General features: G+C 71.7%; 51 protein-coding genes, 5 tRNA genes and 1 pseudogene (2 of these 57 only partly in view). 18 read left to right on the top strand and 39 right to left on the bottom strand.

The genetic code is table 11. The features are described 5' to 3' along the window. A protein-coding gene (gene ftsY, locus ACLJTM_RS02680; protein ID WP_411101689.1) for a signal recognition particle-docking protein FtsY crosses the window boundary here: on the bottom strand, positions 1-800 show its 5' portion. It extends 418 nt beyond the left edge of the window; the window shows 800 of its 1,218 coding nt (coding positions 1-800); the start codon lies at positions 798-800; its stop codon lies off the left edge, out of view. A gap of 139 nt (positions 801-939) precedes the next feature. Between ftsY and ACLJTM_RS02685 the strand changes: the two genes are divergently transcribed. Both ACLJTM_RS02685 and ACLJTM_RS02690 read left to right on the top strand, forming a co-directional pair. Beyond that, positions 940-2,442: a cytosine permease gene (locus tag ACLJTM_RS02685; RefSeq protein ID WP_411101690.1), complete on the top strand. Its 1,503-nt coding sequence runs from the start codon at positions 940-942 to the stop codon at positions 2,440-2,442. A 62-nt stretch (positions 2,443-2,504) separates the two neighbouring features. Then, entirely contained in the window at positions 2,505-3,491 is a 987-nt protein-coding gene (locus ACLJTM_RS02690) for an LLM class flavin-dependent oxidoreductase (RefSeq protein ID WP_411101691.1), read from the top strand. A 40-nt stretch (positions 3,492-3,531) separates the two neighbouring features. Here the strand turns inward: ACLJTM_RS02690 and ACLJTM_RS02695 are convergent, their stop codons facing one another. The 4 genes from ACLJTM_RS02695 to ACLJTM_RS02710 all read right to left on the bottom strand — a co-directional run bounded on the left by ACLJTM_RS02695 (position 3,532) and on the right by ACLJTM_RS02710 (position 9,868). Further along, positions 3,532-4,962, bottom strand: a complete 1,431-nt coding sequence (locus tag ACLJTM_RS02695; protein WP_411101692.1) for a sugar porter family MFS transporter — start codon at positions 4,960-4,962, stop codon at positions 3,532-3,534. Between the two features lie 254 nt (positions 4,963-5,216). Further along, positions 5,217-8,882, bottom strand: coding sequence for an AAA family ATPase (locus ACLJTM_RS02700; protein ID WP_411101693.1), 3,666 nt, complete (start codon positions 8,880-8,882; stop codon positions 5,217-5,219). 139 nt (positions 8,883-9,021) lie between these two features. Beyond that, entirely contained in the window at positions 9,022-9,237 is a 216-nt protein-coding gene (locus tag ACLJTM_RS02705; protein ID WP_031144198.1) for a hypothetical protein, read from the bottom strand. 349 nt (positions 9,238-9,586) lie between these two features. Next, positions 9,587-9,868: an acylphosphatase gene (locus ACLJTM_RS02710; protein WP_411101694.1), complete on the bottom strand. Its 282-nt coding sequence runs from the start codon at positions 9,866-9,868 to the stop codon at positions 9,587-9,589. A 129-nt stretch (positions 9,869-9,997) separates the two neighbouring features. Between ACLJTM_RS02710 and ACLJTM_RS02715 the strand changes: the two genes are divergently transcribed. Beyond that, positions 9,998-11,005 carry a CAP domain-containing protein gene (locus ACLJTM_RS02715; RefSeq protein WP_411101695.1) on the top strand — a complete coding sequence of 336 codons (1,008 nt, stop codon included), beginning with the start codon at positions 9,998-10,000 and terminating at the stop codon, positions 11,003-11,005. Between the two features lie 71 nt (positions 11,006-11,076). On the opposite strand, the gene ACLJTM_RS02720 is transcribed toward ACLJTM_RS02715, so the two are convergent. Beyond that, the gene (locus ACLJTM_RS02720) at positions 11,077-11,688 is read right to left on the bottom strand and encodes a flavodoxin family protein (protein WP_411101696.1); all 612 of its coding nucleotides are present in this window, start codon (positions 11,686-11,688) and stop codon (positions 11,077-11,079) included. Positions 11,689-11,805: 117 nt separating this feature from the next. On the opposite strand from ACLJTM_RS02720, the gene ACLJTM_RS02725 reads away from it, so the two are divergent. Continuing rightward, complete coding sequence (locus tag ACLJTM_RS02725; RefSeq protein ID WP_411101697.1) at positions 11,806-12,222, top strand: winged helix-turn-helix transcriptional regulator; 417 nt, start codon at positions 11,806-11,808, stop codon at positions 12,220-12,222. Here the strand turns inward: ACLJTM_RS02725 and mutM are convergent. The 9 genes from mutM to ACLJTM_RS02770 all read right to left on the bottom strand — a co-directional run bounded on the left by mutM (position 12,195) and on the right by ACLJTM_RS02770 (position 21,273). Further along, a complete protein-coding gene (gene mutM, locus ACLJTM_RS02730; RefSeq protein WP_411101698.1) occupies positions 12,195-13,064 on the bottom strand; it encodes a bifunctional DNA-formamidopyrimidine glycosylase/DNA-(apurinic or apyrimidinic site) lyase in 870 nt (289 codons plus the stop codon). The genes ACLJTM_RS02725 and mutM overlap by 28 nt on opposite strands. Before the next feature lie 186 nt (positions 13,065-13,250). Beyond that, positions 13,251-14,096, bottom strand: a complete 846-nt coding sequence (rnc, locus tag ACLJTM_RS02735) for a ribonuclease III (RefSeq protein ID WP_411101699.1) — start codon at positions 14,094-14,096, stop codon at positions 13,251-13,253. Positions 14,097-14,115: 19 nt separating this feature from the next. Continuing rightward, entirely contained in the window at positions 14,116-14,289 is a 174-nt protein-coding gene (gene rpmF, locus ACLJTM_RS02740; protein ID WP_003965982.1) for a 50S ribosomal protein L32, read from the bottom strand. Positions 14,290-14,291: 2 nt separating this feature from the next. Next, the gene (locus ACLJTM_RS02745; protein WP_411101700.1) at positions 14,292-15,002 is read right to left on the bottom strand and encodes a YceD family protein; all 711 of its coding nucleotides are present in this window, start codon (positions 15,000-15,002) and stop codon (positions 14,292-14,294) included. Between the two features lie 69 nt (positions 15,003-15,071). Next, positions 15,072-16,130, bottom strand: coding sequence for a DivIVA domain-containing protein (locus tag ACLJTM_RS02750; protein ID WP_411101701.1), 1,059 nt, complete (start codon positions 16,128-16,130; stop codon positions 15,072-15,074). Positions 16,131-16,233: 103 nt separating this feature from the next. Continuing rightward, entirely contained in the window at positions 16,234-16,713 is a 480-nt protein-coding gene (gene coaD, locus ACLJTM_RS02755; RefSeq protein WP_411102259.1) for a pantetheine-phosphate adenylyltransferase, read from the bottom strand. A gap of 29 nt (positions 16,714-16,742) precedes the next feature. After that, positions 16,743-17,321, bottom strand: a complete 579-nt coding sequence (gene rsmD / locus ACLJTM_RS02760; RefSeq protein WP_411101702.1) for a 16S rRNA (guanine(966)-N(2))-methyltransferase RsmD — start codon at positions 17,319-17,321, stop codon at positions 16,743-16,745. A gap of 44 nt (positions 17,322-17,365) precedes the next feature. Then, positions 17,366-19,561: an ATP-dependent DNA helicase RecG gene (recG, locus tag ACLJTM_RS02765; RefSeq protein WP_411101703.1), complete on the bottom strand. Its 2,196-nt coding sequence runs from the start codon at positions 19,559-19,561 to the stop codon at positions 17,366-17,368. A 38-nt stretch (positions 19,562-19,599) separates the two neighbouring features. Further along, positions 19,600-21,273 carry a DAK2 domain-containing protein gene (locus tag ACLJTM_RS02770; protein WP_411101704.1) on the bottom strand — a complete coding sequence of 558 codons (1,674 nt, stop codon included), beginning with the start codon at positions 21,271-21,273 and terminating at the stop codon, positions 19,600-19,602. 241 nt (positions 21,274-21,514) lie between these two features. Between ACLJTM_RS02770 and rpmB the strand changes: the two genes are divergently transcribed. Continuing rightward, complete coding sequence (gene rpmB, locus ACLJTM_RS02775) at positions 21,515-21,700, top strand: 50S ribosomal protein L28 (RefSeq protein ID WP_073911113.1); 186 nt, start codon at positions 21,515-21,517, stop codon at positions 21,698-21,700. 102 nt (positions 21,701-21,802) lie between these two features. Here the strand turns inward: rpmB and thiD are convergent, their stop codons facing one another. Then, entirely contained in the window at positions 21,803-22,603 is an 801-nt protein-coding gene (gene thiD, locus ACLJTM_RS02780; protein WP_411101705.1) for a bifunctional hydroxymethylpyrimidine kinase/phosphomethylpyrimidine kinase, read from the bottom strand. Beyond that, complete coding sequence (locus tag ACLJTM_RS02785; RefSeq protein ID WP_411101706.1) at positions 22,600-23,583, bottom strand: thiamine-phosphate kinase; 984 nt, start codon at positions 23,581-23,583, stop codon at positions 22,600-22,602. Before ACLJTM_RS02785 ends, thiD begins: the two co-directional genes overlap by 4 nt. A gap of 245 nt (positions 23,584-23,828) precedes the next feature. On the opposite strand from ACLJTM_RS02785, the gene ACLJTM_RS02790 reads away from it, so the two are divergent. Both ACLJTM_RS02790 and ACLJTM_RS02795 read left to right on the top strand, forming a co-directional pair. Further along, entirely contained in the window at positions 23,829-24,062 is a 234-nt protein-coding gene (locus ACLJTM_RS02790; RefSeq protein WP_030028650.1) for an Lrp/AsnC family transcriptional regulator, read from the top strand. 23 nt (positions 24,063-24,085) lie between these two features. Beyond that, on the top strand, positions 24,086-24,577 hold the full coding sequence (locus ACLJTM_RS02795; RefSeq protein ID WP_411102260.1) for a DUF3515 domain-containing protein: 492 nt from the start codon (positions 24,086-24,088) through the stop codon (positions 24,575-24,577). 93 nt (positions 24,578-24,670) lie between these two features. On the opposite strand, the gene ACLJTM_RS02800 is transcribed toward ACLJTM_RS02795, so the two are convergent. The 3 genes from ACLJTM_RS02800 to ACLJTM_RS02810 are packed head-to-tail and all read right to left on the bottom strand — an operon-like array spanning position 24,671 to position 27,627. Then, the gene (locus ACLJTM_RS02800; protein ID WP_411101707.1) at positions 24,671-25,828 is read right to left on the bottom strand and encodes a D-alanine--D-alanine ligase family protein; all 1,158 of its coding nucleotides are present in this window, start codon (positions 25,826-25,828) and stop codon (positions 24,671-24,673) included. Positions 25,829-25,867: 39 nt separating this feature from the next. After that, the gene (locus ACLJTM_RS02805) at positions 25,868-26,878 is read right to left on the bottom strand and encodes an NAD(P)H-dependent glycerol-3-phosphate dehydrogenase (RefSeq protein WP_411101708.1); all 1,011 of its coding nucleotides are present in this window, start codon (positions 26,876-26,878) and stop codon (positions 25,868-25,870) included. After that, positions 26,875-27,627, bottom strand: a complete 753-nt coding sequence (locus ACLJTM_RS02810; protein ID WP_411101709.1) for a lysophospholipid acyltransferase family protein — start codon at positions 27,625-27,627, stop codon at positions 26,875-26,877. Before ACLJTM_RS02810 ends, ACLJTM_RS02805 begins: the two co-directional genes overlap by 4 nt. A 242-nt stretch (positions 27,628-27,869) precedes the next feature. Between ACLJTM_RS02810 and cofC the strand changes: the two are divergent. Beyond that, positions 27,870-28,469 (top strand): annotated as a pseudogene (cofC, locus tag ACLJTM_RS02815) (2-phospho-L-lactate guanylyltransferase); the annotation flags it as partial. 305 nt (positions 28,470-28,774) lie between these two features. Here cofC and ACLJTM_RS02820 read toward each other — a convergent pair. The 4 genes from ACLJTM_RS02820 to leuC form a co-directional block, all read right to left on the bottom strand. After that, on the bottom strand, positions 28,775-29,467 hold the full coding sequence (locus ACLJTM_RS02820) for an HU family DNA-binding protein (RefSeq protein WP_411101710.1): 693 nt from the start codon (positions 29,465-29,467) through the stop codon (positions 28,775-28,777). 145 nt (positions 29,468-29,612) lie between these two features. Then, positions 29,613-29,840, bottom strand: a complete 228-nt coding sequence (locus tag ACLJTM_RS02825) for a hypothetical protein (protein ID WP_030009267.1) — start codon at positions 29,838-29,840, stop codon at positions 29,613-29,615. 137 nt (positions 29,841-29,977) lie between these two features. Further along, entirely contained in the window at positions 29,978-30,571 is a 594-nt protein-coding gene (leuD, locus tag ACLJTM_RS02830; RefSeq protein WP_411101711.1) for a 3-isopropylmalate dehydratase small subunit, read from the bottom strand. Positions 30,572-30,574: 3 nt separating this feature from the next. Next, positions 30,575-31,999: a 3-isopropylmalate dehydratase large subunit gene (gene leuC / locus ACLJTM_RS02835; RefSeq protein WP_411101712.1), complete on the bottom strand. Its 1,425-nt coding sequence runs from the start codon at positions 31,997-31,999 to the stop codon at positions 30,575-30,577. Between the two features lie 183 nt (positions 32,000-32,182). On the opposite strand from leuC, the gene ndgR reads away from it, so the two are divergent. Further along, entirely contained in the window at positions 32,183-32,899 is a 717-nt protein-coding gene (gene ndgR / locus ACLJTM_RS02840; RefSeq protein WP_007266782.1) for an IclR family transcriptional regulator NdgR, read from the top strand. 188 nt (positions 32,900-33,087) lie between these two features. Here the strand turns inward: ndgR and ACLJTM_RS02845 are convergent. The 9 genes from ACLJTM_RS02845 to ACLJTM_RS02885 all read right to left on the bottom strand — a co-directional run bounded on the left by ACLJTM_RS02845 (position 33,088) and on the right by ACLJTM_RS02885 (position 37,112). Then, positions 33,088-33,160: transfer RNA gene (locus tag ACLJTM_RS02845), tRNA-Glu, on the bottom strand. A 23-nt stretch (positions 33,161-33,183) separates the two neighbouring features. Continuing rightward, positions 33,184-33,255, bottom strand: a tRNA-Gln gene (locus tag ACLJTM_RS02850). A 24-nt stretch (positions 33,256-33,279) separates the two neighbouring features. Next, positions 33,280-33,352: transfer RNA gene (locus tag ACLJTM_RS02855), tRNA-Glu, on the bottom strand. 61 nt (positions 33,353-33,413) lie between these two features. After that, positions 33,414-33,486 (bottom strand) — tRNA-Glu (locus ACLJTM_RS02860). A gap of 26 nt (positions 33,487-33,512) precedes the next feature. Beyond that, positions 33,513-33,584, bottom strand: a tRNA-Gln gene (locus ACLJTM_RS02865). 89 nt (positions 33,585-33,673) lie between these two features. Next, positions 33,674-34,402 carry an HAD family hydrolase gene (locus tag ACLJTM_RS02870; protein ID WP_411101713.1) on the bottom strand — a complete coding sequence of 243 codons (729 nt, stop codon included), beginning with the start codon at positions 34,400-34,402 and terminating at the stop codon, positions 33,674-33,676. Positions 34,403-34,561: 159 nt separating this feature from the next. Continuing rightward, the gene (gene gltX, locus ACLJTM_RS02875; RefSeq protein ID WP_411101714.1) at positions 34,562-36,040 is read right to left on the bottom strand and encodes a glutamate--tRNA ligase; all 1,479 of its coding nucleotides are present in this window, start codon (positions 36,038-36,040) and stop codon (positions 34,562-34,564) included. Next, positions 36,033-36,827 carry a fumarylacetoacetate hydrolase family protein gene (locus ACLJTM_RS02880; protein ID WP_411101715.1) on the bottom strand — a complete coding sequence of 265 codons (795 nt, stop codon included), beginning with the start codon at positions 36,825-36,827 and terminating at the stop codon, positions 36,033-36,035. Before ACLJTM_RS02880 ends, gltX begins: the two co-directional genes overlap by 8 nt. 96 nt (positions 36,828-36,923) lie before the next feature. Further along, positions 36,924-37,112 (bottom strand): hypothetical protein, encoded by a 189-nt coding sequence (locus ACLJTM_RS02885; RefSeq protein WP_411101716.1) that lies wholly within the window; start codon positions 37,110-37,112, stop codon positions 36,924-36,926. Positions 37,113-37,680: 568 nt separating this feature from the next. Between ACLJTM_RS02885 and ACLJTM_RS02890 the strand changes: the two genes are divergently transcribed. The 8 genes from ACLJTM_RS02890 to ACLJTM_RS02925 all read left to right on the top strand — a co-directional run bounded on the left by ACLJTM_RS02890 (position 37,681) and on the right by ACLJTM_RS02925 (position 48,096). After that, positions 37,681-41,439, top strand: coding sequence for a nitrate- and nitrite sensing domain-containing protein (locus tag ACLJTM_RS02890; protein WP_411101717.1), 3,759 nt, complete (start codon positions 37,681-37,683; stop codon positions 41,437-41,439). Between the two features lie 9 nt (positions 41,440-41,448). Next, a complete protein-coding gene (locus ACLJTM_RS02895; RefSeq protein ID WP_150212026.1) occupies positions 41,449-41,862 on the top strand; it encodes a roadblock/LC7 domain-containing protein in 414 nt (137 codons plus the stop codon). A 151-nt stretch (positions 41,863-42,013) separates the two neighbouring features. Next, on the top strand, positions 42,014-42,406 hold the full coding sequence (locus ACLJTM_RS02900; RefSeq protein ID WP_030037344.1) for a DUF742 domain-containing protein: 393 nt from the start codon (positions 42,014-42,016) through the stop codon (positions 42,404-42,406). After that, positions 42,387-42,968 (top strand): GTP-binding protein, encoded by a 582-nt coding sequence (locus ACLJTM_RS02905; RefSeq protein WP_411101718.1) that lies wholly within the window; start codon positions 42,387-42,389, stop codon positions 42,966-42,968. The genes ACLJTM_RS02900 and ACLJTM_RS02905 overlap by 20 nt, the downstream gene beginning before the upstream one ends. A gap of 293 nt (positions 42,969-43,261) precedes the next feature. Further along, entirely contained in the window at positions 43,262-46,462 is a 3,201-nt protein-coding gene (locus tag ACLJTM_RS02910) for a nitrate- and nitrite sensing domain-containing protein (protein ID WP_411101719.1), read from the top strand. Between the two features lie 10 nt (positions 46,463-46,472). Beyond that, positions 46,473-46,886 carry a roadblock/LC7 domain-containing protein gene (locus ACLJTM_RS02915; RefSeq protein WP_030037347.1) on the top strand — a complete coding sequence of 138 codons (414 nt, stop codon included), beginning with the start codon at positions 46,473-46,475 and terminating at the stop codon, positions 46,884-46,886. A gap of 93 nt (positions 46,887-46,979) precedes the next feature. Next, complete coding sequence (locus ACLJTM_RS02920) at positions 46,980-47,534, top strand: DUF742 domain-containing protein (protein WP_411101720.1); 555 nt, start codon at positions 46,980-46,982, stop codon at positions 47,532-47,534. After that, positions 47,515-48,096, top strand: coding sequence for a GTP-binding protein (locus tag ACLJTM_RS02925; protein WP_037792108.1), 582 nt, complete (start codon positions 47,515-47,517; stop codon positions 48,094-48,096). The genes ACLJTM_RS02920 and ACLJTM_RS02925 overlap by 20 nt, the downstream gene beginning before the upstream one ends. Positions 48,097-48,294: 198 nt before the next feature. On the opposite strand, the gene ACLJTM_RS02930 is transcribed toward ACLJTM_RS02925, so the two are convergent. Beyond that, positions 48,295-48,495, bottom strand: coding sequence for an acyl-CoA carboxylase subunit epsilon (locus ACLJTM_RS02930; RefSeq protein ID WP_411101721.1), 201 nt, complete (start codon positions 48,493-48,495; stop codon positions 48,295-48,297). A 23-nt stretch (positions 48,496-48,518) separates the two neighbouring features. Beyond that, entirely contained in the window at positions 48,519-50,102 is a 1,584-nt protein-coding gene (locus tag ACLJTM_RS02935; protein WP_411101722.1) for an acyl-CoA carboxylase subunit beta, read from the bottom strand. A gap of 260 nt (positions 50,103-50,362) precedes the next feature. Between ACLJTM_RS02935 and ACLJTM_RS02940 the strand changes: the two genes are divergently transcribed. Beyond that, positions 50,363-50,989 carry a YceI family protein gene (locus tag ACLJTM_RS02940; protein ID WP_411101723.1) on the top strand — a complete coding sequence of 209 codons (627 nt, stop codon included), beginning with the start codon at positions 50,363-50,365 and terminating at the stop codon, positions 50,987-50,989. Between the two features lie 26 nt (positions 50,990-51,015). Here ACLJTM_RS02940 and ACLJTM_RS02945 read toward each other — a convergent pair whose 3' ends face one another. The 4 genes from ACLJTM_RS02945 to ACLJTM_RS02960 form a co-directional block, all read right to left on the bottom strand. Then, positions 51,016-52,365, bottom strand: a complete 1,350-nt coding sequence (locus ACLJTM_RS02945) for a hypothetical protein (protein ID WP_411101724.1) — start codon at positions 52,363-52,365, stop codon at positions 51,016-51,018. 142 nt (positions 52,366-52,507) lie between these two features. Continuing rightward, entirely contained in the window at positions 52,508-54,136 is a 1,629-nt protein-coding gene (gene cimA / locus ACLJTM_RS02950; protein WP_411101725.1) for a citramalate synthase, read from the bottom strand. A 352-nt stretch (positions 54,137-54,488) separates the two neighbouring features. Next, positions 54,489-55,103, bottom strand: a complete 615-nt coding sequence (locus tag ACLJTM_RS02955) for a TetR/AcrR family transcriptional regulator (protein ID WP_411101726.1) — start codon at positions 55,101-55,103, stop codon at positions 54,489-54,491. A 40-nt stretch (positions 55,104-55,143) separates the two neighbouring features. Continuing rightward, positions 55,144-55,822, bottom strand: the 3' portion of a protein-coding gene (locus ACLJTM_RS02960) for an agmatine/peptidylarginine deiminase (RefSeq protein WP_411101727.1). The gene runs 356 nt beyond the window's last position; only the last 679 of its 1,035 coding nucleotides appear in the window; its start codon lies off the right edge, out of view; its stop codon occupies positions 55,144-55,146.

Below are 55,822 nucleotides of genomic sequence, written 5' to 3' on the forward strand. Positions count from 1 at the left end.
GGGCCGCGCACGGTGCGGGCGCCGACGCGCTCCCCCCAGGTCTGGAGCTGGTCGGCGGCGGCGGCGCGGAAGGTGTCGGCTGCGCCGAGCACCACGCTGCGGCCGTCGGCGACGAGCACCCGGGCCAGCTTTCCGGTGGTGGTGGTCTTGCCGGTGCCGTTCACGCCGACGACCATCACGACGGCGGGGGTGTCGACGCCGCTCTCGGTCTTCACGGCGCGGTCGAAGTCGGTGCCGACCAGGGTCAGCAGTTCCTCCTTCAGCAGCGCACGCAGGTCCGCGGGGGTGCGGGTGCCGAGCACCTTGACCCGCTCGCGGAGCCGGTCGACCAGTTCCTGCGTCGGGACGACACCGACGTCGGCGATGAGGAGGGTCTCCTCGATCTCCTCCCAGGTGTCCTCGTCGAGGTGCTCGCGGGAGAGCAGCGTGAGCAGCCCCTTGCCGAGGGAGTTCTGCGACCGGGCGAGGCGGGCGCGCAGCCGGATCAGGCGGCCGGCGGTGGGCTCGGGCACCTCGATCGCGGGCGCGGCCGGGGCGACCGGGTCCTCGACGGCGACCGGTGAGTCGGTGGCCGCCGCCGCATCGGGGAGGGTGACCTCCTCGATGGTGCGGCGCGGCTCTTCGGCCGTCGGTGCGGCGTCCTCCCCCACCTGGGGTTCGGCGGGCGGGGCAGTGATGGTCGGCGTGCTCGACGGTGCCGGGGGCGGCAGCTGCTTCTTCTTGCGGCTGCTGACCACGAGCCCGCTGATCGCGCCGACCGCGACCAGGGCGATGACTACAGCAAGGATGAGGATTTCCATAACCTCCCCAGTATCGGCCACCGGGGCGCGGAAGCCGGGACCTTGGAGGTTCCCACCAGGACTGAAGCCCCTATGGGCCGTTTTAACAGCACATCTATGATGATGGGCGACTCCCCACCTCCTCCCCCACGGAGTACCCATGCCTGCCGAGCCTGCCGCCGGCGTCATAGCGGCCCCCGCCGACGGTCCCGCCGAGGGTCCCGCCGAGAACGCCTCCCGGAGTCCCGCCGGGGGTCCGGCCGGGAGCGCCGTCGAGACCCGGGGCCTGGAGCCCGTACCGGACGGGGAGCGCCGGGGCCGGGTCCGCGAGCTCGTCCCCACCTGGGTCGCCGCCAACATCAGCGTGCTGCTGCTGACCATGGGCGCCGGGCTGGTGATCTTCAACAAGCTGAACATCTGGCAGGTGCTGGTCGTCGCGGTCGCGGCGCCCGTGGTCTCGTACGGGATCGTCGGGGTGATCTCGCTGGCCGGCAAGCGCGGCGGCGCGCCCGGCATGGCCCTGTCGCGGGCCGTGTTCGGGCAGCGCGGCAACCTCTTCCCGGGGGCGCTGATCTGGGTGGCCCGCTGGGGCTGGGAGACGATCAACGCGGTCAGCGGCGCCTATGCCGTGCTGACCGTCCTCGACCTGCTCTTCGGCATCAGGCGCAGCACCGCCCTGATCGTCGTCACCCTGCTGTTCTTCGTGGGCTGCACCTTCGTGGTCTCGGGCCTGGGCATCAAGGCGCTGCGCGTCTGCTCCACCTGGTCCACCTACCTCTTCGGCGCGTTCAGCGTGCTCGTCCTCGGCTACCTGGCGGCCACCACCGACTGGTCCGCCGTCTTCGGCAAGCCGGCCGGCTCCACGGCGATGATGGTCGCGGGCATCGGCACGATCGCGGCCGGCGGTATCAGCTGGGTGCCCTCCGGCCCCGACTTCACCCGCTACCTGCCGCGCACCGCCTCCTCCCGGGGCGTGGTCGCCGCGACGGTCGGCGGCGCGGGAGTCGTGGTCCTGCCGATGGTGCTGATGGGCGCGGTCATGGCCGTCGGCACCCCGGACCTGGCGACCGCCCAGGACCCGGTCTCCTTCATCGGCGAGCTGCTGCCGACCTGGATCGCGGTGCCGTACCTGCTCATCGCCGTCGTCGGCATGCTGCTGATCAACTCGATGTCCATGTACTCGGCCGGTTTCACCGCGCAGACCCTCGGCATCAAGGTCCCCCGGGCCTGGGCGGTCAGCGTCAACGCCGTCATCAGCCTGGTCTTCGGCTTCCTGCTGATGGTGGTGGCGACCAGCTTCTTCGGCTCGTTCATCTCCTTCCTGACCCTGCTGGCCGTGGCCTTCTCCGCGTGGATCGGGGTCTTCGGCGTGGACATGCTGCGCCGCAGGACCTACGACGGCACGGCCCTGCTGGACACCACGCGGACCAGCGCCTACTGGTACCGGGGCGGCTTCGCCTGGCAGGCGATGACCGCCTGGGCCCTCGCCCTGGTGGTGGGGCTGCTGTTCACCTCGGTGGACTGGTTCAGCGGCCCGCTCTCGGACACCTGGATCGGGCACAACGGCCTCGGCTGGGTCGCGGGGATCGTCACCTCGGGCGTGCTGTACGCGGCGCTGCCGCGCACGGCGGAGCCCCGGCCGACGGAATCCCTGTCCAACTGACGCTGCGTCAGCTAACGTCCCCCTTCGCCCGCCCACCCCATCCGGCGAAGGGGGACTTCTCCATGCCCATCACCGTGGCCCGGTTCAATCTCGTCGACCCGAACGGCACCCCGGAGTCCCTCTCCGCCCGCTACAGGGCGGCCCTGGAAATGGCCCGGTACGCCGACGACCGCGGGATCGACACCGTCCAGACCGAGGAGCACCACGGCACCGCCAACAACTGGCTGCCCTCGCCGTTCGCCTTCGCGGGCGCGGTCTTCGGCGCCACCCGCCGCATCGCGGTCACCGTCTCGGCGATCATCGGCCCGCTGTACGACCCGCTGAGGGCGGCCGAGGAGATCGCGGTCCTGGACCTGCTGAGCGGCGGTCGGCTGGTCACGGTCGCGGGCATCGGCTACCGGCCCGAGGAGTACGCGCAGCAGGGCGTGGAGTGGGCCCGGCGCGGCCGCCTCCAGGACGAGCTGCTGGAGACCCTGCTGCAGGCGTGGACCGGGGAGCCCTTCGCGTTCCGGGGCCGCACCGTACGGGTGACCCCGCGCCCCTTCACCCGGCCGCACCCGCTGCTGCTGGTCGGCGGCAGCTCCGAGGCGGCGGCCCGGCGCGCTGCCCGGCTGGGGCTGCCGTTCTTCCCCAGCGCCCACCTCCCCGAGCTGGAGGCGTACTACCGGGCGAAGTTGGCCGAGTACGGCACGGAGGGCTTCTGCATGATGCCCGCGGCGCAGACCCCGCTGCTGCACATCGCGGAGGACCCGGACCGGACGTGGGCGCAGTACGGCGAGCACTTCCTGCACGAGGCGGGCACGTACGCGTCCTGGCAGTCCCGGGACATCCGCAGCGCGGTGCGGTCGGGGGCGCGCTCGGTGGCGGAGCTCCGCGAGGAGGGCGTCTACCGGATCCTCACTCCGGACGAGGCGCTCGCCTACGCCCGGGGCGCGGGCGAGGCCGGGAACCTGGTCCTGCACCCGCTGTGCGGGGGCATGCCGGTGGACGAGGGCTGGCGGAGCCTGCACCTGCTGTGCGAACGGGTACTGCCCCGGCTCAAGGACTGAGCCGGGGCAGTATCGAGGAGAGGGGTGGCGGCGGGGATGGTTACCCCATCTCCTCCAGCGCCTTGCCCTTGGTCTCCGGCACCCACTTGAGGATGAAGGGGATCGAGAGCATGGCGAAGACTGCGTAGATGACGTACGCACCGGAGAGGTTCCAGTCCGAGAGCGTCGGGAAGCTGACGGTGATGACCCAGTTGGCGATCCACTGGGCGGCGGCCGCCACGCCGAGGGCGGCGGCGCGGATCCGGCCCGGGAACATCTCGCCGAGCAGCACCCAGACCACCACGCCCCAGGACAGGGCGAAGAAGAGGACGAAGCAGTTGGCCGCGATGATGGCCACGAGCCCCTGGGTCTCCGGCAGGGAGACATCCGCGCCGCTGCCCGTCCGGTAGGAGAAGGCCCAGGCGGCGAGGGCGAGGGAGATCGTCATGCCGGCGGAGCCGATGAGGGCCAGCGGCTTGCGGCCGATCCGGTCCACGAGCAGCATCGCGATCACCGTGCCGATGATGTTCACGACGGAGGTCTCGAAGGAGTACAGGAACGAGGAGCTCGGGTCGACGCCGACGGACTGCCACAGCGAGGAGCTGTAGTAGAAGATCACGTTGATGCCGACGAGCTGCTGGAAGACGGAGAGGCCGATGCCGACCCAGACGATCGGCAGGAAGCCCATGCGGCCGCCGAGCAGGTCCTTGAAGGTCGACTTCTGCTCCGAGTGGATGGCGTTGTCGATCTCGCGGACGCGGGCGTCGGCGTCGATGCCCTCGCCCTCGACCTCGCGCAGGACCGTCTTGGCCTTGTCCATGCGGCCGACCGAGACGAGGAAGCGCGGGGACTCCGGGATCGCGAAGGACAGCAGGCCGTAGAGCACGGCCGGGACGACCATGACGCCGAGCATCCACTGCCAGGCTTCCAGGCCGCCGATCTCGCCGCGCTGGTCGCCGTCGGCGAGGTTGAGGATGCCCCAGTTGACCAGCTGGGAGACCGCGATGCCGATGACGATGGCGGCCTGCTGGAAGGAGGCGAGCCGGCCGCGGTAGGCGGGCGGGGAGACCTCGGCGATGTAGGCGGGGCCGATCACCGAGGCCATGCCGATGCCGAAGCCGCCGATGATGCGCCACATCGCGAGGTCCCAGAGCGCGAACGGCAGGGCCGAGCCGATGGCGCTGGCGGTGAAGAGGACGGCGGCGATCTGCATGCAGCGGATCCGGCCGATGCGGTCGGCGATGCGGCCGGCGGTGGCGGCGCCGAAGGCGCAGCCGATCAGGGCGGCCGCGATCACCTGGGCGAGGGTTCCGGAGCCGACGTCGAAGCGGTCGCGGATGGCCTCGACGGCGCCGTTGATGACGGAGCTGTCGTATCCGAAGAGGAATCCGCCCATGGCCGCGGCGGCGGTGATGAAGATGACGTGCCCCAGGTGCTCGGGCTGGGACGCGTTTCCACCGCCTGCCGCGGGTGCGTTCGCTGTGCTGGTCAAGGTGCGCTCCTGGGCCCGGCGCCGACGGCGGGCAGCGTGGGGGAAGTGGGCTCTCGTGTGGTCGCCTGAACGTGTGCCTCCAGTGGCGCACATCAAACAGTGCGCCACCACCTGAAGGCTGCGGCGACAGAGGAGAGCTTATGGCTTCACTTCTTGAAGTCAATAGGGAGTGAAGGACCTGTTTCTGCCCCATGAACGCAGTACGCGGGGAGATTCGTTGTGTCGATCATTCACACCTTGAACGACGAGTAGCCCTAACGGAGCCGCTGACTGATCACCTTGGACACTCCATCGCCCTGCATGGAGACGCCGTACAGGGCATCGGCGACCTCCATCGTCCGCTTCTGATGGGTGATCACGATCAGCTGGGAGCTCTCCTGGAGCTCCTCCATGATCCGGATGAGCCGCTGCAGGTTGGTGTCGTCCAGCGCGGCCTCCACCTCGTCCATGACGTAGAACGGACTGGGGCGCGCCTTGAAGATGGACACCAGCAGGGCCACCGCGGTCAGCGAGCGCTCGCCGCCGGACAGCAGGGACAGCCGCTTGACCTTCTTGCCGGGCGGGCGGGCCTCGACGTCCACCCCGGTGGCGAGCATGTTGTCGGGATCGGTGAGGACCAGCCGCCCCTCCCCGCCGGGGAACAGCCGCGAGAACACCCCTTCGAACTCCCTGGCCGTGTCCCGGTACGCCTCGGTGAAGACCTGCTCGACGCGTGCGTCGACCTCCTTCACCACCTGGAGGAGGTCCGCGCGGGTCTTGCGCAGGTCCTCCAGCTGCTCGCTGAGGAACCGGTGGCGCTCCTCCAGGGCCGCGAACTCCTCCAGCGCCAGCGGGTTCACCTTGCCGAGCTGCTGGTAGGCGCGTTCGGCTGCCTTGAGGCGCTTCTCCTGCCGGGCGCGGTCGAAGGGGCCGGGCCGGTTGCGCGGATGCTCCGGGTCCTCCGGCAGGGCCTCGCCCTCGGCGGCCGGGGACGGCGGCACCGGCTGGTCGGGGCCGTACTCGGCGACCAGGCCGGCCGCCTCCATGCCGAACTCCTCCAGCGCCCTGGACTCCAGCTGCTCGATCCGCAGCCGCTTCTCGGCCCCCAGCACCTCCCCGCGGTGGACGGAGTCGGTGAGCTTGTCGAGTGCGCCCAGCAGCTCCCGCCCGCGGTTCCTGGCCTCGGCGAGCTCCCGTTCCCACCGCCCCTTGGCGTGCTCGGCCGCGCCCCGCTCCTCGTCGGCCCGGCCCAGCGACACCTCCACGTGCGCGAGCAGCTGCCGCGCGCCGTCGGCCACCGCGCCGGCCACCTCGGCCTCGTGCCGGCGCCGGGCGCGGCGGCGTTCCGCCCGGGTGCGGGCCTCGCGCTCCGCCGCGGCCGCGCGGTCGAGCGCATCGGCCCGGCCGGCCAGTGCCCTGACCCGCTCCTCGTGGGTCCGCAGCTGCAGCCGGGCCTCCATCTCGGTCTGCCGGGCGTTGGCCCCGTCGGCGGCGAGCCGGTCGCGCCGGGAGCTGTCCGGGTCCTGCCCGCCCTCCCCCGCCGGGTCGCTCTCCTCGGCCGTGGCCAGCTGCTCCGCGCACTCCTCCACGTCCATCAGCGCCTGCTCCAGCGCGTCCTGGGCCTTGGCGGCGGCCGTGACGCTGCGCTCGGCCTCGCCCGCGGCGCCCTTGGCCTGGCCCGCGAGCCGCCCCAGCTGCTGCGCGGCCCCCGCCCGGGCCCGCTCACCGGCCCGGCGGCGTTCCCCGAGCTCCTCGACCAGCGCCGCCGCATCCTGCCTGTGGCGCTGCGCGGCTGCCAGGGCCCCGGCCAGCTCCCGGCACTGCCCGTCCAGCCGGGCCAGTTCACCCGCGGCCTCGTCGACGGCGGCCTGGACCTCGATCAGGCTGGGCGCCCCGGCGGAGCCGCCCTGGGCGATCCGTGCTCCGAGCACGTCGCCGAGGGCGGTGACGGCCACCGCGCCGGGGCGCCGGGCGACCAGCTCCTCGGCCTCCTCCAGGGTGGCGACCACGAAGTGGTCGCGCAGCACCCACTCCACGGCCCGCAGCAGTCCGGGGTCCCCCTGCACCAGACCGGCGGCCGGTACGCACCCCTGCACGACGACGCCGACGCCCGCCGCCTCCGCCGCCGCGGCCGGAGCCGCTGGCGCCGGGGCCACCACGGCCGGAGCCGCCGGCGCCGGGGCCCGGTCCGGGTCTCCGGGCTGGCCCGGTACCGGCGCGGTCCCCGGGCCGGCGACCAGGAACGCGGCGCGGCCCGCGTCCGCCTCCCGCAGGTGCCGGATGGCGGCGGCCGCCGCCTCCGGTGAGGCCACGGCCAGCGCGTCCGCCGCCACGCCCAGGGCCGCGGCCACGGCGGCCTCGTACCCCGTGGCGACCGACAGCCGCTCCGCCGCCGGGCCGAGCAGCCCCGCCAGCCGGTCCCGCGCCGCGAGCAGCGCCCCGGTGCCGTCCTTGCGCCGCAGGCCGAGCGCGAGCGCATCGCGCCGGGCCGACACGGCGGCCCGGGAGCGCTCCGCGGCGGTCACCGCGTCCCGGGCCGCGGCCGACGCCTCCTCGGCCCGCGCCAGCGCCGCGCGGGCGTCCTCGTACTCGACCGCCTCCGCCGCGTCGCCGTCGAGCTCACCGACCTCGGCAGCGAGGGCCTCGTACTCCTCCCGGGCCGCCGCCGCCCGGGACTCGGCGTCGTCCCGGGCCGCCACCAGCCGGTCGATCTCGGCCTGCGCGGCGGCCGCCCGGGACCGGGCGGCCGCCAGCCGCCCCGTCAGCCGGGCCAGGGCCTCGCGCCGGTCGGCGACGGCCCGCGCCGCGTCCCGCAGCCGCCGCTCCTCCTCGGCCAGTTCGCGCTCCAGCTCCGCCCGGTGGGCCGAGGTGTCCTCCAGGGCGTACGAGGCGGCTTCCAGGGCAGCCGTCAGCTCCGCCTCCTGCTCGCGGATCCGGGCGGCCTCCTTCTCCAGGTCCTCGGGGTCCCGGCCGCGCCGCTCCTCCTCCACCGGGGCGGAGGCGCTCTTGACCCGCGCGTCCGCCAGGGACGCGGTCCCCCGGACCCGTTCGGCGAGCTGGGAGAGCGCGTACCAGATCTGCTGGGCCGTACCGAGCCGCGGCGCGAGCTCCCGTACGGTCTCCTCCAGCTGAGCCTCGCGCCGCCGGGCCGCCGCGAGCTGTGCCTCCGCGGCCTCCTTGCGCTCCTTGAGGGCCGCCTCGTCCGCGAGTTCCGCAGCGAGGGCGCCGCGCAGTGCCACCAGGTCGTCGGCGAGCAGCCGCAGCCGGGCGTCGCGCAGGTCGGCCTGGATGACGGCGGCGCGGCGGGCCACGGCCGCCTGCCGGCCCAGGGGCTTGAGCTGGCGGCGCAGCTCGTCGCCGAGGTCCTGGACGCGGGCCAGGTTGGCCTGCATCGCGTCCAGCTTGCGCAGCGCCTTCTCCTTGCGCTTGCGGTGCTTGAGCACCCCGGCCGCCTCCTCGATGAAGGCGCGGCGGCCCATCGGGTCGGCATGCAGTACGGAGTCCAGCTGGCCCTGGCCGACGATGACGTGCATCTCGCGGCCGATGCCGGAGTCGGACAGCAGGTCCTGGATGTCGAGCAGGCGGCACGTGTCGCCGTTGATCTGGTACTCGCTGCTGCCGCCGCGGAACATGATCCGGGTGATGGTGACTTCGGCGTAGTCGATCGGCAGGGCGCCGTCGGAGTTGTCGATGGTCAGCGAGACCTCGGCGCGGCCGAGCGGCGGGCGCCCGGTGGTCCCCGCGAAGATGACGTCCTCCATCTTGCCGCCGCGCAGGGATTTGGCGCCCTGTTCGCCCATGACCCAGGACAGGGCGTCCACGACGTTGGACTTGCCGGAGCCGTTCGGGCCCACCACGCAGGTGATGCCGGGCTCGAAGCGGAGCGTGGTGGCGGAAGCAAAGGATTTGAAACCGCGCAGGGTCAGGGACTTGAGGTGCACGCCGCCGGACTCTACCTTTCGCCGCCCGTTTCACCCGGGAAAGCGGCGGGGCGGCGGTGCTGCGGGAAAGAAAGAAGGGACGCCGAAGCGTCCCTTGCAGATCATGCGGGGCTGGATGAGAGCGACGAATGAGCGCGGGTCAGGTGAGCGCAGGCTCCGCCTGGGGTACGTCGATATCGATGCTGTCCAGCAGCGAGTCTCCGTGCTGAGCGGCGGCCGCGTTCAGCGCGTCGTTTTCGGACTGAATCCGTACGAGCTCGGACTCAAGGTCTTGGACGCGCTGCTGAAGCCGTCGCATCTCGGCGAGGAGTCGCGGGTCGGAACCGCCGACGTAACCGAGAAGCGCCTTTGCCATGATGGATGGTCCTCCACACTGAGTGACCGACCGAAGCGGTGTGGGTCGTGAGGGAATCGCACCCGCGGATGTCCGGCAGCAACTGACAGTCACTGCGCTTACTACTGCCAACACTGCCAAACAGCTCAGGTGCGCGGGGCTTCCAGCGTCTCACCAAAAAGTTTGACGGTCAACACGATCACGCCCCGTATCGGCGGGCGACCCGGCCCTCGCAGGGGGCGTGGAGATCATCCTCGCTTCCGAGCCTTCCACGGATCGCCCGCCGTGGCAACGCGTCGACGGAGAATGCGCAGTTCCGACCGGGTGCGGACGGCTCCACAGTGTGATCAGTGCATGATCAGTCGAACGCTCACCTGATCGCGAAGCCGTCGTAGCCACCGCGCGGTGTGCCCCAGATCTCTGTCACTCCGTCCACCCGCCCGGGCGTGTCGGCGGAGCGCAGCCAGTCGAGGAGCCGGTGGCAATTCTCACGTTGACCTTCGGCCACCACCTGTACCCGCCCGTCGTCCAAGTTGAGGGCGAAACCGATGACACCGCCGATCTCCAGGGCGTTCGCCCTGGTGAACCAGCGGAAGCCCACTCCTTGTACACGGCCGCGCACCCAGGCGGTCAGACGGACCTCTTCGCTCATGCGTGAACGCTAACCGGGCGGGGACTTTCGGGTCACATCGCCCCCGGGTGCCATGCCGTACAGTCGCGCACCGATGAACTCACCCATTTGGGTGAGTAAGGGATGATCTTGCAAGGAGGGCCGCCAGCGATGGGACGCCACCGACTCCCCGCCACACCGCACCGCGACGGCAGGCGCCGTACCGCCGTGCGCACCGGCCTGCTGGGTGCCTCGGTGGCCGTGGCCCTCGGCGCGGCGGCCGTGACCACCGGCATGGTGCCGGTCGGCGGCTCCTTCCCCTACGTCGGCGTCAGCGGTTCGGACGGCGACGCGGACCCGGAGGCCAAGGCCAGGCCTTCCGCGAGCCCCCAGCGGCAGGGCGGCCTGCCCAACCTGTCCGGTCGCCTCCCCGACGGGCAGTCCCTCACCCCGTCCGGCAGCCGGTCGCCCTCGTCCCCGGCGCCGGTCGCCCCGCCCGCCTCCCCGAGCCCGTCGGCCTCCCCCAGCCCGTCGGCCTCTCCCAGGCCGTCGGCCTCTCCCAGGCCGTCGGCCTCTCCCAGCCCGTCCGCCAAGGCGCCCGAGCCGGCACCGACGCCCACGGCGCCCGCCGCACCGGCCAACCCCCCGGCGGCTGCGCCGGCCCCTTCGAGCAAGGCGCCGGATCCGGCTCCGGAGAAGACCGGGGCCCCGGCTCCGAAGCCGCCGGCCCCCACCCCCTCCGCGCCGGTCAGGCCCTCCACCGCGCCCGCCGCCCCGGCGCCGTCGACGCCCTCGGACGGGCATGCGGTGGCGGAGGCCGCCGTGGTCGCCCTGGTCAACCAGGAGCGCGCACGGGCCGGATGCGGTCCGGTGCGGGCGAACCCGCCGCTGGCCGCGCTGGCCGGCGCCTTCAGCAAGGACATGGCCGTACGGGGCTTCTTCGACCACACCGACCCGGACGGGAAGACGCCGTGGGACCGCGCGGACGCCGCCGGCCTGTCGGGCCTCGGCGGCGAGAACATCGCCCGCGGCCATGGTGACGCCGAAGCCGTGATGAAGGCCTGGATGAACAGCCCGGGCCATCAGGCGAACATCCTCAACTGCGAGTTCCGCACCCTGGGCGTCGGCCTGTACGCCGCCGACGGCGGCCCGTGGTGGACGCAGGACTTCGGCTTCTAGTGCTGTGACCCGGTGAACCGGTCCGGTCGCCGCACCGGCGCCGTGACCGGTCGCGGCGCCGGCAGCCGGGGTCAGGCCGCGAGCGCGGCCAGTGCGGCCCGGCCCGCGAGGACGACGCGGGTCTGCTCGGTGACGCGGCGCCCGAGGTGCTCGGCGGTCGCGATGTCGGCCTTGTGCACGGCGTCGGCGCCCTCGTCCGAGTTGGACTGCGCGGCCGCGCCGGAGAAGAAGCCCAGGCGGTTGAGGTCGTTCTCGGACGCGGTGCTGGCGTTCCAGCCCGGCTTCAGGCCCAGGTTGACCCAGCTCATGCCGTGCTGCGCGGCGAGGATCTGGAAGAACTGCAGGGTGTGCAGCTTGTCGCCGCTCTTGGAGGCCGAGTTGGTGAAGCCCGCGGCCACCTTGTCCAGCCAGGCGTCGGCGAACCAGCGCTTCGAGCTGGCCTCGGCGAAGACGTGGAAGGCGCCCGAAGCGGTGCCCATGTAGGTCGGGGAGCCGAAGACGATCGCGTCGGACGCGTCGAGCAGTTCCCACTGGGCGTCGTCGATCTCGTCGACCTTGACCAGGTGCACGGTGGCGCCGGCGTCGGCGGCCCCGGCCCGGACGGCCTCGGCGATGACGGCGGTGTGGCCGTACCCGGAGTGGTAGGCGATCGAGACGACGGGGGCGTGCGGGGCTGCGGACATGGCTGTTCTCCCTCGGGGACGGTGCTGCGGTGCCGCGGTGCGACGAGAGAAAGAGAAGCACTAACTTTTTGAAAGCGCAACCCCGCAGTTAGCGCTGCGGGGGAGTACGCTTGTCACATGGAGACCACCCCGCCCCGCACCGGAGCCCCCGAAGCCGCCGAGGCGGAACTGCCGTTCGACGTGTTCGCCCGCGCCTGCCCCTCCCGGGAGACGCTGGAGCACGTCACGGGCCGCTGGGGCAGTCTGACCGTGGGCGCGCTGCGCGAGGGCCCGTGCCGCTTCAACGAGCTGCGGCGCCGGGTGGAGGGGGTCAGCGAGAAGATGCTCTCGCAGACTCTGCACGCGCTGGAACGCGACGGCATCGTGCACCGTGAGGCGCAGCCGACGAACCCGCCCCGGGTGGACTACGAGCTGACCCCGCTGGGGGCCGAGGTCGCGGACCGGCTGCTCTCCCTCATCCACTGCCTGGAGGGGAGCATGCCGCAGGTGCTCGGTTCCCGCCGGGCCTACGATGCGGCGCGCGGCGGCCGCTGACAGCGCGGGCAGTAGTAGCTCGACCGGTTCATCCACGGCCGGCGCCGCATCGGCGTACCGCAGCGGCGGCACGGCTCGTCCTCCCGGCCGTAGGCATCGAGCGAACGGTCGAAGTAGCCCGACTCCCCGTTCACGTTGACGTACAGGCTGTCGAAGCTGGTCCCGCCGACGGCCAGGGCCGCGTTCATGACGTCCCGGACGTGGCCGAGGAGTTCCGTGCTCCGGGGGCGCGTCAGGGTGGCGGTGGGGCGCTCGTAGTGCAGTCTCGCGCGCCACAGGGCCTCGTCGGCATAGATGTTGCCGACTCCGCTGATGAGGGACTGGTCCAGCAGGGCCCGCTTGACCGTGGTCCGGCGGGTGCGCAGCGCGAGGTGGTAGGCGCCCTCGTCGAACAGCGGGTCCAGCGGGTCCCGCGCGATGTGCGCGATGACGTCGGGAAGCCCCTCCGCACTGTCGGCGGCCACCTCGTGGAGCGAGAGCCCGCCGAAGGTGCGCTGGTCGACGAAGCGCAGCTCGGTGCCGGCGCCGTCGTCGAAGCGGACCCGGATCCTCAGGTGCTTCTCGTCGGGGGCGTCCTGCGGCTGCACCAGCAGTTGCCCGCTCATCCCCAGGTGTCCGAGCACGGACAACCCGCCGCCCTCCAGGGGCAGCCACAGGTACTTGCCCCGCCGCCGCGGTACGCCGATCGTCTGTCCGCCGAGGCGCGCGGCGAAGTCCGCTCCGCCCGCCGGGTGCCGCCGCACGGCCCGCGGGTGCAGTACCTCGACCTCCGCCACGGTCCGCCCGGCCACCCAGCGCTCCAGCCCCCGCCGGACGACTTCCACCTCGGGCAGTTCGGGCACGGTGTTCCTCCGGACGGACGGACGCGGGACGGACGGACGCGGGACGGACGGACGCGGGACGGACGACGGGCGGGCTGGGGCCCGGCGGGCCGGCAGCCCGGGCTGTCGCGAGCGTACCCGAGCCCGGAAACGGGTCCGCCCGCCCCTGTCGTGACAGGGGCGGGCGGAGGGGTCCCGAAGGAAGGGTCAGGCTTCCGGCGCCGGATCGACGGGCGTCGGCGCCCCGCCGTCCTCCGCCCCGGCCGGAGCCGGGACCTCTGCCGGAGCGGCGGCGGCAGCGGCGGCTGCCGCGATCCGCTCGTCCGCCGCGGCGCGGATCCCGCGCCAGGCGGACTCCGCAGCCTGCTGTTCCGCTTCCTTCTTGCTGCGGCCGGTGCCGGTGCCGTACGAGACACCACCGACGCGAGCGGCAGCGGTGAAGGTCTTCTCGTGGTCCGGACCGGTCTCGGTGACCAGGTATTCCGGTACGCCGAGACCTTCGGCCGCCGTGAGCTCCTGGAGGCTGGTTTTCCAGTCCAGGCCGGCCCCGAGGTTCGAGGACTTCTCGATGAGCGGGTCAAAGAGCCGGTGGACCAGCTCCGAGGCCGCGTCGAGGCCCTGGTCGAGGTAGACCGCGCCGATCACCGCTTCAAGGGTGTCGGCGAGGATGGAGGCCTTGTCCCGGCCACCCGTGCCCTCTTCACCCCGGCCGAGCCGGATGAAGGAGCCGAGTTCGAGGCCGCGCCCGACCTCCGCCAGTGCGCGTGAGTTGACCACCGCGGCCCGCAGTTTGGCCAGCTGGCCTTCGGGCAGGTCCGGGTGGGTCGTGTACAGCGTGTCCGTGACCACCAGTCCCAGCACGGAGTCCCCGAGGAACTCCAGCCGTTCGTTGGTGGGCAGACCGCCGTTCTCATACGCGTACGAGCGGTGGGTCAGTGCACGCACCAGAAGGGCGGTCTCGAGTCGATACCCGAGCCGCCCTTCCAGAAGCGTGTGGGACGAGGCCGCATTGTTACTGTCTGCCTGCTTCTCAGCGTTGGACAGCTCAGACATTGCGCCTCTCACCAGCCGCTCAGACCTCGAGGACCTGGCGCTTGTTGTAGGTGCCGCAGCTCGGGCACGCAATGTGCTGGAGCTTCGGCTCCTGGCAACGCTCACACGAAACCAGGGTGGGGACCGCAGCCTTCCACTGCGACCGGCGGTGGCGCGTGTTGCTGCGCGACATCTTCCGCTTCGGAACAGCCACGGCTACTTCTCCTGCTTCTCGGCGGCGCTCTGAACTCCGTCAGACGCAGTGCCGCTCATGTTGTCCTTCTCGTCGTCCTGATCGGTCACGACGAGTCCCTGCAGTGCCGCCCAACGGATGTCGACGGCGTCATGGTGGTGCTCCGGGTCGTCGTTCAGGCTGAGCCCGCAATCGGGGCACAGTCCGAGACAGTCCTCCCGGCACACCGGCTGCATCGGCAGTGCGAGCACCACCGCGTCACGCAGCACGGGTTCGAGGTCGAACAAGCCGTCCTCGAGGAAGAGCGTGTCCTCGTCGTCCTCGGCGTCGTCGGCCGGTTCCGCCTTGGAGCGGCTCCGGTCGTCGGCGTCAGGGTACGAGAACATCTCCTGGAAGTCCGCCTTGAGCTCGCGCTCCACGGACTCCAGACACCTTACGCACTCCCCGGTCGCGGATGCACGGACGGTGCCTGTGACAAGCACCCCTTCCATGACCGACTCCAGGCGGAGGCTGAGCTTCAGCGGGGCGCCTTCCGGTACCCCGATGACGCCGACGAGACCGAGGTCCGCCGGTGCCGCGATCTCACGGGACAGCCGCTGCATGGCACCAGGACGCCGACCCAGTTCGTGCGTGTCGAACACGAAGGGGTTGTGGTGGTCGAGGCGGGTATTCAGGGCCGTTCCTGCTTTCACAGATCGCTGAAGATCAAAGTTTCCGCCACATGTGGGCAGCATGGATCGCGGTGCATACGCGCGACCGAACAGCCAGGATACCCGCCGCTTCGCCCTGAGCCCAATCCGGCCCTAGCGCCCCTGTTCGTACTGGCGCAGCTGGTCCAGATTGATCATGCTCGTGTCGAACAGGCTGGTCTCGTCGAGCCCCTGCTGCTGCTCCTGCGGCGCCTGCTGCTGGTAGCCGTCGTACGGGTCCTGCTGCCGGTAGCCCGCGTACGGGTCCGGCTGCTGCTGGTAGCCGGCGTACGGGTCCTGGTGGCCCGGGTAGGCGTAGCCGTCCTGCCCGCCCCCGTACTGCGCCGCGTAGGGCTGCGGGGCGGCTGCGGCGTAGTCCTCGTACGCGGGCCCGGACTGCGCCGGGACCGGGGCGGGCGCCGGTGCGGCCGGGACGGGGTCCGCCAGCCCGGCCAGGAAGTCCGCGTCGCTGGCCGACCGCGAGGACTGCCCCGCCGCGTCCTGGGCCGCCATGTGCACGCCGAGGTCGTCGGAGGGGACCCGGCCCAGCAGCTTCTGCCGGCCGCGGCCGACGGCTTCCAGGGTCTTGGAGAGCACGGCCTCGAAGGTGGCCAGCTTGGTGTCCACGTACGCGTCGGCCTGCTCGCGCTGGACCTGCGGGTCGCGGCTGCGCTCGGGGGCGTCCGGGTCGCCCCCGTCGCCGTACTGCTGGTAGCCGTCCCCGACGGGGCCGCGGCCGAGGAGCTTGTCCCGGCCCCGGTCCACCGAGCCGATGGTCTTGGTCAGCACGACCTCGAAGTTCGCCAGCTTGCTGTCGACGTAGTCGTCGGCCTCGGCCCGGATCTCCTCGGCCTCCCTGCGGGCGTCCGCGAGGATCCGGTCCGCCTCGGCCTGCGAGCGGCGCGCGACCTCCGTGTCGGAGATCAGCGAGCCCCGCTGGTCGTGGGCGGACTCGATGATCCGGTCCGCCTCCCGGCGGGCCTCCTCGACGAGCTGCTCCCGGCCGCCGATGAGCTCCTGGGCCTGTGCGAGCGAGCCCGGGAGCGCCTGGCGGACCTCTTCGAGCCGGGCGAGCAGCTCGGCGCGGTTGACCACGCAGGAGGCCGACATGGGCATGGACCGGGCGCCGGCGACGGCCGCGACGATCTCGTCGAGCTTCTTCTGCACGTCCATGGGGGCTCGCACTCTCTCGGCCTCGGGCGGTTCCCGAGACGGACGGGACGACTGTAGGGCCACCGGCCGGGTCGCCGACACCGGCTGACGACCCGTCAGGAGGTCAGCGGGCGGGCAGCCGCTCCAGCAGCGCCGCATGCACGTGCGCGGGCAGCAGGTGGGCGACGTCGCCGCCCCACGCGGCCACTTCCTTGACCAGGGAGGAGGACAGGAAGCTGTAGGTGGGGTTGGTCGGCACGAACAGCGTCTCGACGCCCGAGAGCCCGATGTTCATCTGGGCCATCTGGAGTTCGTAGTCGAAGTCGCTGACGGCGCGCAGGCCCTTGACGATGGCGGGGATGTCCCGCTGCTTGCAGAAGTCGACGAGGAGTCCGTGGAAGGACTCGACCTCGATGTTCCCGTAGTCGGCGGTCGCCTCGCGGATCAGCTCGATCCGCTCCTCGACGGTGAACAGCCCCTGCTTGGACTGGTTGATCATCACGGCGACGTGGACCACGTCGTAGAGCCGGGAGGCCCGGCCGATGATGTCGAGGTGTCCGTTGGTGATGGGGTCGAACGACCCCGGACAGACGGCGCGGCGCAACTGAAGTCCCTCGCTCTCCGGTGCGGTCATCATGAGTCTTCGCTGGTGAAGGCGGCGCGACCGTACCAAAGGGTGCCCTCGCCGTACTTCCGCGACCGGAGCGGGTCGAAGCCTTGCGGCCACGGGAACGCGCCGCTCCTGGTGCTGCGCTCCACGGTGACGAGCGCATCGCCGGTGAGCCAGCCATTGGACCGGAGTGTGAGGAGGATCTCCCCAAGATCGTCGTGGCTGACGGCGTACGGCGGGTCCAGGAAGACCACGTCGTACGGTTCCCCGCCCGGCCGGGCCGCCACGATCTGCTCCGCCCTGCCGGGCCGGAACTCGGCGCCGGGCAGGCCCAGCGCCTTGATGTTCTCGCGGACGGCCTGCGCGGCCCGGGGGTCGCTCTCGACCAGCAGGGCGTGGCCGGCCCCGCGGGAGAGGGCTTCGAGTCCGACGGCGCCCGAGCCCGCGTACAGGTCGAGCACCCGGGCTCCGTCGAGGCCGTGCAGCGACTCCCACGTGGAGAACAGCCCTTCGCGCATCCGGTCCGAGGTCGGCCGGGTGCCGGTGCCGGGGGGCACGGCCAGCCGTCGCCCGCCGGCGCTGCCGGCGATCACGCGGGTCATCTGGAAGGTCCTTCGGTCTGCGGGGACAACGGGTCCCCCCATTGTCAGCCCTTCTCCAGGTACTGCTCCCGCTCGGTGTCCAGCAGGGCGTCCAGGGCGGTGCGCAGGCCCGGCAGGCCGGCCAGCTCGGGATCCGCGGCCACGGTACGGGTGGCCTCCTCCCGGGCCTCGGCGATGACCTCCTCGTCCTCGATGACGGCGAGCATCCGCAGCGAGGAGCGCACCCCGGACTGGGCCTGGCCGAGGACGTCGCCCTCCCGGCGCTGCTCCAGGTCGATCCGGGACAGCTCGAACCCGTCCAGGGTGGCGGCGACCGCGGCCAGCCGGGCGCGGGCGGGGCTCGCCTCGTGCATCTCGCTGACCAGCAGGCACAGGCCGGGCGCGGACCCGCGGCCGACGCGGCCGCGCAGCTGGTGCAGCTGGGAGACGCCGAACCGGTCCGCGTCCATGACCACCATCACGGTGGAGTTCGGCACGTTCACCCCGACCTCGATGACGGTGGTGGCCACCAGCACCTTGGTCTCGCCGGCGGCGAAGCGGCGCATGACGGCGTCTTTGTCGGCCGGGTCCATCCGGCCGTGCAGCACCTCGACCGGCACCCCGGCGAGCGGGCCGCGGGACAGCTGCTCGGCCGTCTCCAGGACGGCCAGCGGCGGGCGCCGGTCCCCGTCCTCCTCGGCGGCCTTCTTCTTCTTGGGCTCGTCCTCGCCGTCGCCGATGCGCGGGCAGACCACGTACGCCTGGTGGCCGTTCCCGACCTCCTCGCGGACCCGCTCCCAGGCCCGGGCCAGGAAGTGCGGTTTGTCCTTGGCGGGCACCACGTGGGTGGCGATCGGGGAACGGCCGGCGGGCAGCTGGTCCAGGACCGAGGTCTCCAGGTCGCCGAAGACGGTCATCGCCACCGTGCGCGGGATCGGGGTCGCCGTCATCACCAGGAGGTGCGGCGGCTGTTTGCCCTTGGAGCGCAGGGCGTCGCGCTGCTCCACGCCGAAGCGGTGCTGTTCGTCGACGACGACCAGGCCGAGGTCGTGGAACTGGACCTTGTCCTCGATCAGGGCGTGCGTGCCGATCACGATCCCGGCCTCGCCGGTGACCAGGTCGAGGAGGGCCTGGCGGCGTGCGGGCATGCCCATCGAGCCGGTCAGCAGGACCACCTTGGTGCCTTGGTCGGACCCGCCGAGCAGGCCGGCCTCGGCCAGCTCGCCCATCATCTCGGTGATGGACCGGTGGTGCTGCTGGGCGAGCACCTCGGTGGGGGCGAGCATCGCGGCCTGCCCTCCGCTGTCCACGACCGCGAGCATCGCCCGCAGCGCGACCATGGTCTTGCCGCTGCCGACCTCGCCCTGGAGGAGGCGGTGCATGGGATGGCTGGTGGCGAGGTCGTCGAAGATCTCCTTGGAGACCTTCAGCTGGCCCTCGGTGAGGGTGAAGGGCAGCTTGGCGTCGAAGGAGTCGAGCAGTCCGCCGGGGGCGGGGCGCCGGGGGACGGCCGGGAGCTGGGAGTCGGCGTGCCGGCGGCGGGCCAGGGCGACCTGGAGGACGAAGGCCTCGTCCCACTTCAGGCGCTGGCGGGCGTCCTCGACGTCCGTCTTGGCGGACGGACGGTGGATCTTGAGCAGGGCCTCGGTGAGGGGCACCAGGGAGCGGCCCTCGCGCAGTGCGGCGGGCAGCGGGTCCACGACGTCCTGGACGCGGGGCAGCACGGCGTCCACGCACTTGGTGATCTTCCAGGACTCCAGCTTGGCGCAGGCCGGGTAGATCGGGATCAGCTGGTTGGCGAAGGCTGCGGCCGCGTCCTGGTCGCTCGCGTCGGTGCCCAGCGGCTCGTAGGCGGGGTGGGAGAGCTGGAGCTTGCGGTTGAACATGCCCACCTTGCCCGCGAACATCGCGCGGGTGCCGGGCAGCAGGTCCTTGTGCGGCTTGTGGACGCCCGCGCCGAAGAAGACGAGCTGGAGGCGGCCGCTGCCGTCGGTGATGGTGACCTCCAGCCGTTTGCCCCGGCCGCCGTTGAAGGTCAGGATCCGTGCGTCGGCCACCTGGGCGACGACCGTCACGTGCTCGTCGAGCTGGTCCGCCAGCTCGGCCAGCGGGGTCAGCTCACCGCGCTCCGCGTACCGCCGCGGGTAGTGGTGGACGAGGTCCAGGGCCGTGTGCAGGCCGAGCTGGTCGGCCAGCACCTTGGCGGTGGCGGGGCCGAGGATCTTCTTGAGGTCTTCGTCGAGCGCGGGCACGGCCTCCATTGCACACCATGGCGGTGACAGGCCCGCGTCCCGACCCCTTACTCCACCCCGATGAGCAGGGGGGCGGAGTACCGGCCGCCGCGGTAGGTGACGGTGTCCACGGCGAGGTGCCCGTGCTGGACGTACGCCTCCAGGCGTTCGGCGAGGGCGTCGGGGACCTCGGGCCCCAGGACCAGCGTGACGAGTTCGCCGCCGGAGCCGAGCATCCGCTCCAGGACGGCTTCGGCGGTCTCGGGGAGGCCGGCGCCGATGACGGCGACGTCCCCGTCGATGAGGCCGAGCACGTCGCCGGCCTGGCAGATGCCCGCGGAGGTGAAGGACTGCCGTTCGGCGACGGCCAGTTCCCCGTACCGGGTGGCTCCGGCCGCCGCGGTCATCGCGACCACGTCCTCGTCGAAGCTGCCGTCCGGGTCGTGCACGGCGAGGGCGGCCAGGCCCTGGACCGCCGACCGGGTGGGGACCACGGCCACCCGTACGCCGTCGGCGCGCGCCCGTTCGGCGGCCGCGGCGGCGGCCGCCCGCAGCTCGGCGGCGCCGGGCAGCAGCACCACCTCGCGGGCGTGGGCGCGCCGGATGGCGTCGAGCAGCTCGGGGACGGCGGGGAGTTCGCCGGGGCGCACCAGCACGGCGGTCGCGCCGGCTTCGGCGCAGAGCCCGGCCAGGCCCTCGCCGGGGACCAGGGCGACCACGGCCCGCTGGGTGCGTTCGCCGCGGGCCCGGCGGCGCTCGTCGCCGAAGTGGGTGATGCGTATCCGGTAGGGGCGGCCGGCGGCCACGCCGGCCTCCACGGCCGCGCCGGGGTCGTCGACGTGCACGTGGACGTTCCACAGCCCGTCGCCGCCGACGACGACGAGGGAGTCGCCGAGCCGGTCCAGCCGCGGGCGCAGTTCCCCGACGGCCTCGTCGGAGGCCTCCAGCAGGTAGACGACCTCGTAGGCGGGCCCGTCCTCGCTCGCGCAGGGCTCGGGCGTCTGCGGTACGGGCACGGCCCGGCCGCGCACCGGTTCGGCGGCCGGCTCCTGGCCGGACAGGGCCTGGAAGAGGGCCCCCAGGACGGCCACCAGCCCGCAGCCCCCGGCGTCGACCACCCCGGCCCGGCCCAGCGCGGCCAGCTGCCCCGGGGTCTCGGCCAGGGCCGAGCGGGCCCCGTCGTAGGCGGCGCGGGCCACGTCCGCGGCGGTCCCGGCGGCGGCTCCGGCGGCTTCGCCGGCCCGGGCGGCGGCGGTGGCGACGGTGAGCATGGTGCCCTCCACCGGGTGCGCGACGGCCGCGTACGCCGATTCCGCGGCCCGGGTCAGCGCCTGGGCCAGCAGCCGGCCGGGCCCGCGACCCGCGGGCTCGTCCCCGAGCACGTCGGCCACCCCGCGCAGCAGCTGCGCGAGGATCGTCCCGGAGTTGCCCCGGGCGCCGACGAGGGCGCCGTGCGCGTAGGCCCGTACGGCCTCGGCCAGGGAGGTCTCCCCGGTGGCATCGGTCACGTCCGGGACGGCGGTGCGGGCGGCGACCTCGAAGGCGGCGGTGAGGGCGTGGTCGGCGGACTCGGCGGTCAGGTAGAGGTTGGTCCCGGTGTCGGCGTCGGCGACCGGGTAGACGTTGATCGCGTCGATGTCCTCGCGGGCGCGGCCCAGCGCGGCCACGGCCAGGGAGCTCCAGGTGCGCACCGCTGCGGCGTCGAGCTCGTGGGCGGGCTGCGGCTGGGGCGCGTGCGGCACCGTGCGTTCCTCCTTGTGCGGGCCAGGGTTCACCGCAGGGTAACCAAGGGCTGCCGGGGCGTCCGGACCTCGGGGCGGGGGCGGCGGCAGCCGTGGTAGTTTTCTTGGACCGGCGCGGACGTTGTATGCTGCTCCGGTTGCCCGATGAGAATCGGGCCATTCCCCCGGCAAGCCACTTCAGATTCTTGAATCCGGTGCGCCGGTTTCACTGTAATTGCACCTGAAGTCTTTGGAGTGACCTGTGGCTGCCAACTGCGACGTTTGCGCCAAGGGGCCGAGCTTCGGCAACAGCATCTCCCACTCGCACCGCCGCACCTCGCGTCGCTGGAACCCGAACATCCAGCGCGTCCGTGCCGTGGTCAATGGGACGCCGAAGCGCCTCAACGCCTGCACCTCGTGCATCAAGGCCGGCAAGGTCTCGCGCTGACGCCTCCCGTCGTAGCGCAGCCCTTTCCGGTTGCCAAGAAGGCCGGTTCACCTCTGGTGAACCGGCCTTTTGCCTTGTCCGCAACGTCCGGGGAGCCGCCGGTCAGCGGCCCTGCCAGCCGTGGTCCACGGGGCCGATGCCCCCGCCCAGCGCGAAGCCCGCGGCTATCGCCCCCGTGACGTAGTCCTTGGCCGCGGTGACGGCCTGCGGGACGTCCAGCCCCTTCGCGAGACCCGCGGCAATCGCGGCGGCGAGGGTGCAGCCGGTGCCGTGGGTGTGCCGGTTGTCGTGGCGGGGCGCGCGCAGCCACTGCTCCCGGGTCCCGTCGGTCAGCAGGTCCACGGCCTCGCCGCGGTGCGCCGCGAGGTGGCCGCCCTTGACCAGCGCCCAGCGCGGTCCGTAGCCGAGCACCGCATCGGCAGCCCGGCGCATGTCGTCCTCGCTCTGCACGACCACGCCCGTGAGCTGCGCCACCTCGTCGAGGTTGGGGGTGGCCACGGTGGCCCGCGGGAGCAGTTCGCTGCGCACGGCGTCCAGCGCGGAGGCGGCGAGCAGCGCGTCCCCGTGCTTGGAGACGCCCACGGGGTCCACGACGGCCGGGACCGGGGTCCCGGCGAGCAGTTCGGCGACCGTCTCGACCAGCACGGCCGAGGAGAGCATGCCGGTCTTCACGGCCCGCACCCCGATGTCGTCCACCACGGCCCGGTACTGGGCCGTCACGGCCTCGGCGGGCAGTTCCCAGGCTCCCCGTACGCCGAGCGAGTTCTGCGCCGTCACGGCCGTCACCACGCTCATGCCGTGCACGCCGAGCGCCATCATCGTCTTCAGGTCGGCCTGGATGCCCGCGCCGCCGCCGGAGTCCGATCCGGCGACGGTCAGGCACAGCGGCGGGGCGGCGCTCACCGCGGGTGCTCCTCGGGCACCGGGTCGGCGCCGAAGTGGTCCCAGCCGCCGACGCTGGCCCAGGGGGCGCCGTCCACGGTCACCTGGGGCAGCGCGGAGCGGTTGAGCACCCCGCCGATGACCTTCCAGCGGGCCGGCAGCTTCACGTCCGGCGGGAAGGTCGCCACGATCGCGTGGTCCTCTCCCCCGGTGAGCACCCACTGGAGCGGGTCCACTCCCACGGCCTGTCCGATGTCGTGCATCTGCGTCGGGATGTCGACGGCCGCCGTGCGCAGGTCGATCCGCACCTTGCTGGCCTCGGCGATGTGCCCGAGGTCGGCGATCAGGCCGTCGCTGACGTCGGTCATGGCGGTGGCGCCCAGCCCGGCGGCCGCGGGGCCGGCGTGGTACGGGGGCTCCGGGCGGCGGTGCGCCTCCACGAAGGCCCGCGGGGAGCGGAAGCCGCGCGAGAGCACGGCGAAGCCGGCCGCGGACCAGCCCAGCCAGCCGGTGACGGCGACGACGTCCCCGGGCTGCGCACCGGAGCGCAGGACGGGCTCGTGGTTGCGCAGGTCGCCCAGGGCGGTGATCGCGACGGTGATGGTGTCGCCGCGGACCACGTCCCCGCCGACCACGGCCGCGCCGGCGACCTGGCACTCGTCGCGGATGCCGTCCATCAGCTCGGTCGGCCAGGTGACCGGCAGTTCGGCCGGGACGACCAGGCCGAGCAGGAGCGCGGTCGGGACCGCGCCCATGGCGGCGATGTCCGCGAGGTTCTGCGCGGCGGCCTTGCGGCCGACGTCGTAGGCCGTGGACCAGTCGCGCCGGAAGTGGCGTCCCTCCAGGAGGATGTCCGTGCTCGCCACGACCCGCCGGTCGGGGGCCGACACGACCGCGGCGTCGTCGCCCGGTCCGAGCCGGACCGCCGGGGTGGTGGTGAGCCGTGAGGTGAGTTCACGGATCAGCCCGAACTCCCCCAGCTCGCCCACAGTGCCCTTCATCGCTGTGCCCCTTCTTGCCCAGTCCGCTTGCGGTCGCGAGCCGTCACAGCTCTGGGTACCGTCAACAGATACGTCAACTTCTGCTCTCCGTACGCCCCGCCGTGCGCGGCGCCTCGCCCGCGGGTCTCCCCGCGGCGCGCACCGACGCGGTACCGTGGCGTCCCTTCTTCCCCCGGCCCTGTCCCTCGTGTGGGGTCCACCCGAAGGTTAGGGGAAATGATCCTCGTGGCCGCCCTGGAGGTTCCGTGGTACAGGCGTACATCCTCATCCAGACCGAGGTGGGCAAGGCGTCGTTCGTCGCCGAGTCCATCGGGCAGATCCCGGGGGTGATCCAGGCCGAGGACGTGACGGGGCCGTACGACGTGATCGTGCGCGCCCAGGCCGACACCGTGGACGAACTCGGCCGCATGGTCGTCGCCAAGGTCCAGCAGGTGGAGGGGATCACCCGCACCCTGACCTGCCCGGTGGTCCATCTGTAGCCCCCGTCTACTCTGGGCCGGTGATGTCCCTCCACCGCCGGCCCCTGCGTGTCCTGGTCCTGCCCGCCGCGACGGCGCTGGCCGCCCTCGCGGGTTGTGCCCCGGGCAGTCCCACGGCCCGGATCGATCCCCCGCCCACGCCGCCCGCCGCCGTGGCAGAGCTGTGCAGAGCACTGCACGAGGAGCTCCCCGAGACGGTGGCCGGCCTGGAGCGGACCCGGACCGAACCGCAGAGCTCTCTGACCGCCGCGTGGGGCGGCTCGGCGATCGTACTGCGGTGCGGTGTCCCCAAGCCCCCCGAGATGCTGGATCCGGACCAGGAGGGCGTCCACGTCAACGACGTGGCCTGGCTGCTGGACAAGCGGTCCGACGGCGGGTTCAGGTTCGTCACCGGCATGCGGACGGCGTACACGGAGGTCCTGGTCGACAAGGAGCATGCCACGGACGCGGGGATGCTGGTCGGGCTGTCCGCCGCGATCGCCGAGACGGTGCCCGAGGGCATCTCCTCGTACTGATCCGCCCGCCGGGCCCGCGGTACGGGCCCCCACCCGGCAGCGACCGCCCGCCGGGCATCCCGGCGGGCGGTCGCTGCTGTGTCCGGGGCCGGTCTAGCGCAGGCCGGTGGAGCGGCGCAGTGCCGCCTGGATCAGGCGGTCCACCAGCTCCGGGTACTCGATGCCGGACTCCTGCCACATCCGCGGGTACATGGAGATGGGGGTGAAGCCGGGCATCGTGTTGATCTCGTTGATCACGAAGCTGCCGTCCTCCGTGAGGAAGAAGTCGGCGCGCACCAGGCCCTCGCAGGACGCGGCCTCGAAGGCCTCGATCGCGAGCCTCTGCACCTCGGCGGTCTGCTCCGCGGTGAGCGGGGCCGGCACGATCCCGGAGGCGGAGTCGATGTACTTCGCCTCGAAGTCGTAGAAGTCGTGGCTGGAGACCGGAGGGATCTCGGCGGGGGCGCTGGCGCGCGGCCCGTCCTCGAACTCCAGGACCCCGCACTCGATCTCGCGGCCGCGCAGCAGCGCCTCCACGATGATCTTCGGGTCGTGCCGGCGGGCCTCTTCGACGGCGGCGTCGAGGCCGGCGGCGTCCTCGACCTTGGTGATCCCGATCGAGGAGCCGGCCCGGGCGGGCTTGACGAACAGCGGCCAGCCGTGTTCGGCGGCGAAGTCCAGGATCGTGGCGCGGGCGGCCTCGCGGTCGGACTCCCACGCGCGGGGCCGGATGGTCACGTACGGGCCGACCTTCAGCCCGAAGGAGGTGAACACCCGCTTCATGTAGTCCTTGTCCTGGCCGACGGCCGAGGCGAGGACGCCGGAGCCGACGTACGGGATGCCGGACAGCTCCAGGAGGCCCTGGAGGGTGCCGTCCTCGCCGTAGGGGCCGTGCAGTACGGGGAAGACGACGTCGACCTCGCCCAGGGCCTTGGGCACGGCGCCCGGCTCGGTGTAGAGGACCTCGCGGGTGGCGGGGTCGACCGAGAGCACGACGGAGCCCTCCTCGGAGTCCGCGAGCTGCGCGACGTCGGGGAGCGTGCGGTCGGCGATGGCCATCCGCTCGGGCTCGTCGGCGGTCAGTGCCCACCGGCCGTCCGTGGTGATGCCGATGGGCAGCACCTCGTACGTGGAGCGGTCGATGGAACGCAGCACGGCGCCCGCGGTGACGACCGAGATGGCGTGTTCCGAGCTGCGGCCGCCGAACACGACGGCCACGCGGGGCTTGCGGCCCTGCTGCTCAGGGGTCTGGGGGAGGTTCTCGCTGCTCATATCGCCACGAGAGTACCCGCTCAGACGTCCGGATTGGAGTCAGTGGCGTTCCGGTTTGGCGCTGCGTCCCATCAGTTCCTTGAGCGCGACCAGGGTGGGCTTGCCGTGGTGGACGATGTCCACGACGGTGTCGGTGATCGGCATGTCGACCCCGTGGCGCCGGGCCAGATCGGCCACCGACTCGCAGGACTTGACCCCTTCGGCGGTCTGCTTGGTGACCGCGATGGTCTCCTCCAGCGTCATGCCCCGGCCCAGGTTGATCCCGAAGGTGTGGTTGCGGGAGAGGGGCGAGGAGCAGGTGGCGACCAGGTCGCCGAGGCCGGCGAGGCCGGAGAAGGTCAGCGGGTCGGCGCCCATCGCCAGGCCCAGCCGGGTGGCTTCGGCGAGGCCCCGGGTGATGAGGGACCCCTTGGTGTTGTCGCCCAGTCCCATGCCGTCGGCAATGCCGACCGCCAGCCCGATGACGTTCTTGACGGCGCCGCCGAGCTCGCAGCCGATGACGTCGGTGCTCGTGTACGGGCGGAAGTACGGGGTGTGGCAGGCGGCCTGGAGGCGGCGGGCCACGTCCTCGTCGACGCAGGCCACGACGGAGGCTGCGGGCTGCCGGGCGGCGATCTCGCGGGCCAGGTTGGGTCCGGTGACCACGGCGACGCGCTCCGCGGGGACCTTGGCCACCTCCTCGATGACCTCGCTCATCCGCTTGGTGGTGCCGAGTTCGACGCCCTTCATCAGGGAGACGAGCACGGTGTCGGGGGCCAGCAGCGGCGCCCAGGCGGCCAGGTTGCCGCGCAGGGTCTGGGAGGGGACGGCGAGGACGGTGAAGTCGGCGGCGGCCGCGGCCTGCGCCGGGTCGGTGGTGGCCCGCAGGCCCGCGGGGAGTTCGACGTCGGGGAAGTAGTCCGGGTTGGTCCGCCCCGTGTTGATGGCGTCGACCAGCTCCTGGCGGCGGCCCCACAGGGTCACCTCGCAGCCGGCGTCGGCGAGCACGATGGCGAAGGCCGTGCCCCAGGAGCCTGTTCCGAAGACGGTGGCCTTCACGGCGCGAGTCACTTCTTGCCCTCCCCCGCGGCTTTGCGCCGCTGCTGTTCCCTGGCCTTGCGATGGTCGTACGGCTGCTCGGGGGCGGCTTCGCCCCGCACGTCCTCCAGCAGCGCGGTGATGGCCGCCATGATGACCTCGGTGGCCTCCTTCAGGACGTCCGGGGTGGGTTCCCGGTCGTAGAAGGCGGAGAGGTCCACGGGCGGCCCGGCAAGGACCTGGAGGGTCTTGCGCGGGAACAACCGGACCTTGTTCTCCGTGGCGTAGGGCGGCATCGCGAGGTTCGCGCCCCACTGGGCCACCGGGATGACGGGGGCCCTGGTGATCAGTGCGACACGTGCGGCGCCGGTCTTGCCGGCCATCGGCCACATGTCGGGGTCGCGGGTGAGGGTGCCCTCGGGATAGAAGGCGACGCATTCGCCGCGTTCGATCGCGGCCACCGCGGCGCGGAATGCGTCCAGGGCGTTGGTGCTCTCCCGGTAGACGGGGATCTGCCCGGACCCGCGGAGGATCGCTCCCACAAAGGGGACCTTGAAGAGGGCCGCCTTCGCCAGCAATCGCGGCACCCGGCCGGTGTTGTACTGGAAGTGCGCGTAGGAGAGCGGGTCCAGATACGAGTTGTGATTGACCGCGGTGATAAAGCCGCCCTCGGCCGGAATGTGCTCCATTCCCCGCCAGTCCCGCTTGAAGAACACTGTCAGCGGCGGTTTCGCGATGACCGCGGCCAGGCGGTACCAGAAGCCGATTCTGCGGCGGGACACTCGGACACCTTCCTCTAGGACAGGTGCGCGGCGCGGGCACCTCGACAGCCGGGCAAGTGTCGCTGCGGGCCCGGTCCCTGTCGAGAACACCGTACGCCCCGCCCGGGGCACCGGGCTCCCGGGTGGACCGGCTTGAGGCGACAATGGGCCGACACATGACCCGGCCATGACCTGGCCATGGCAGAAGGCCGTGCCGGAGCGCGCCGTAGGGAAGGGGAGCGGCCACGAACGCCGTCTGGAGCCTGGTGGTCCCGCTGAAGCCGCTGGCAGCGGCCAAGAGCCGTCTCGCGGCGGCCGTGGGCGCGTCCCGCCCGGGGCTCGCGCTGGCCTTCGCCCAGGACACCGTTGCGGCGGCGCTGGCCTGCGCGGCCGTCGCCGATGTGGTGGTCGTCACGGACGACGCCGGGGCCGCCGCGGAACTGGCCCGGCTGGGTGCGCGGATCGTTGCGGACGCGCCCGGGGCCGGGCTCAACGCGGCCCTGGCCCACGGGGCGCGGGCGGTGCGCGCGGCCCGGCCGGCGGCGGCGGTGGCCGCGATGAACGCGGACCTGCCCGCCCTGCGCCCCGGCGAATTGCTACGCGTGCTCGACAACGCATCGGCATTTCCCCGGGCATTTCTGGCGGATGCGGCCGGAATCGGCACGACACTGCTTTCCGCCGCTCCGGACGCCGAATTGTCCCCCGCGTTCGGCGGCCGGTCGCGGGCCCGCCATTCGGCGTCGGGGGCGGTGGAAATCGGCCTGCGGGACGTGGACAGCGTGCGCCGGGACGTGGACACCGCGCAGGACCTCAGGACGGCCCTCACCCTCGGCGTGGGCCGGTACACCGCCCGATACAGTGCCCGTATGCAGGCGACCGCGTACACGTACGACTCCGAGACCCGCAGCGGCAGTGTGCTGCTGGACGACGGCACCCCGGTGCCCTTCGAGGCCCCGGCCTTCGACGCGGGCGGGCTGCGGCTGCTGCGTCCGGGGCAGCGGGTGCGGATCGAGACGGACGGCGCGGGCGCGCAGCTGCGGATCACCCTGGTCACGCTGCAGACCTTCTGAGCGGCGGCCGGACGGAGTTCCGTCCGGCGTGCGCGGAGCGCACCGCGGGCCGGCTTCCCCCGCGGGGGAAGCCGGCCCGGCGTGTGTGACTCGTGCCCTTACTTCTTGCGGGCGGTGGTCTTCTTCGCGGTGGCCTTGCGCGTCGCCGTCTTCTTGGCGGGCGCCTTCGTCGCGGCGGTGGCCTTCTTGGCCGCCGGGGCGGTCTTCTTCGCGGTGGCGGTGGTCTTCTTCGCCGCGGGGGTCGCCTTCTTGGCGGTGGCGGTGGTGCCCGTGGCCTTCTTCGCCGTGGCCGTCGCCTTCTTCGCCGTGGCGGTGCTCTTGACCGCGGTCTTCTTGGCGGTGGCGGTGGACTTCTTCGCCGTGGTCTTCTTCGCGACGGCGGTCTTGGCCGCCGTCTTCTTGGCGGTGGTGGCCCTCTTCGCCGCGGCCTTCTTGACCGTCGCGGAAGCGCCGCCCCCGGTGAGGCTGCCCTTGGGCGCCTTCTTCACCGAGACCTCGCCGCCCTTGGGGAGCTTCTTGGTGCCGCTGACCAGGTCCTTGAAGCCCTGGCCCGCGCGGAAGCGGGGAACGGAGGTCTTCTTGACCCGGACGCGCTCACCCGTCTGCGGGTTGCGGGCGTAGCGGGCCGGACGGTCGACCTTCTCGAACGAGCCGAAGCCCGTGACCGAGACCCGGTCGCCCCCGACGGTAGCGCGGACGATCGCGTCCAGTACCGCGTCGACAGCGTCCGCGGCCTGCTGGCGGCCGCCCAGCTTGTCGGCAATCGCTTCTACGAGCTGCGCCTTGTTCAACGTCTTCCCCTTCGGAGACTTCGCCAGAACGAATGTGTTCAAGCTTATTTCGCACGTTAGGCGGATATATACCGCAAATCAAACACGAAACGGGCTAATCACCCTAGTGCCGCAACGCTGTAGGCCGTTACGGAGTTCCTTCGCATCAGTCGCCTTCAGGGAATCGACCCTCGTCGAGGTCCTTCATCAACCTGTCCAGGCGCCTTGCCGCATCGGCGAGATCGTGCTTCGCCGCGGCCGTGACGACCAACAGCTTCCGGGACAGCGCCATCCTTACGCCCTCCGGGACTTGCAGTGAGCGCACCCGTGTGTGTGCTTCTTTCAGCCGGTCCGCGACGAGCTCGTAGAGCTCGAGTTGACTGTCGCGTTCCATGCACAGATTGTGCCATCTGGGGCGAGTTGTCGCCTCACGGGGCCTCAACAAACGCCTGTGCCCCCCACCGGAAGGCGGGGGGCACAGTGTTGCCCATGCGATCACCCGAAGGCGAATAAGCGCTGATCAGGCTGGAATCAGACCCTGACGGTGCGCGGCTTGAAGGCCGGACGGCCGCTTTCGTAGGTCGCGATGTCCCCTTCGTTCTGAAGGGTGAGGGAGATGTCGTCCAGCCCCTCCAGCAGCCTCCAGCGGGCGTTGTCGTCGAGTTCGAACTCCGCCTCGACGCCCTCGGCCCGCACCTGGCGGTCGACCAGGTCGACCGTGACCTCGGCGGTGGGGTCGGCCTCGGTCAGCTTCCACAGCCGCTCGACGGTCTCCTGCGGCAGGACCACGGTCAGCAGGCCGTTCTTCAGCGAGTTCCCGCGGAAGATGTCGGCGAAGCGGGAGGAGATGACCGTCTTGAAGCCGAAGTTCTGCAGGGCCCAGACGGCGTGCTCGCGCGAGGAGCCCGTACCGAAGTCGGGACCGGCGATCAGGACGGTCGCGCCCGCGCGCTCCGGACGGTTCGTGATGAACTCCGGGTCCTTGCGCCAGGCCTCGAAGAGCCCGTCCTCGAAGCCGTCGCGGGTGATCTTCTTGAGCCAGTGGGCCGGGATGATCTGGTCGGTGTCGACGTTGCTGCGGCGCAGCGGGACGGCCCGGCCGGTGTGGGTGGTGAAGGCTTCCATGGTTCAGACTCCGGCGGTCGCGGTGGCGTCGGACAGGTCGGCGGGCGAGGCCAGATGGCCCAGCACCGCGGTGGCGGCAGCCACCTGCGGGGAGACCAGGTGGGTGCGCCCGCCCTTGCCCTGCCGGCCCTCGAAGTTGCGGTTGGAGGTGGACGCGGAGCGCTCACCGGGAGCCAGTTGGTCGGGGTTCATCCCCAGGCACATCGAGCAGCCCGCGTGCCGCCATTCGGCGCCGGCCTCCTTGAAGACCTTGTCCAGGCCTTCCTCCACCGCCTGGAGGGCCACCCGCACCGAGCCGGGGACCACCAGCATGCGTACGCCGTCGGCGACTTTGCGGCCCTCGATGATCCCGGCGACGGCGCGCAGGTCCTCGATGCGGCCGTTGGTGCACGAGCCTACGAAGACGGTGTCGACCCGGATGTCGCGCAGCGGCTGTCCGGCGGTCAACCCCATGTACTCCAGGGCCTTTTCGGCGGCGTGGCGCTCCGAAGCGTCCTCGTACGAAGCCGGGTCGGGGACGTGCGCGGACAGCGGCGCGCCCTGGCCCGGGTTGGTGCCCCAGGTGACGAACGGGGCCAGCGCGGAGCCGTCGATGACGACCTCGGCGTCGAAGACCGCGTCGTCGTCGGTGCGCAGGGTCTTCCAGTAGGCGACCGCCGCGTCCCAGTCCTCGCCCGCGGGGGCGTGGTCGCGGCCCCGGAGGTAGTCGAAGGTGGTCTGGTCGGGGGCGATCATGCCCGCCCGGGCGCCGGCCTCGATCGACATGTTGCAGATGGTCATGCGGGCTTCCATCGACAGCTTCTCGACGGCCTCGCCGCGGTACTCCAGGATGTAGCCCTGGCCGCCGCCGGTACCGATCCGGGCGATGATCGCGAGGATCAGGTCCTTGGCGGTCACGTCCTCGGCCAGCTCACCGGTGACGGTGATCGCCATCGTCTTCGGGCGGGCCAGCGGCAGCGTCTGGGTGGCCAGCACGTGCTCGACCTGGCTGGTGCCGATGCCGAAGGCCAGCGCGCCGAAGGCGCCGTGCGTGGAGGTGTGCGAGTCCCCGCACACCACGGTGGTGCCGGGCTGGGTCAGGCCCAGCTGCGGTCCCACCACGTGGACGACACCCTGCTCCACGTCGCCCAGCGAGTGCAGGCGCACGCCGAACTCGGCGCAGTTCTTGCGCAGCGTCTCCAGCTGGGCCCGGGAGACCGGGTCGGCGATCGGCTTGTCGATGTCGAGGGTGGGGGTGTTGTGGTCCTCGGTCGCGATGGTGAGGTCGAGGCGTCGGACGGTGCGGCCGGCCTGGCGCAGGCCCTCGAAGGCCTGCGGGCTGGTCACCTCGTGCAGCAGGTGCAGATCGATGAAGAGGAGGTCGGGCTCGCCCTCGGCGCGCCGGACGACATGGTCGTCCCAGACCTTCTCCGCGAGTGTCCTACCCATCGCTTTCCCTCCGGCCGGCCGGTTGGGCCGGCGCTTCATAGAGATGTGGTGCGCCTACCGCCCGTACCCCACGTCCCGGGCGTCGGCTCGGACCCAGTGGTTCGTGGACCCGCACATACAGACTCGCTGGTTCTTGGAAAAATTGAACTTGCGTTTCACAGTGTGAGACGTGAATATCGTTTCATGGACAACTCTAGCGGCGTCGGCGTTCTCGACAAGGCAGCTCTGGTACTGAGCGCACTGGAGTCCGGTCCGGCCACCCTCGCCGGGCTGGTCGCGGCGACAGGGCTCGCACGACCCACGGCGCATCGCCTTGCCGTGGCTTTGGAACACCACCGGATGGTGGCGAGGGACATGCAGGGCCGGTTCATCCTCGGCCCGCGGCTGGCGGAGCTCGCCGCCGCGGCCGGCGAGGACCGCCTGCTGGCCACGGCGGGACCGGTACTCACCCACCTCCGGGACGTGACGGGGGAGAGCGCGCAGCTCTACCGCCGCCAGGGGGACATGCGCATCTGCGTGGCGGCCGCGGAGCGGCTGTCGGGCCTGCGGGACACCGTCCCGGTGGGCTCCACGCTCCCGATGAAGGCCGGCTCGGCCGCGCAGATCCTGATGGCCTGGGAGGAGCCCGAGCGGCTCCACCGCGGCCTGCAGGGCGCGCGCTTCACGGCGACGGCCCTCTCCGGCGTACGGCGCCGCGGCTGGGCCCAGTCGATCGGCGAGCGGGAGCCCGGTGTGGCCTCCGTCTCGGCGCCGGTGCGCGGGCCCTCGAACCGCGTGGTGGCCTCCGTGTCGGTCTCCGGTCCGATCGAGCGGCTGACCCGCCACCCGGGGCGGATGCACGCCCAGGCCGTCATCGACGCGGCCGCCCGGCTCACGGAGGCCCTGCGCCGCTCCGGCTGAGCACTCCCCCGGCCCCCCGCCGGACCTTTCCCCTCTTCCACCCCCGGGCCCGGGGGCGCGTACGACGCCGCACACGTCCGAACACGCGCCGCCGGGCCCGTACTTGTGCCCGGGGGGAGGGGGAGGCGGCGGGGCCGGAAACGACGAAGAGGCCCTCCGCGATGATCGCGGAGGGCCTCTTCGATGCGTACCCCCGACCGGATTCGAACCGGCGCTACCGCCTTGAGAGGGCGGCGTGCTAGGCCGCTACACAACGGGGGCTTGCTGGTGCTGCTGTTACTGCGCTGGGCTACCAGGACTCGAACCTAGAATAAGGGAACCAGAAACCCTCGTGTTGCCAATTACACTATAGCCCAAAGTGGTCTAGACCATACCAACAGTACCCCCGACCGGATTCGAACCGGCGCTACCGCCTTGAGAGGGCGGCGTGCTAGGCCGCTACACAACGGGGGCCCTAGCGATCCTGCATCAAGACGTCCGGGTGCGACCCTGGAGATCTCGCGGGAAGGATCTGTACCCCCGACCGGATTCGAACCGGCGCTACCGCCTTGAGAGGGCGGCGTGCTAGGCCGCTACACAACGGGGGCAAGCACTGCGTCACTACTGCACTGCGCTGGGGTACCAGGACTCGAACCTAGAATAAGGGAACCAGAAACCCTCGTGTTGCCAATTACACTATACCCCACCAAAAGTCAACCCCTTGAGGGGCTTTCCCTTTTTTTGGTGGCGCCTCCGTCCGGCCTTTCGGCCCGCTCCGGCGGCGCAGAAAGAACATTACCGGATGCCTGACCGTGCTCCAAAACGGGTATCCCCGGCCAGCAGCTCCGGCAGACCCGCGAGCCCGGTGATCCGGTGGACGCCCTCGGGCCCCGCACCGCGGGTGCCGTCGCGGTCGAGCCAGACCGCCACGAGTCCGGCGTCGCGTGCCCCGCGGGCGTCGATCTCCGGCTGGTCGCCCACGTACGCCACCTGCCCGGGCGGCAGCCCGAGCGCCTCGCACGCCGCGAGGAAGGCGGCCGCGTCGGGCTTGCTCACGCCCAGCTCGGCGGCGCACACGAGCACCTCGAAGCGCTCGCGCAGCCCGAGGTGGCGCAGCTTGGGGTCCTGGTTGGCCAGGCTGGAGTTGGAGAGCACGCCGTGCCGGTAACGGGCGGCGAGGGCGTCCAGTACGGGCACCACGTCCGGGAAGAGGGCCCAGGCGGCGCGGTAGTGCTCCACGTACCGGTCGAACCAGCGTCCGGCCTCGGCGTCGGTCATGCCGGGCGCCTCCAGGAAGTCCCGTACCCGGTCCAGCCGCTGCCCCTGGAAGGTGGTCTCGCCCGCGGCGAAGCGCAGCCAGTGGCGGTCGGTGGCCTGCCGCCAGACGAGCAGGGCCTGGGCGGGGGTCCCGTACCGCTCCCCCAGGTGCTCCGTGTCCAGCTGCCGGGCGAGGCCGGCGGTGTCGGCCCCCGTGTAGTCGAAGAGGGTGTCGTCGATGTCCCACAGCACGGCGCGGATCGGCATGCCGCCGACGTTACCCGGGCCGGCCGGCGGCCGGGCCCGAACCCGGCACGGAGGCCGCGGGGGGACGCCGCAGGGGGCGGCGGCCGGGGATCGGCCGCCGCCCCCTGCGGGACGTGCGGGACGTGCGGGACGTGCGGGACGTGCGGGACGTGCGGGCGGCTATGCGGCGAGCTTGGCCAGGGCCGCGTCGATGCGCGCCAGGGACTTCTCGGCTCCCAGGATCTCCAGGGACTCGAAGAGCGGCAGGCCGACCGTGCGGCCGGTGACGGCGACCCGGACCGGCGCCTGGGCCTTGCCGAGCTTGAGGCCGTGGGCCTCGCCGGCGGTCAGGACGGCCTGCTTGAGGGACTCGGGGTCGTTCCAGTCGGCGGCGGCGAGGTTCTCGCGCGCCGTCGTCAGGAGGGCCGCCGGGTCGCCCTTCATGGCCTTGTCCCAGGAGGCCTGGTCCTCGACCGGCTCCTTGCGGAACAGGAAGTCGACGTTGGCGGTGATGTCCGACAGGACCGTCACCCGGGTCTGGGCGTACGGCGCGATGCGCTCCCAGGCCGCGGCGTCGAACTCCTCGGGCTCCCAGTTGGCGTGCGGGGCGCGCAGCCACGGGGTGCAGGCGTCCGCGAAGGCCTTGGGGTCCAGCAGCCGGATGTGGTCGGCGTTGATCGCCTCGGCCTTCTTGAGGTCGAAGCGTGCCGGGTTGGCGTTGACGTCCGGGATGTCGAACTTCGCCACCATCTCCTCGATGGAGAAGATGTCCTGGTCCTTGGAGAAGGACCAGCCGAGGAGCGAGAGGTAGTTCAGCAGGCCCTCGGGGAGGAAGCCGCGCTCGCGGTACAGGTTGAGCGAGGCCTCGGGGTCGCGCTTGGAGAGCTTCTTGTTGCCCTCGCCCATGACGTACGGCAGGTGGCCGAACTCCGGGACGGCCTGGGCCACGCCCAGCTCGATCAGCGCCTTGTAGAGCGCGATCTGGCGCGGGGTGGAGGAGAGCAGGTCCTCGCCACGCAGGACGTGCGTGATCTCCATCAGCGCGTCGTCGACCGGGTTGACCAGCGTGTAGAGCGGGGCGCCGTTCGCCCGGACGATGCCGAAGTCCGGCACGTTCTCGGGGGTGAAGGAGAGCTCGCCGCGGACCAGGTCCGTGAAGGTGATGGTCTCGTCCGGCATCCGGAAGCGGACGATGGAGCTGCGGTGCTCGCCCTCGTACGCCTCGACCTGGACGGTGCTGAGCTCGCGGCAGTGGCCGTCGTAGCCGGAGGGCTTGCCGGCCGCCCGGGCGGCCGCGCGGCGCGCGTCGAGCTCCTCGGTGGTGCAGTAGCAGCGGTAGGCGTAGCCGCCGTCGAGCAGCTTCTGCGCCACGTCCCGGTAGAGGTCCATGCGCTCGGACTGCCGGTAGGGGGCGTGCGGGCCGCCCACCTCGGGGCCCTCGTCCCAGGTGAAGCCGAGCCAGCGCAGCGAGTCGAGCAGCTGGACGTACGACTCCTCGGAGTCGCGGGCCGCGTCGGTGTCCTCGATGCGGAAGACGAACGTGCCGCCGTGGTGGCGGGCGAACGCCCAGTTGAAGAGAGCCGTCCGGACCAGGCCCACGTGGGGGTTGCCGGTCGGGGAGGGGCAGAAACGGACGCGTACGGGGGATGCGCTAGCCACGCTTGATCACCTTGTTGGTGAGAGTGCCGATGCCTTCGATGGTGACGGCGACCTCGTCGCCGACGTGCAGGGGGCCGACTCCGGCCGGGGTCCCCGTGAGGATGACGTCGCCCGGGAGCAGCGTCATGGCCTCGGTGATGTGGACGATCAGGTCCTCGATGGGGCGGACCATCTCGCTGGTGCGGCCGAGCTGGCGCTGCTCGCCGTTGACCGTGCACTGGATGGTGAGGTCGCTCGGGTCGAGCTCGGTCTCGATCCAGGGGCCGAGGGGGCAGGAGCTGTCGAAGCCCTTGGCGCGGGCCCACTGCTTCTCCCGCTGCTGGACGTCGCGTGCGGTGACGTCGTTGGCGCAGGTGTAGCCGAGGATGACGTCCTTGACGCGCTCCCGGGGGACCTCGCGGCACATCCGGCCGATCACGACGGCGAGCTCCGCCTCGTGGTGGACCTCCTGCGAGAACGAGGGGTACGCGATGGGGTCGCCCGGGCCGACCACCGAGGTGGAGGGCTTGAAGAAGGTGATCGGGGCGTCCGGACGGCCTTGGTCGTCGAAGATGGCGTTGCCCAGCTCCGCCGCGTGCTCCGCGTAGTTGCGGCCGATGGCCACGACCTTGTTCGGGAGCACGGGCGGCAGCAGCCGGACCTTGTTGAGCGGGACCTTCGTGCCGGAGAGCTCGAAGTCCGCGAACGGAATGCCCTTGATGATGTCGAGGACGAGCTCGTCGGGGGCTGAGCCCTCCACGGCGCCGAAGGCGACATTGCCGTCGATCGAGAACCTGGCGATGCGCACGTGTTGCGTCTGCCCCTCTGTCTGTCCGCTGGCTGGAGTCTGCGGACCCCAGGCTAACGCGGCGGGCAGGGCCGCTCGGCGTGCCTCACGCCCCGGTTACTGCGCGGCGACGGCGACGGGTGCGTCCATCAGGACGGTGCGGCGCGGGTTCGCGGTTTGCGCCGGCAGCTCGACGGTGTGCTCCGCGGCCAGGGGTGCCTGCAGCTCCTCCGCGTCCTTGAGGTGCGCGAGGGTGGTGCGGCGGGGGTTGGCTATGTTGCGGAACATCGGTCGCGTCGTCTTCATCGGAGTTCTGGACCCTCGGTCTGTCGTGTGGGGGCTTCGGTGGGCGCGCGCGCCAACCCTTCAAGGGGCAAGGCTAAACATCTGAATCCCCCGCCGAACCGGTAAGTAATGGCCATGGGTATGTGAGTTTGCTCACCCGTGACCCGGCATACGGGCCATAACGGACAGTCAACGTCACCCCGCGAAACGGACATTGCCCTACTGAATGCGCCATTCCGCTCCTGATCATCAGGACTGGGACACCTTGCCAGCAGCATTGTTTGGATCGCGTAAGTCCGATTCCTCCCGAAAGGCAGAGCACATCCCGTAGCCCTGCTGTCACGTGCGGTCACCGACCCTCCGGGCGCACACCCGCACCTTGTTGGAGATCCGCCACTGTGCTGGAATTCGCGGGACCGCCGCGGGAACAGCCGGCGCGCAGGTGGCGCGACACAGCGCCGAGCGCGGCGGCAAGGAGAGGGAGACGCGCCGGTCACCGACGACCACCATGGGGCCGTTTGTGCCCCACGACTCGACACCGTCCCACCGGTCGCCCGGCGGGACGCCTGGTCCAGAGGTTGCGACGCTAGTGCAGGGACGATTCAAGAGGGATGGCAAGGGGTCTCCCCAGGCCCGTCAGGGCCGTGGGGAAGCTGCGGCGGAGCAGGAGCCCCGCGGCGGGACCGACCGTGGCTCCTCGCCCCAGCACGCCCAGAACCGCGGGCCGGCTGTCGAAGGCGCACGCGCCGACGCCTCCGCCGCGGTGAAGGCGAAGGGCCGGGGGAAGTCCGCCAAGGACGCCAAGTCCAAGACCGGTCCGGCCGAGCAGGACGTGGCGATACCCAAGGCCCCCAGCGGGCCCGGCTCCCGTCTCGCCATGCAGAACTGGCGCATCAGCACGCGACTGGTGTCGCTGCTGACCCTGCCGGTCGTCGCGGCCACCACGCTCGGCGGCTTCCGCATCAACGACTCGCTCAACGACATCGCCCAGCTGGAGCACATGCAGCTGCTGACGACGATGACCCGGCAGGCCACCAACCTGGCCGCCGCGCTCCAGGAGGAGCGGGACAAGTCCGCGGGTCCGCTGTCGGTCGCCGCGGCGTCCGGCGGGGCCGGCAAGTCCAACAGCATCGTCGAGGGCGTCCGCGAGACCACCGACTCCGCAGCCGAGGCCTTCAACGCGGCCACCGACAAGGTCGACGGCACGCAGGACAAGGACGAGACCCTCAAGTCGATCCGCAACAACATCCTGCAGATCGGCCGCCAGCTCACCGGCATCGAGGACATCCGCCGCAAGGCGTACGTCAACGGCGCCCAGCAGACCGTCACCGAGTACAACGCGCTGATCGTCTCGCTGCTCTCGCTCTCCCAGGACATGGCCCAGGCCACCTCCAGCCCCGAGATGATCAAGCGCACGCGCGCCCTGGCGGCCTTCTCCTCCGCCAAGGAGTACGCCTCCATCCAGCGCGCGATCATCGCGGCCTCCCTGCCGGACAGCAGCGAGCGCCAGGGCAAGCTGCTGGAGAACGACCGGCTCTTCGCCCTCTCCGCCCTGCGCGGCGAGAGCCAGTCCAAGAAGACCTTCGAACTCGTCTACCAGGGCAAGCCCGAGGAACTCCTCGCCGCGCTCGGCGACGGCAACACGGAGATCGGCAGCGCCGACCACTACGCGCGCCGTGTGCTGAGCACCGAGGGACAGTTCACCAAGGAGAAGAACCGGTCCTGGATGGACTGGTACGACGCGGACGACACCAAGCTCCAGGCCATGAAGGTCATCGAGCTGACCCTGCTCGAGGACATGGAGCAGAAGGCCCGCGAGCTGAAGAACGAGTCGCAGCAGGACGCCATCATCAACGGTGCGCTGATCCTCCTCGTCCTCGGCGTCTCCCTCGTCGGCGCCTTCGTCATGGCCCGCTCGATGATCCGCTCGCTGCGCCGCCTCCAGGACACCGCGACCCGCGTGGCCCAGGACCGGCTGCCCGAGCTCGTCAAGCAGCTCTCCGAGTCCGACCCGCAGGACGTGGACACGTCCGTGGAGTCGGTCGGCGTGCACACCCGCGACGAGATCGGCCAGGTGGCCGCGGCCTTCGACGACGTGCACCGCGAGGCCGTCCGCCTCGCCGCCGAGCAGGCCCTCCTGCGAGGCAACGTCAACGCGATGTTCACCAACCTCTCGCGCCGTTCGCAGGGCCTCATCCAGCGCCAGCTCTCGCTCATCTCCGAGCTGGAGTCGCGCGAGGCCGACCCGGACCAGCTGTCCTCGCTCTTCAAGCTCGACCACCTCGCGACCCGCATGCGCCGTAACGGCGAGAACCTCCTCGTCCTCGCGGGCGAGGAGCCGGGCCGCCGGTGGACCCGCCCCGTCCCGCTCGTCGACGTGCTCCGCGCCGCGGCGTCCGAGGTGGAGCAGTACGAGCGCATCGAACTGTCCTCGGTGCCCGGCACCGACGTCGCCGGCCGCGTGGTCAACGACCTCGTGCACCTCCTCGCCGAGCTGCTGGAGAACGCCACCTCGTTCTCCTCCCCGCAGACCAAGGTCAAGGTCACCGGCCACGCGCTCCCCGACGGCCGGGTGCTCGTCGAGATCCACGACACCGGCATCGGCCTCTCCCCCGAGGACCTCGCCGCGATCAACGAGCGGCTCGCCTCGCCGCCCACCGTGGACGTCTCCGTCTCCCGCCGCATGGGCCTGTTCGTGGTCGGCCGCCTGTCCCTGCGACACGGCATCCGCATCCAGCTGCGCCCCTCCGACTCGGGCGGTACGACGGCCCTCGTCATGCTCCCGGTGGACGTCGCCCAGGGCGGCAAGAAGCCCGGCCCGATGCCCGGTCAGGGCGGTCCCGGCGGCGGCCCCTCGGGCGGCCAGGGCGGCTCCGCCGCGCAGGGCTCGGTGCCCGGCGCGGCAAACCGTCCCCCCGTCGGCGCGGGTCCGCAGCGCGGCCAGGTCGCCGGTGGCGGCCAGCGCACGGCACTGCCCGGCCGGGACGGCGCCGCCGCGGGTCAGCAGCGTCCGCAGGCCCAGCAGGGTCCGCAGGGCGGGCGCCCCCAGCAGCAGGGCGGCCCGGGTGCTCCCGGCGGCCGTCCGCAGGCGGGTCCGACCACCGCCGGGCAGGGCCAGGGCGCCTTCGGCTCCGGTGCGCCGCTGCCGACGCGCGGCCCCGCCGGCGGTCCGCAGGGCCGCCCGGGCTCCGGCCCGGCCGGATTCCCCCAGGGCAACCAGGGCGGGACCGGCGGCGGCAACGGCTTCGAGCGTCCGCAGCAGCCGCAGCAGCCCGCCCAGCAGCCCCACCAGCCCCAGCCCGCCCAGCAGCAGTCCGGGGCACAGGCCCCGGCCCAGCGCGGCACCCGGCCGCAGCTGCCGCCGCGCGGCGGTGCTCCGCGTGCGGAGCTGCCCGGCCCGCAGACCGCGAGCTGGGGTGCGGACCAGGCCCGCGGCCACGACGAGCTGTCGGGCCCCGGTTCGACCGCCGAGTTCGCGCGCCCCGACTACAACGCACCGCTGCCCCCGCAGGACGGCGGCGCCGGCACGACCGGCCAGTTCGAGCGTCCGGACGTACGGGGCCCCCTGAGCCCGTCCGCCACCGGCCAGTTCGAGCGCCCGGAGCTCCGCGGCCCCGCGGACCCCTCCTCGACGGGCCAGTTCGCCCGCCCGGGCACCCAGGCCCCCCGGCCCGGCGGTCCCGGCGTCGGAGGCTTCGCCCGGCAGCCCCAGGCCCCCCAGCCGCAGGCTCCGCAGCCGCAGGCACCGGGCCAGGCTCCGCAGCCCGGCGGCGGGTACGCACCCGCACCGCAGGCGCGGCCCGAGGCTCCGCGGCTTCCGCAGGCGCACCGCCCGGAGGCCCTGCCCCCGGCACAGCACGCCGGGGACGCCCGCAGCCCGATCTTCGACACGCTGGAGTCGAACTGGTTCCGCGAGGAGGGCCAGCAGGCCCCCGCGCAGGCGCCGGCGGTGCCCCAGCAGCCCCAGCCGCAGTCCGCTCCGGCTCCGCAGCGCGCTGCGGAACCCGTGGGCGACCCCGCGGCGACCGCCGCCATGCCGACCGTGAGCTGGCGCTCCTCGCCCAACGACGAGCTGATGCGGCAGGCCGAGCGCGTGCGCCAGCCCGCCGCGGGCGGCATCACCACCTCGGGGCTGCCCCGCCGGGTCCCACGGGCGAACCTCGTGGCCGGCACCGCGCAGCAGCAGGCCGAGGCCCAGGCAGGTCCTCAGGTCTCGCGTGCGCCCGATGACGTACGCGGCCGTCTGACCAACCTCCGACGTGGTATCCAGCAGGGTCGTCAGGCCGGCAACAACGGCCCGGCGACCGGCAGTTACCACATCGACCCCACTTACCAGCAGGAGCGATAGTTGAGTTCGATGAGCCAGGCGGCACAGAACCTGAACTGGTTGATCACCAACTTCGTGGACAACACCCCAGGGGTGTCCCACACCGTGGTGGTCTCCGCCGACGGACTCCTTCTGGCGATGTCCGAAGGTTTCCCGCGTGACCGCGCCGACCAGCTGGCGGCCGTGGCCTCCGGTCTGACCTCGCTGACCGCCGGCGCCTCCCGCATCTTCGAGGGCGGCGCCGTCAACCAGACCGTGGTCGAGATGGACCGCGGGTTCCTCTTCCTGATGTCCGTCTCCGACGGATCCTCACTGGCCGTCCTCGCGCACCCCGAGTGCGACATCGGCCTCGTGGGCTACGAGATGGCCCTCCTGGTGGACCGCGCGGGCAGTGTCCTCACCCCGGACCTGCGCGCAGAACTGCAGGGAAGCCTGCTCAGCTGACTTCCACTCTTCGGGCCGGACGGTACTGCCGGCCCGAAGACCGGGGCCCCGCCCCCGGAACCCCGTACACCCGCCAGGCCGTCATACCTTCCCCCCACCGGCCGCCCCGTCAGACGGCACGCTGACCACTGCTGTCCAGCCCGGAGGATCAATGACCCCGCCCCCCGCCTACCCCGATGCGTACGGAGATTCGTACTCGGAAGGCGATCAGCCGCTGGTGCGTCCGTACGCCATGACCGGCGGCCGGACCCGGCCGCGCTACCAGCTCGCCATCGAGGCGCTGGTCAGCACCACGGCCGATCCGATGCACCTGTCCGGCCTGCTTCCCGAGCACCAGCGCATCTGCACCCTGTGCCGCGAGGTCAAGTCGGTCGCGGAGGTCTCCGCACTGCTGTCGATGCCGCTCGGTGTCGCCCGGATCCTCGTCGCCGACCTGGCGGAGGCCGGAATGGTGGCCATCCACCAGCCGGGTAATGGAGAGGCCGGCGGCACGCCGGATGTAACGCTGCTCGAAAGGGTGCTCAGTGGCCTTCGGAACATCTAGCGGCGGAGCGGCTCGCTCCACCACCTCTGCGAAGATCGTGGTGGCGGGCGGCTTCGGCGTGGGCAAGACCACGTTCGTCGGCGCGGTCTCCGAGATCAACCCGCTGCGCACCGAAGCCGTCATGACCAGCGCCTCCGCCGGCATCGACGACCTCACCCACACCGGGGACAAGACGACCACCACGGTCGCCATGGACTTCGGCCGCATCACCCTCGACCAGGACCTGATCCTGTACCTCTTCGGTACCCCGGGCCAGGACCGCTTCTGGTTCATGTGGGACGACCTGGTCCGCGGCGCCATCGGCGCCGTCGTCCTCGTCGACACCCGCCGCCTCGCCGACTGCTTCCCCGCCGTCGACTACTTCGAGAACAGCGGCCTGCCCTTCGTCGTGGCGCTCAACGGCTTCGAGGGGCACCAGCCGTACACCCCGGAGGAAGTCCGCGAGGCCTTGCAGATCGGACCCGGCGCCCCGATCATCACCACGGACGCCCGCCACCGCGCGGACGCCAAGAGCGCGCTCATCACGCTCGTCGAGCACGCCCTGATGGCCCGGCTCAAGTAACACGGTTTCAACTGCCGCGCAGGAGGGGCGGGCTGTGTCCTACGACACGGCCCGCCCTTCTCGTTCATAACGTTTCGACAGAGAATTGCCGCCAGGCAGACACAGTGAGCGTTCAGTTGGTACCGCTACGCGCACAACTCCCCCCATTTTTGCCGCCGGAAGGACTTTATGTCCGGTTTATGAGGGGCATAAGGCTCTAGGAATGGCCGATTTCAACTGTTTGGAACACGGCCGTTAACCGTGCTGGAATTCAACGAACTAGCTAGTAGCACCGCCGAGAGGTTGTTGGTCGAGTGAGGCGAAGCAACACGAGCCCCGCGGATGAACCCGCGCGCGGCAACTTCACCCCGCCGCCGCGAGCGGCCGCGTCGCCCGTCGACGTGCCCGTGGAACCACCGGGCAGCGTCGGGAGCACCAGCAGGTTCTCGCCCCGCAACTGGCGTGTGCCGACCCGTCTGAACGCCATCCTGCTCGTGCCGGTCCTCGTCGGACTGGTCATGGGCGGCTTCCAGGTGAAGGGCTCCATCGACACCTGGAACGAGGCCAAGGACGCCGAGAAGATAGCCAGGGTCGTCCAGGCCGCCTCCGAGTACAGCCAGGCGCTGCTCAACGAGCGCGACCTGACGGCGGAGCCGCTCCTGAGCGGCGACACCAAGAGCGAGGCCGTCTCCTCGGCCTACGCGGCGACGAACACCGCCAAGGCGAAGTTCGACAGGGCCGTCCAGGACATGCCCGAGCAGCAGGGGCTGGAGCGCCGCCTGGAGCTCTTCCGCTCGGAGGAGCCCAAGCTGGAGCAGGTACGCAAGACCGCGTACCAGGCGCCGCTCGAGAGCGAGAAGAAGAAGCTCCCCACCTCGGCGGGACCCATCCCGACCGAAGAGGGCTACGTGCTGGTCCAGCACTACCTCATGCAGTTCGCCAACGAGCTCGGCCTCGGCACCGGCAACGTGACCTCGTACGGCCGCATGGTCTACGCGATCCAGCTGGCCAAGGCCGCGAACTCGCTGCAGCGCTCCGTCGGCACCCACCTCCTGGTGCGCCCGAGTGCGAACGAGGACATCCGCAAGGCCCAGCTCGTCGCCTTCTCCTCGTACAACTACCTCGAAGAGATCGCCATCGGCGAGTACGTCGCCGCGGGCACCGAGGCGGACACGAACCGCCTCAAGGAAGTCATGGGCAAGAAGGCCCAGGAGGGCGCCGTCAAGCTCGCCGAGGCCAAGACGGCCGCGGAGCAGGCCGGCACCGTCTTCAAGGCGCCGCCCATGATCGACAACTCGCCGCTCCTCGGCATGACCGATGCGATCGCCGGCGGCGACAACAAGGCCAAGCTCGCGGCGAACGGGACCACCCCGGCGAACTGGCAGTTCGCGGCGACGTCGAAGTTCGACGGCTACGACGAGATCGAGAAGGAGCTCCTCGACAAGGCCGTCAAGGACACCATCGTGATCTCCGACGAGGCCCGCAACGACGCCATCATCAACGGCGCCATCGTCGTCGTGGCCCTCCTCGCGGCCTTCATCCTGGCCGGCATGATGGCCCGCCAGATGAGCCGCGCGATGTCCCGCCTGCGCACCGCCGCGTTCGAGGTCGCCGAGCAGCGCCTGCCGGCCCTCGTCGACCAGCTCTCGCGCACCGACCCGGGCAAGGTCGACACCCGTGTCGTCCCGATCCCGATCAACTCCCAGGACGAGATCGGCGAGGTGGCCCGCGCCTTCGACCAGGTCCACCAGGAAGCGGTACGGCTCGCCGCCGAGCAGGCGCTCCTGCGAGGGAACGTCAACGCGATCTTCACGAACCTCTCCATGCGCAACCAGTCGCTGATCGAGGGCCAGCTGACCCTCATCACCGACCTGGAGAACAACGAGGCGGACCCGGACCAGCTGGAGAACCTCTTCCGCCTGGACCACCTGGCCACCCGTATGCGCCGCAACGGCGAGAACCTCCTCATCCTCGCGGGTGAGGAGCCGGGCCGCCGCTGGGACCAGCCGGTGCCCCTCGTCGACGTCCTGCGCGCCGCCTCCTCCGAGGTGGAGCAGTACGAGCGCATCGAGCTCTCGGGCGTCTCCGAGGCGGAGATCCACGGCCAGGCCGTGACCGACCTCGTGCACCTGCTCGCCGAGCTGCTGGAGAACGCCACCACGTTCTCCTCCCCGCAGACCAAGGTCCGCGTCAACGCCACGCGTCTGCCCGACGGCCGCGTCATGGTCGAGATCCACGACAAGGGCATCGGCCTCACCGCCGAGGACTTCGCGGACATCAACCACAAGCTGGCCAACCCGCCGACCGTGGACGCCGCGATCTCCCAGCGCATGGGCCTGTTCGTGGTCGGCCGGCTGGCGGACCGCCACAGCATCCGCGTCCAGCTGCGCCCCTCGGGCGAGGCGGCCGGCACCACGTCGCTGGTCATGCTCCCCGACGCCATCACCCACGGTGGCGGTGGCGAGGGCGTACCGGACGACGACTTCACGGTCTCGCAGATCATCCCGGAGCAGCAGGCCCAGCAGGCCGCCCCGCTGCGCACCGCCGCCGAACTCGGCTTCGACGACTCCCGCTACGACCAGCAGGGCGCCGGGGGCCGCGAGCTGGACCCGGTCGGCCGGTCCCTGCAGGCCGACGAGCGGCGTGCCGCGCTGAAGGCCCAGGTCACCTTCCCGCAGGAGCAGCAGCAGTACGCCGAGGCGCCCGGGCAGGACTATCCGGAACCGCAGCCCGAGCACGGCTATCAGCCGTACCAGGGCTACCAGCAGCAGCCTGAGCAGGGCTACGAAGCTCCGTACGAGGCTCCGGGGCAGTTCCCCGCGCAGCCGGGCTACGAGTCCTACCCCCAGCAGGGCTACCCGTATCCGGAAGCCGGATACCAGGCCCAGCAGCAGGGCACCGCGGGTTACGAAGACGGCTACGAACCGCAGCCGGAGCAGGGCGACTGGCCTGGGCAGAACGCCTACTCGGCGGACTACCAGCAGGATTACGGGACCGAATCGGAATCCAAGGCCGGTCCCGAACAGGCCCCGGAACGCGTAGGCTTCGACCGTCCGGGTACCGCTGCGGACACCGGCCACAAGATGACCGGGGCGGGCCTGCCGCGTCGCGGCAGCCAGCAGCAGTGGCAGCCGGCGCAGAAGGAAGCGGAGTCTTCCGGATCCCTCTTCGAACAGCGGCCGCAGCGTCAGCAGCAGCCCGCTGAAGCGGAGCGGACCCCGGAGGAGACGGAAGGCACGGCGGCTTGGCGTTCACGCAACGACGAGCGCTGGCAGCAGGCCGGAAAGCTCCGTGAGCCGAAGGCGGGCGGGGTCACCCCGTCCGGTCTCCCTCGGCGGGTACCCAAGGCCAACCTGGTCGAGGGCACCGCGGAGTCGACCCCGCAGGGCGGCCCCCAGGTCTCCCGCGCCCCGGAGGACGTCCGCGGCAGGTTGAGCAACCTGCGCCGCGGCGTCCAGCAGGGTCGCAACGCGGGTTCCGAGCAGTCAAGTAACAGCTATGACCAGGAGCGTTAGTGTGAGCGCGATGAGCCAGGCGGCACAGAACCTGAACTGGTTGATCACGAACTTCGTGGACAACACCCCAGGGGTGTCCCACACCGTGGTGGTCTCCGCCGACGGACTCCTTCTGGCGATGTCCGACGGGTTCCCGCGCGACCGCGCCGATCAGCTGGCGGCCGTGGCCTCCGGTCTGACCTCGCTGACCGCCGGCGCCTCCCGCATCTTCGAGGGCGGCGCCGTCAACCAGACCGTGGTGGAGATGGACCGCGGGTTCCTCTTCCTGATGTCCGTCTCCGACGGATCCTCGCTCGCGGTGCTCGCGCACCCCGAGTGCGACATCGGCCTCGTAGGCTACGAGATGGCCCTCCTGGTGGACCGCGCGGGCAGTGTCCTCACCCCGGACCTGCGTGCGGAGCTGCAGGGAAGTCTTCTCAACTAACAGACAGACAGTGCGTTTCGCGTCACTGCACCATAGGGTGCGGTGGCGCGGTTCCACAGGGAGTACCGCGTACGTGGAGTCGGAGGAGGAAACGTGACAACACCCGGAGGACATCCTTATGGCGGCGCGCAGCAGCCGCAGGGTGGGCACGACCAGAACCGCTTCAACTTCCCCTCCTCCCCCAGCCGGCCCGTGCCGGAGCACAACCCTTACCAGCAGCAGCCGTACGGCCAGCCCCAGCAGCCTCAGCAGCCCCAGATGCCCGCGCAGCCTCCTCGCGCCGCGCGGCAGCCGGCTCCGAAGGCGCACAATCCGCTGGTGCGTCCGTACGCCATGACCGGCGGCCGGACCCGGCCGCGCTACCAGCTCGCCATCGAGGCGCTGGTCAGTACCACGGCCGATCCCGCGCGGCTGCAAGGGCAGTTGCCCGAGCACCAGCGCATCTGCCGTCTGTGCCAGGAGATCAAATCCGTCGCGGAGATCTCGGCACTCCTCTCCATTCCTCTTGGTGTCGCCCGCATCCTCGTCGCCGACCTGGCAGAGGCGGGCCTTGTCGCCATTCACCAGCCCGGCGGCGACGAGTCTGCCGGCGGCCAGCCAGATGTGACACTGCTCGAAAGGGTGCTCAGTGGACTTCGCAAGCTCTAACGGCGGAGCGGCTCGCTCCACCACCTCCGCGAAGATCGTGGTGGCGGGCGGCTTCGGCGTGGGCAAGACCACGTTCGTCGGCGCGGTCTCCGAGATCAACCCGCTGCGCACCGAAGCCGTCATGACCAGCGCCTCCGCCGGCATCGACGACCTCACCCACACCGGGGACAAGACGACCACCACGGTCGCCATGGACTTCGGCCGCATCACCCTCGACCAGGACCTGATCCTGTACCTCTTCGGTACCCCGGGCCAGGACCGCTTCTGGTTCATGTGGGACGACCTGGTCCGCGGCGCCATCGGCGCCGTCGTCCTCGTCGACACCCGCCGCCTCGCCGACTGCTTCCCCGCCGTCGACTACTTCGAGAACAGCGGCCTGCCCTTCGTCATCGCCCTCAACGGTTTCGACGGGCACCAGCCCTACACCCCGGAGGAAGTCCGCGAGGCCCTGCAGATCGGCCCGGACGCCCCGATCATCACCACGGACGCCCGCCACCGCGCGGACGCCAAGAGCGCGCTCATCACGCTCGTCGAGCACGCCCTGATGGCCCGGCTGCGGTAGCAGTCCCCGTCCGTACGGCGAAGGCCCCCGCGTGATCCGGCGCGGGGGCCTTCGGCGTGTCCGGCCCTTCGGCGTACCCGGGCCTTCGGGCCTGCCCGGGGAGCCCGTGCCGGGCTGCCTGCCGGGGGCATGCGCAAGGCCCCGCACCCGTCGAGGGGTGCGGGGCCCTTCGGCCGTACGCGGGGCGGGCCCGGGTACTCAGCCCTGCCAGCTGTGCGGGGCGCGGAAGCCCGGGGTGCGCTCCAGGCGGCGCCAGCCGGCCTGGGAGCGGGGGGCGCGGACCGCGGTGCCGGGGGTGGCCGCGGCGCGGGCGAGCAGGATGGCGGTGATCGCGGCCAGCTCCTCCGGCGCGGCGTTGCCCTTCTCGACGCGCAGCAGGGTGTCGGTGGCGTTGCTCATGGGGTGGCAGGTCTCCTTCGCGGTTACTGCGGCGGGTTGCCGTGCTTGCGGGACGGCAGGTCGGCGTGCTTGTTGCGGAGCATCTCCAGGGCGCTGATGAGCACCTCGCGGGTCTCGGCGGGGTCGATGACGTCGTCGACGAGGCCGCGCTCGGCCGCGTAGTACGGGTGCATCAGCTCGGCTTTGTACTCCTTGACCATGCGCGTACGCATGGCCTCCGGGTCCTCGGCGTCCGCGATCTGCTTGCGGAAGATCACGTTGGCGGCGCCCTCGGCGCCCATGACGGCGATCTCGTTGGTGGGCCAGGCGTAGGTGAGGTCGGCGCCGATGGACTGGGAGTCCATGACGATGTACGCGCCGCCGTAGGCCTTGCGCAGGATCAGGGAGATCCGCGGGACGGTGGCGTTGCAGTAGGCGTAGAGCAGTTTGGCGCCGTGGCGGATGATGCCGCCGTGCTCCTGGTCGACGCCGGGCAGGAAGCCCGGGACGTCCAGCAGGGTGATGATCGGGATGTTGAAGGCGTCGCAGAGCTGGACGAAGCGCGCCGCCTTCTCCGAGGCGTGGATGTCCAGGACGCCGGCCAGGTGGCCGGGCTGGTTGGCGACGATGCCGACGACCTGGCCGTTCATCCGGCCGAGGGCGCAGATGATGTTGCGGGCCCAGCGCTCGTGGATCTCCAGGACGTCGCCTTCGTCGACGAGTTCCTCGATGACCTTCAGCATGTCGTACGGGCGGTTGCCGTCCGCCGGCACCAGGTCCAGCAGTACGTCCGAGCGGCGGTCGGCCGGGTCGGTGGTCTCGTGCACCGGCGGGTTCTCGCGGTTGTTGGAGGGCAGCATCGAGATGAGGTAGCGGACCTCGGCGATGCAGGTCTCCTCGTCGTCGTACGCGAAGTGCGCGACACCGGAGGTCTCGGCGTGCACGTCCGCGCCGCCGAGGCCGTTCTGGGTGATCTCCTCACCCGTCACCGCACGGACCACGTCCGGCCCGGTGATGAACATCTGCGAGGTGTCGCGGACCATGAACACGAAGTCCGTCAGCGCCGGCGAGTACGCGGCGCCGCCGGCGCACGGGCCCAGCATGACCGAGATCTGCGGGATCACCCCCGAAGCCCGGGTGTTGCGCTGGAAGATGCCGCCGTAGCCCGCCAGGGCGGACACGCCCTCCTGGATACGGGCGCCCGCACCGTCGTTCAGCGAGACCAGCGGCGCACCGGCCGCGATGGCCATGTCCATGATCTTGTGGATCTTCGTCGCGTGGGCCTCGCCCAGCGCCCCGCCGAAGATCCGGAAATCGTGCGCGTACACGAAGACCGTCCGGCCCTCGACCGTGCCCCACCCGGTGATCACACCGTCCGTGTAGGGCTTCTTGGACTCCAGTCCGAAGCCCGTGGCGCGGTGCCGGCGCAGCTGCTCGACCTCCTTGAAGGACCCTTCGTCGAGGAGGAGCGCGATGCGCTCGCGCGCCGTCAGCTTGCCCTTGGCGTGCTGCGCCTCGGTCGCACGGTCACTGGGGCCGCGCCGGGCCTGCTCGCGCAGGGAGTGCAACTCGGCGACGCGGCCGCGGGCGTCCGTCGGCTCGCTCGGGGTCTGGTCCACAACGGTCATGTACCGACCTTACGAAGCCGTACATGAAAAACCTCCGTTGGTTCCACACAGTCTCGGCCGTGTTCCGCTGTCCGGGACGGACAGAACCACCGGACGATGCATCGACTCCGCCATACGGGCCCTTCGTCCTTTGTGGGGTCCGCACAAAACACCGTGACACCCTGTCTGGATGTTGAAAATTCAACGGAATGGGTCTAGCGTCTTTCTCGTTGAAAGTTCAACATTCACGACCGCCATCCGCATCCACCGAGGAGCACGTCATGGGTCTGTTCACCCGCCGCAGCCAGGAGTCGCAGGTCACGGACGGCGCCGCCGTCGCCACGATCGAGGTGGACCCGGCGCTCGCCGCACTCACCGGCGACTACACCATCGACCCCGCCCACAGCAGCATCGGCTTCACCGTCCGCCACGCGATGGTGACCAATGTCCGCGGCTCCTTCACCGAGCACGAGGGCGCCCTGCACCTCGACGGCAGCGACCCGGCCCGGTCCACCGCCACCCTCGACGTCACGATCGCCTCGGTGGACACCGGTATCGCCGACCGCGACAACCACCTGCGCAGCGGTGACTTCTTCGACGCCGAGACCTTCCCCCTGATGACCTTCCGCTCCACCGAGGCCCGCCAGCTGGGCGGCGATGCCTACCGCATCACCGGCGAGCTCACCATCAAGGACGTCACCCGTCCGCTCTCCATCGACCTGGAGTTCAACGGCGCCGCGACCGACGTGTACGGCAACCAGCGCGTCGGCTTCGAGGGCAGCGCCGAGATCCTGCGGTCCGACTGGGGCCTGACCTGGAACGCGGCCCTGGAGACCGGTGGCGTCATGGTCAGCGACAAGGTGAAGCTGACCTTCGACATCTCGGCCGTCAAGCAGGCCCAGGCCTGAGGCCGGGCGGGAGGCCGGTCACAGCACTAGAAGCCGCCCCCGCCGTCGAATCCGCCCCCGCCGCCGTCGAAGCCTCCGCCGCCGAAGTCCCCGCCGCCGAAGTCGGCCGGGTTGAAGTCGGCGCCGGAGACGTCCCCTCCCTCGAATCCGTCGAAGCCGTTCCCGCCGCCGAAGTCGGAGGCGTAGGCGGGGCCGGCCATCATCGAGCCGAGCATCGTGCCGACCAGCAGGCCGGGGAGCATGCCGCCGCCGAAGTACCCGCCGGCCCAGGGACCGTACGCCGGGCCGGCGTCGTAGTAGGGGCGCGGACCGTGCTCGGTGTCGACGGTGCGCACCGCCGGGTCCTGTCCGTCGCGCAGCCGGACCGCGTCCGCCGCGCAGACCGGCACCGTACGGGAGGCGCCGCCCGCCGGGGCCCAGTCGGCGTCCTGGGTGCTGGGCCCGTGCCGGGGGTCGAAGAAGCAGGGGGCCCGCCGCTCCGGGAGCGGCTGTCCCCGGCGCCGGGCGTCCAGCCGGGCCAGGGCGTACCGGCCGTCCTCCAGCGCCCGGGTCACACCCTTGACCTCCTCGGGGTACTGCACCGAGGCCATGATCTGCTTGGCCTTCTCGTACGAGTCGAGTCCCTGCGCGTAGTCCTGGCGCATGGCCTCGTCCGCGCCGGGCTCGCCCGGGTGGAAGTCGAGGCGCTCCAGCTCCTCGCCGAACGCCGTGATGTCCTCGTCCACGACCACCGCGAGCCGCTGGACGGCCTCGCGGCGCACCTCCTCCTTCCTCCGGCGGTTGCGGCGGACCAGCGCGTACGCACCGCCGCCGCCGGCCACGGCCACCGCGCCGAGGGCGATCAGGCCGCCGACGGGGGCGCCGTCGTCCGCGCCGGCCGTCCCCCAGGAGGCGGGCGCGCGGCCCCGGGCCTGGCCGACCGCCTGGTCCACGAAGGTGTCCAGCTGGGTGCGGGCGTCGGCCGGGGCGCCCGTCTTCACGGAAGCCGTGAGGTTGCGGACGGCACGGGGGGCCATGACGGACGGGTCCGCGCCGGCGTCGAACCCGTCGCCGAGGCGGACGGCGTACAGCCCGGTGACTCCCGTCTGGGCGCGCACCGCCGCCAGCAGCCCCTCGGGAGGGAACTGCTCCGTGGCGGGCAGCACGGCGACGAACACCGGCTTCCCGGAGTCTTCGATCTTCTGGGCGAGCGCCTCGGCGTCCGCCTCGGACAGCTGTGCGCGGGCGCCGGGGTCCACGTAGACGGGGCCCTTCCTGAGGGCCTCCCCCACGGCGGCGATCCCGGTGGCCGCGGACGCCTGCGGGGCGGCCGCGAGGGCGGCCGGCCACAGCGCCAGCAGCAGGCAGGCGAGCACGGATATCGGCCTGGTCCTCATAGGACGACGCTACCCGAACCCGCCCTTTCCTGTGTGAGCTGGACATAAAGCCGTCCCGCGGCCGGCGGGCGGCCGTGCGCCGCCCCCGCGGGGCCGCGGCTGCCCGGTCTTCACCCGGAAGGGCGCACGGCCGGGCGGCGCACTACTCGGGCGGCTCGACGCCCGCGCGCAGGAGCCCGTAGGTGAAGGCGTCCTCCAGGGCCTGCCAGGAGGCGGCGATCACGTTGGGGGCCACCCCGACCGTGGCCCACTCGCGGACCCCGTCGGTGGTGGAGACCAGCACCCGGGTCGTGGACTCCGTGCCGTGCGTCCCCTCCAGGATGCGGACCTTGTAGTCGACCAGCTCGAACTTGGCGAGCTGGGGATAGAACCGCTCCAGCGCCACGCGCAGGGCCCGGTCCAGCGCGTTGACGGGGCCGTTGCCCTCCGCCGTCGCGACGATCCGCTCGCCCTTGGCCCACAGCTTGACCGTGGCCTCGTTGGCGTGGGTGCCGTCCGGCCGGTCCTCGACGATCGCCCGCCAGGACTCGGTGCGGAAGTACTTGCGGGCCCGGCCCTCGGCCTCGGCGCGCAGCAGCAGTTCGAAGGAGGCGTCGGCGGCCTCGTAGGTGTAGCCCTGGAGCTCGCGCTCCTTGACCCGCTCCACGACCCGGGAGATCAGCGCGCGGTCCCCGCCGAGGTCGACGCCGAGCTCCTTGCCCTTGAGCTCGATGGAGGCGCGGCCGGCCATGTCGGAGACCAGCATCCGCATGGTGTTGCCGACCCGCTCGGGGTCGATGTGCTGGTAGAGGTCCGGGTCCACCTTGATCGCCGAGGCGTGCAGGCCGGCCTTGTGCGCGAAGGCGGAGACGCCGACGTACGGCTGGTGCGTGGAGGGGGTGAGGTTGACGACCTCGGCGATGGCGTGCGAGATCCGGGTCATCTCGGCGAGCGCACCGTCGGGGAGCACTCGGCGGCCGTACTTGATCTCCAGTGCGGCCACGACGGGGAAGAGGTTGGCGTTGCCCACGCGCTCGCCGTAGCCGTTCGCGGTGCACTGCACGTGGGTGGCGCCCGCGTCGACCGCGGCCAGGGTGTTGGCGACGGCGCAGCCGGTGTCGTCCTGGGCGTGGATGCCCAGCCGTGCGCCGGTGTCGGCGAGGACGGTCGCGACGGTGGCCGTCACCTGCGCGGGCAGCATGCCTCCGTTGGTGTCGCAGAGGATGACCACGTCGGCGCCGGCCTCGTGGGCGGTGCGGACGACGGCCTTGGCGTACTCGGGGTTGGCGCGGTAGCCGTCGAAGAAGTGCTCGCAGTCGACGAAGACCCGCCGGCCGGATGCGACCAGGTGGGAGACGGTGTCGCGGACCATCTCCAGGTTCTCTTCGAGGGTCGTGCGCAGCGCCAGCTCGACGTGCCGGTCGTGCGACTTGGCGACGAGCGTGACGACGGGGGCGCCCGATTCCAGCAGGGCCCTCACCTGCGGGTCCTGGGCGGCCGAGCCGCCGGCCCGGCGGGTCGCGCCGAAGGCGACCAGCTGGGCGTTCTTGAACGCGATCTCGGCGCGGGCCCGCGCGAAGAACTCGGTGTCGCGGGGGTTGGCGCCGGGCCAGCCGCCCTCGATGAAGCCCACTCCGAAGTCGTCCAGATGACGGGCGATCGTCAGCTTGTCCGCGACGGTGAGGTTGATGCCCTCGCGCTGCGCGCCGTCGCGCAGGGTGGTGTCGAAGACGTGGAAGCTGTCGTCCAGGCCTCCGGACAGCGCAGTTGCCGCCTCTGGTGTCGTCGTCATGCTGATCTGACTCCTGTCGGATGAGTGGTTCCGGAGACCCGGGATCCACTGCCCCCATCATCGCGCGCGTCCACGTCCCGGCAGGGATGGCGCCGGGAAACGAAAAAACCTCTCGCGGGTGCGAGAGGTTTGCGCGCGGGTCTGGGGCACGTGGCCGCTTTCCGCGAAGGTCTTCCACGGTTCAGCGGCCACTGAGGACCGGCGCGCTGCTGGCGATAATCATGAGCTGAGCAGGCACGCCCGCAGTGTGCCACACCGTCCGCCGCGCATGGACGGGGATCTCAGCATCCGGGCAGGCGCCGGGTCCGCGGTCCGGGCGCACCGCGCCCGGACCGGCCGGCAGCGGTGCGCCCTACGGGGTGAGGGTCTCGGTGAGGAACTCCCCGACGTGGTCGAGGATCGCCTCCCGGTCCACTTCGGGCAGGCCCACGGCCAGCTGGATGCTGAACCCGTCGAGGAGGGCCCGCATGCGGGCGGCCACCCGGTCGGGGTCCACGGTGCGGAACTCGCCGCGCGAGACGCCCTCTGCGAGGAGCGCCACCAGGTCGCGGTGCCAGGCGCCCTCGATGGCGGCCTGGCGGTCGCGTTCCTGCGGGCCGGCGTTCTGCGAGCGGTTCCAGACCTCCAGCCACAGGGTCCAGTGCGGGTCGCGGGCCTGCGTGGGCACGTACAGGTCGACGTACGCGCGCAGGCGTTCGCGCACCGGGCCGCGGCGGGCGAGCAGGGCCCGGCGCTCGGTGCCCAGCGCGGCCTCGCTCCACTCCAGGGTCTGCAGCAGCAGCTCGTCCTTGCTGCGGAAGTAGTAGAGGAGGTGGCCGCTGCTCATGCCGACCTCGCGGCCGAGCCCGGCCATGGTCAGGCCCTCCAGGCCGCGCTCGGCGATCATGGCCATGGCGGCGACGAGTACGTCCTCGCGCGGGGGCGCGTTCTTGCGCGCCGCCCGTACCGGTACTCCACCCGCCACCATGGGCCCACTCCTCGTCGGTCGGCTGCCGTGCGTCCGCGGATCAGACCTTCGGCTGCTGCTGGGTGATGCAGTGGATACCGCCACCCCCCGCGAAAATCGTACGTGCGTCGACCAGGGTCACGGTCCGCTCGGGGAACAGTCCGCGGAAGATCTCGGCCGCCTCCTCGTCGCGCGGGTCGTCGAAGGCGCACAGGACCACGCCGCCGTTGCACAGGTAGTGGTTGATGTAGGAGTAGTCCACCCACTCCCCGTCCTCCTCCAGCACGGTCGGCGCGGGGACCTCCACGACCTCCAGCTGCCGTCCGCGGGCGTCGGTGGAGGCGCGCAGGATCGCCGCGATGGTCTTGCAGCGCTCGTGGTCCGGGTGCGCCGGGTCGGGCTGGGTGTGCACCATCACGACGCCGGGGCGGGCGAAGGCGGCGACGATGTCCACGTGCCCCTGCGTGCCGTAGGTGCCGTAGTCGCCGGCCAGGCCGTACGGCAGCCAGATGGCCTTCGTGGTGCCGAGGTGCGCGTGGACCTCCGCCTCGACCTGCGGGCGGGTCCAGCCGGGATTGCGGCCCTCGCCGAGCTGCACGGTGTCGGTGAGGAGCACGGTCCCCTCCCCGTCGACGTGGAGGGCGCCGCCCTCGTTGACCAGCGGGGTGCTGTACGTGCGGCTGCCGGCCGCGTCGGACACGTGGCGGGCGATCTTCGAGTCGTGCTCCCAGCGGGCCCAC

The sequence above is a fragment of the Streptomyces sp. cmx-4-9 genome, assembly GCF_046548835.1.
Taxonomy (GTDB): Bacteria; Actinomycetota; Actinomycetes; order Streptomycetales; family Streptomycetaceae; genus Streptomyces.

Coding starts and splice junctions, on each gene's coding strand:
- recG (WP_411101703.1), bottom strand. CDS start 19,561: ATGGAGGCCGTGCCCGCGCTCGACGAAGACCTCAAGAAGATCCTCGGC.
- ACLJTM_RS02800 (WP_411101707.1), bottom strand. CDS start 25,828: ATGAGCAGCGAGAACCTCCCCCAGACCCCTGAGCAGCAGGGCCGCAAG.
- ACLJTM_RS02785 (WP_411101706.1), bottom strand. CDS start 23,583: ATGAAGGGCACTGTGGGCGAGCTGGGGGAGTTCGGGCTGATCCGTGAA.
- ACLJTM_RS02935 (WP_411101722.1), bottom strand. CDS start 50,102: ATGACCGTTGTGGACCAGACCCCGAGCGAGCCGACGGACGCCCGCGGC.
- ACLJTM_RS02795 (WP_411102260.1), top strand. CDS start 24,086: ATGTCCCTCCACCGCCGGCCCCTGCGTGTCCTGGTCCTGCCCGCCGCG.
- ACLJTM_RS02900 (WP_030037344.1), top strand. CDS start 42,014: ATGACCCCGCCCCCCGCCTACCCCGATGCGTACGGAGATTCGTACTCG.
- ACLJTM_RS02825 (WP_030009267.1), bottom strand. CDS start 29,840: ATGGAACGCGACAGTCAACTCGAGCTCTACGAGCTCGTCGCGGACCGG.
- cimA (WP_411101725.1), bottom strand. CDS start 54,136: ATGACGACGACACCAGAGGCGGCAACTGCGCTGTCCGGAGGCCTGGAC.
- ACLJTM_RS02870 (WP_411101713.1), bottom strand. CDS start 34,402: ATGCCGATCCGCGCCGTGCTGTGGGACATCGACGACACCCTCTTCGAC.
- ACLJTM_RS02745 (WP_411101700.1), bottom strand. CDS start 15,002: ATGCTGCCCACATGTGGCGGAAACTTTGATCTTCAGCGATCTGTGAAA.
- ACLJTM_RS02720 (WP_411101696.1), bottom strand. CDS start 11,688: ATGTCCGCAGCCCCGCACGCCCCCGTCGTCTCGATCGCCTACCACTCC.
- ACLJTM_RS02715 (WP_411101695.1), top strand. CDS start 9,998: ATGGGACGCCACCGACTCCCCGCCACACCGCACCGCGACGGCAGGCGC.
- ACLJTM_RS02750 (WP_411101701.1), bottom strand. CDS start 16,130: ATGGACGTGCAGAAGAAGCTCGACGAGATCGTCGCGGCCGTCGCCGGC.
- ACLJTM_RS02685 (WP_411101690.1), top strand. CDS start 940: ATGCCTGCCGAGCCTGCCGCCGGCGTCATAGCGGCCCCCGCCGACGGT.
- leuC (WP_411101712.1), bottom strand. CDS start 31,999: ATGGGTAGGACACTCGCGGAGAAGGTCTGGGACGACCATGTCGTCCGG.
- ACLJTM_RS02885 (WP_411101716.1), bottom strand. CDS start 37,112: ATGAAGACGACGCGACCGATGTTCCGCAACATAGCCAACCCCCGCCGC.
- ndgR (WP_007266782.1), top strand. CDS start 32,183: ATGGACAACTCTAGCGGCGTCGGCGTTCTCGACAAGGCAGCTCTGGTA.
- leuD (WP_411101711.1), bottom strand. CDS start 30,571: ATGGAAGCCTTCACCACCCACACCGGCCGGGCCGTCCCGCTGCGCCGC.
- ACLJTM_RS02705 (WP_031144198.1), bottom strand. CDS start 9,237: ATGGCAAAGGCGCTTCTCGGTTACGTCGGCGGTTCCGACCCGCGACTC.
- ACLJTM_RS02725 (WP_411101697.1), top strand. CDS start 11,806: ATGGAGACCACCCCGCCCCGCACCGGAGCCCCCGAAGCCGCCGAGGCG.
- rnc (WP_411101699.1), bottom strand. CDS start 14,096: ATGTCTGAGCTGTCCAACGCTGAGAAGCAGGCAGACAGTAACAATGCG.
- ACLJTM_RS02940 (WP_411101723.1), top strand. CDS start 50,363: ATGGGTCTGTTCACCCGCCGCAGCCAGGAGTCGCAGGTCACGGACGGC.
- ACLJTM_RS02945 (WP_411101724.1), bottom strand. CDS start 52,365: ATGAGGACCAGGCCGATATCCGTGCTCGCCTGCCTGCTGCTGGCGCTG.
- ACLJTM_RS02930 (WP_411101721.1), bottom strand. CDS start 48,495: ATGAGCAACGCCACCGACACCCTGCTGCGCGTCGAGAAGGGCAACGCC.
- ACLJTM_RS02690 (WP_411101691.1), top strand. CDS start 2,505: ATGCCCATCACCGTGGCCCGGTTCAATCTCGTCGACCCGAACGGCACC.
- ACLJTM_RS02895 (WP_150212026.1), top strand. CDS start 41,449: ATGAGCCAGGCGGCACAGAACCTGAACTGGTTGATCACCAACTTCGTG.
- rsmD (WP_411101702.1), bottom strand. CDS start 17,321: ATGACCCGCGTGATCGCCGGCAGCGCCGGCGGGCGACGGCTGGCCGTG.
- ACLJTM_RS02915 (WP_030037347.1), top strand. CDS start 46,473: ATGAGCCAGGCGGCACAGAACCTGAACTGGTTGATCACGAACTTCGTG.
- ACLJTM_RS02710 (WP_411101694.1), bottom strand. CDS start 9,868: ATGAGCGAAGAGGTCCGTCTGACCGCCTGGGTGCGCGGCCGTGTACAA.
- ACLJTM_RS02955 (WP_411101726.1), bottom strand. CDS start 55,103: ATGGTGGCGGGTGGAGTACCGGTACGGGCGGCGCGCAAGAACGCGCCC.